The organism is Kribbella sp. VKM Ac-2568 (genome assembly GCF_004345365.1).
GTDB lineage: Bacteria > Actinomycetota > Actinomycetes > Propionibacteriales > Kribbellaceae > Kribbella > Kribbella orskensis.
This window is the reverse complement of the sequence record NZ_SLVF01000012.1, coordinates 170,769-227,467: the sequence shown is the minus strand read 5'-3', so window position 1 is coordinate 227,467 and position 56,699 is coordinate 170,769. Positions and strand designations below refer to the sequence as shown.

The 56,699-nt window shown below is 68.8% G+C and carries 54 protein-coding genes and 1 pseudogene (2 of these 55 cut by a window edge); 21 read left to right on the top strand and 34 right to left on the bottom strand.

Annotation, left to right across the window (positions count from 1 at the left end; all coding sequences use genetic code 11):
- Together EV648_RS31685 and dprA are read left to right on the top strand one after the other, a co-directional pair.
- On the top strand, positions 1 to 1,341 hold the 3' portion of the coding sequence (locus EV648_RS31685) for a YifB family Mg chelatase-like AAA ATPase (protein WP_132298794.1). It extends 237 nt beyond the left edge of the window; 1,341 of the gene's 1,578 nt are visible here — the last part of the coding sequence; its start codon lies off the left edge, out of view; its stop codon occupies positions 1,339 to 1,341.
- A 254-nt stretch (positions 1,342 to 1,595) separates the two neighbouring features.
- Positions 1,596 to 2,705 carry a DNA-processing protein DprA gene (gene dprA, locus EV648_RS31680; protein WP_241995784.1) on the top strand — a complete coding sequence of 370 codons (1,110 nt, stop codon included), beginning with the start codon at positions 1,596 to 1,598 and terminating at the stop codon, positions 2,703 to 2,705.
- A gap of 19 nt (positions 2,706 to 2,724) precedes the next feature.
- Here dprA and EV648_RS31675 read toward each other — a convergent pair whose 3' ends face one another.
- The 11 genes and pseudogenes from EV648_RS31675 to EV648_RS31625 form a co-directional block, all read right to left on the bottom strand.
- Positions 2,725 to 3,048 (bottom strand): DUF2469 domain-containing protein, encoded by a 324-nt coding sequence (locus EV648_RS31675; RefSeq protein ID WP_077012708.1) that lies wholly within the window; start codon positions 3,046 to 3,048, stop codon positions 2,725 to 2,727.
- A gap of 76 nt (positions 3,049 to 3,124) precedes the next feature.
- Positions 3,125 to 3,823, bottom strand: coding sequence for a ribonuclease HII (locus EV648_RS31670; protein ID WP_132298792.1), 699 nt, complete (start codon positions 3,821 to 3,823; stop codon positions 3,125 to 3,127).
- Positions 3,824 to 3,863: 40 nt separating this feature from the next.
- Positions 3,864 to 4,628 carry a signal peptidase I gene (gene lepB / locus EV648_RS31665; RefSeq protein ID WP_132298791.1) on the bottom strand — a complete coding sequence of 255 codons (765 nt, stop codon included), beginning with the start codon at positions 4,626 to 4,628 and terminating at the stop codon, positions 3,864 to 3,866.
- A complete protein-coding gene (gene lepB / locus EV648_RS31660; RefSeq protein ID WP_241995783.1) occupies positions 4,625 to 5,254 on the bottom strand; it encodes a signal peptidase I in 630 nt (209 codons plus the stop codon). Before lepB (EV648_RS31660) ends, lepB (EV648_RS31665) begins: the two co-directional genes overlap by 4 nt.
- Positions 5,255 to 5,391: 137 nt before the next feature.
- Positions 5,392 to 5,751 carry a 50S ribosomal protein L19 gene (rplS, locus tag EV648_RS31655; protein WP_132298789.1) on the bottom strand — a complete coding sequence of 120 codons (360 nt, stop codon included), beginning with the start codon at positions 5,749 to 5,751 and terminating at the stop codon, positions 5,392 to 5,394.
- Between the two features lie 154 nt (positions 5,752 to 5,905).
- Positions 5,906 to 7,126, bottom strand: coding sequence for a tRNA (guanosine(37)-N1)-methyltransferase TrmD (gene trmD, locus EV648_RS31650; RefSeq protein WP_132298788.1), 1,221 nt, complete (start codon positions 7,124 to 7,126; stop codon positions 5,906 to 5,908).
- Positions 7,126 to 7,683, bottom strand: a complete 558-nt coding sequence (rimM, locus tag EV648_RS31645) for a ribosome maturation factor RimM (protein ID WP_132191479.1) — start codon at positions 7,681 to 7,683, stop codon at positions 7,126 to 7,128. The genes trmD and rimM overlap by 1 nt, the downstream gene beginning before the upstream one ends.
- A gap of 146 nt (positions 7,684 to 7,829) precedes the next feature.
- Positions 7,830 to 8,081 carry an RNA-binding protein gene (locus EV648_RS31640; RefSeq protein WP_132191592.1) on the bottom strand — a complete coding sequence of 84 codons (252 nt, stop codon included), beginning with the start codon at positions 8,079 to 8,081 and terminating at the stop codon, positions 7,830 to 7,832.
- A 164-nt stretch (positions 8,082 to 8,245) separates the two neighbouring features.
- Positions 8,246 to 8,683: pseudogene (gene rpsP / locus EV648_RS31635) on the bottom strand (30S ribosomal protein S16); the annotation flags it as partial.
- A 283-nt stretch (positions 8,684 to 8,966) separates the two neighbouring features.
- Entirely contained in the window at positions 8,967 to 10,313 is a 1,347-nt protein-coding gene (locus EV648_RS31630) for a 6-phospho-beta-glucosidase (RefSeq protein ID WP_132298786.1), read from the bottom strand.
- A complete protein-coding gene (locus EV648_RS31625) occupies positions 10,310 to 11,062 on the bottom strand; it encodes a DeoR/GlpR family DNA-binding transcription regulator (RefSeq protein WP_132298785.1) in 753 nt (250 codons plus the stop codon). The genes EV648_RS31630 and EV648_RS31625 overlap by 4 nt, the downstream gene beginning before the upstream one ends.
- A gap of 125 nt (positions 11,063 to 11,187) precedes the next feature.
- Between EV648_RS31625 and EV648_RS31620 the strand changes: the two genes are divergently transcribed.
- The 4 genes from EV648_RS31620 (at position 11,188) to EV648_RS31605 (ending at position 15,287) form a co-directional block, all read left to right on the top strand.
- Positions 11,188 to 12,177: a carbohydrate kinase family protein gene (locus EV648_RS31620; RefSeq protein ID WP_132298784.1), complete on the top strand. Its 990-nt coding sequence runs from the start codon at positions 11,188 to 11,190 to the stop codon at positions 12,175 to 12,177.
- Between the two features lie 4 nt (positions 12,178 to 12,181).
- Positions 12,182 to 13,468, top strand: coding sequence for an ABC transporter substrate-binding protein (locus EV648_RS31615; protein WP_132298783.1), 1,287 nt, complete (start codon positions 12,182 to 12,184; stop codon positions 13,466 to 13,468).
- On the top strand, positions 13,465 to 14,397 hold the full coding sequence (locus tag EV648_RS31610) for a carbohydrate ABC transporter permease (RefSeq protein ID WP_132191473.1): 933 nt from the start codon (positions 13,465 to 13,467) through the stop codon (positions 14,395 to 14,397). Before EV648_RS31615 ends, EV648_RS31610 begins: the two co-directional genes overlap by 4 nt.
- 71 nt (positions 14,398 to 14,468) lie before the next feature.
- Entirely contained in the window at positions 14,469 to 15,287 is an 819-nt protein-coding gene (locus tag EV648_RS31605; RefSeq protein ID WP_132191591.1) for a carbohydrate ABC transporter permease, read from the top strand.
- 4 nt (positions 15,288 to 15,291) lie between these two features.
- Here EV648_RS31605 and EV648_RS31600 read toward each other — a convergent pair whose 3' ends face one another.
- The gene (locus EV648_RS31600; protein WP_132298782.1) at positions 15,292 to 15,942 is read right to left on the bottom strand and encodes a maleylpyruvate isomerase family mycothiol-dependent enzyme; all 651 of its coding nucleotides are present in this window, start codon (positions 15,940 to 15,942) and stop codon (positions 15,292 to 15,294) included.
- 110 nt (positions 15,943 to 16,052) lie between these two features.
- Here EV648_RS31600 and EV648_RS31595 point away from each other — a divergent pair, with 110 nt between their 5' ends.
- From EV648_RS31595 to EV648_RS31585, 3 genes are all read left to right on the top strand, one after another.
- Positions 16,053 to 16,247, top strand: coding sequence for a hypothetical protein (locus tag EV648_RS31595; protein WP_132191471.1), 195 nt, complete (start codon positions 16,053 to 16,055; stop codon positions 16,245 to 16,247).
- 43 nt (positions 16,248 to 16,290) lie between these two features.
- Positions 16,291 to 17,643, top strand: a complete 1,353-nt coding sequence (locus EV648_RS31590) for a flotillin family protein (protein WP_132298781.1) — start codon at positions 16,291 to 16,293, stop codon at positions 17,641 to 17,643.
- 160 nt (positions 17,644 to 17,803) lie between these two features.
- Positions 17,804 to 18,589 (top strand): M23 family metallopeptidase, encoded by a 786-nt coding sequence (locus EV648_RS31585; protein ID WP_241995782.1) that lies wholly within the window; start codon positions 17,804 to 17,806, stop codon positions 18,587 to 18,589.
- On the opposite strand, the gene EV648_RS31580 is transcribed toward EV648_RS31585, so the two are convergent.
- From EV648_RS31580 to ffh, 8 genes are all read right to left on the bottom strand, one after another.
- On the bottom strand, positions 18,531 to 18,707 hold the full coding sequence (locus EV648_RS31580; RefSeq protein ID WP_241995781.1) for a trypsin-like serine protease: 177 nt from the start codon (positions 18,705 to 18,707) through the stop codon (positions 18,531 to 18,533). The genes EV648_RS31585 and EV648_RS31580 overlap by 59 nt on opposite strands.
- Before the next feature lie 130 nt (positions 18,708 to 18,837).
- Positions 18,838 to 19,476, bottom strand: coding sequence for a response regulator transcription factor (locus tag EV648_RS31575; RefSeq protein WP_132298780.1), 639 nt, complete (start codon positions 19,474 to 19,476; stop codon positions 18,838 to 18,840).
- Positions 19,467 to 20,699 carry a sensor histidine kinase gene (locus EV648_RS31570; RefSeq protein ID WP_132298779.1) on the bottom strand — a complete coding sequence of 411 codons (1,233 nt, stop codon included), beginning with the start codon at positions 20,697 to 20,699 and terminating at the stop codon, positions 19,467 to 19,469. The genes EV648_RS31575 and EV648_RS31570 overlap by 10 nt, the downstream gene beginning before the upstream one ends.
- Positions 20,700 to 20,858: 159 nt before the next feature.
- A complete protein-coding gene (locus tag EV648_RS31565) occupies positions 20,859 to 22,223 on the bottom strand; it encodes an N-acetylmuramoyl-L-alanine amidase (protein WP_241995779.1) in 1,365 nt (454 codons plus the stop codon).
- A gap of 227 nt (positions 22,224 to 22,450) precedes the next feature.
- The gene (locus tag EV648_RS31560; RefSeq protein ID WP_132298777.1) at positions 22,451 to 23,542 is read right to left on the bottom strand and encodes an amidohydrolase family protein; all 1,092 of its coding nucleotides are present in this window, start codon (positions 23,540 to 23,542) and stop codon (positions 22,451 to 22,453) included.
- A 25-nt stretch (positions 23,543 to 23,567) separates the two neighbouring features.
- Positions 23,568 to 24,701, bottom strand: a complete 1,134-nt coding sequence (locus EV648_RS31555; RefSeq protein WP_241995778.1) for a lytic transglycosylase domain-containing protein — start codon at positions 24,699 to 24,701, stop codon at positions 23,568 to 23,570.
- A gap of 302 nt (positions 24,702 to 25,003) precedes the next feature.
- On the bottom strand, positions 25,004 to 26,371 hold the full coding sequence (locus tag EV648_RS31550) for a lytic transglycosylase domain-containing protein (RefSeq protein WP_132298775.1): 1,368 nt from the start codon (positions 26,369 to 26,371) through the stop codon (positions 25,004 to 25,006).
- A gap of 130 nt (positions 26,372 to 26,501) precedes the next feature.
- On the bottom strand, positions 26,502 to 28,076 hold the full coding sequence (ffh, locus tag EV648_RS31545) for a signal recognition particle protein (protein ID WP_132298774.1): 1,575 nt from the start codon (positions 28,074 to 28,076) through the stop codon (positions 26,502 to 26,504).
- Positions 28,077 to 28,252: 176 nt separating this feature from the next.
- Between ffh and EV648_RS31540 the strand changes: the two genes are divergently transcribed.
- The 4 genes from EV648_RS31540 (at position 28,253) to EV648_RS31525 (ending at position 31,688) form a co-directional block, all read left to right on the top strand.
- Positions 28,253 to 28,699, top strand: a complete 447-nt coding sequence (locus tag EV648_RS31540) for a hypothetical protein (RefSeq protein ID WP_132298773.1) — start codon at positions 28,253 to 28,255, stop codon at positions 28,697 to 28,699.
- Between the two features lie 115 nt (positions 28,700 to 28,814).
- Positions 28,815 to 29,264, top strand: coding sequence for a hypothetical protein (locus tag EV648_RS31535; RefSeq protein WP_132298772.1), 450 nt, complete (start codon positions 28,815 to 28,817; stop codon positions 29,262 to 29,264).
- A gap of 3 nt (positions 29,265 to 29,267) precedes the next feature.
- The gene (locus tag EV648_RS31530; protein ID WP_132298771.1) at positions 29,268 to 30,671 is read left to right on the top strand and encodes a hypothetical protein; all 1,404 of its coding nucleotides are present in this window, start codon (positions 29,268 to 29,270) and stop codon (positions 30,669 to 30,671) included.
- Between the two features lie 120 nt (positions 30,672 to 30,791).
- Complete coding sequence (locus tag EV648_RS31525) at positions 30,792 to 31,688, top strand: arginase family protein (RefSeq protein WP_132298770.1); 897 nt, start codon at positions 30,792 to 30,794, stop codon at positions 31,686 to 31,688.
- A gap of 21 nt (positions 31,689 to 31,709) precedes the next feature.
- Here EV648_RS31525 and EV648_RS31520 read toward each other — a convergent pair whose 3' ends face one another.
- The 4 genes from EV648_RS31520 to EV648_RS31505 are packed head-to-tail and all read right to left on the bottom strand — an operon-like array spanning position 31,710 to position 36,701.
- Positions 31,710 to 32,753, bottom strand: a complete 1,044-nt coding sequence (locus tag EV648_RS31520) for a DUF2332 domain-containing protein (protein ID WP_132298769.1) — start codon at positions 32,751 to 32,753, stop codon at positions 31,710 to 31,712.
- 10 nt (positions 32,754 to 32,763) lie between these two features.
- Positions 32,764 to 35,028 carry a [protein-PII] uridylyltransferase gene (locus tag EV648_RS31515; RefSeq protein WP_132298768.1) on the bottom strand — a complete coding sequence of 755 codons (2,265 nt, stop codon included), beginning with the start codon at positions 35,026 to 35,028 and terminating at the stop codon, positions 32,764 to 32,766.
- A complete protein-coding gene (locus tag EV648_RS31510; protein ID WP_132298767.1) occupies positions 35,029 to 35,367 on the bottom strand; it encodes a P-II family nitrogen regulator in 339 nt (112 codons plus the stop codon).
- A complete protein-coding gene (locus EV648_RS31505) occupies positions 35,364 to 36,701 on the bottom strand; it encodes an ammonium transporter (RefSeq protein ID WP_132298766.1) in 1,338 nt (445 codons plus the stop codon). Before EV648_RS31505 ends, EV648_RS31510 begins: the two co-directional genes overlap by 4 nt.
- Positions 36,702 to 36,951: 250 nt before the next feature.
- On the opposite strand from EV648_RS31505, the gene EV648_RS31500 reads away from it, so the two are divergent.
- Positions 36,952 to 37,548 carry a TetR/AcrR family transcriptional regulator gene (locus EV648_RS31500; RefSeq protein WP_132298765.1) on the top strand — a complete coding sequence of 199 codons (597 nt, stop codon included), beginning with the start codon at positions 36,952 to 36,954 and terminating at the stop codon, positions 37,546 to 37,548.
- A 3-nt stretch (positions 37,549 to 37,551) separates the two neighbouring features.
- On the opposite strand, the gene EV648_RS31495 is transcribed toward EV648_RS31500, so the two are convergent.
- Genes EV648_RS31495 through EV648_RS31485 form a run of 3 tightly spaced genes read right to left on the bottom strand, consistent with a single transcriptional unit; the run spans position 37,552 to position 40,255 of the window.
- Positions 37,552 to 38,814, bottom strand: a complete 1,263-nt coding sequence (locus tag EV648_RS31495; protein WP_132298764.1) for a hypothetical protein — start codon at positions 38,812 to 38,814, stop codon at positions 37,552 to 37,554.
- Positions 38,811 to 39,269 (bottom strand): sigma factor-like helix-turn-helix DNA-binding protein, encoded by a 459-nt coding sequence (locus EV648_RS31490; protein WP_132298763.1) that lies wholly within the window; start codon positions 39,267 to 39,269, stop codon positions 38,811 to 38,813. The genes EV648_RS31495 and EV648_RS31490 overlap by 4 nt, the downstream gene beginning before the upstream one ends.
- 26 nt (positions 39,270 to 39,295) lie before the next feature.
- Positions 39,296 to 40,255, bottom strand: coding sequence for an NAD(P)/FAD-dependent oxidoreductase (locus EV648_RS31485; RefSeq protein ID WP_132298762.1), 960 nt, complete (start codon positions 40,253 to 40,255; stop codon positions 39,296 to 39,298).
- A gap of 88 nt (positions 40,256 to 40,343) precedes the next feature.
- On the opposite strand from EV648_RS31485, the gene EV648_RS31480 reads away from it, so the two are divergent.
- Together EV648_RS31480 and EV648_RS31475 are read left to right on the top strand one after the other, a co-directional pair.
- Positions 40,344 to 40,919, top strand: coding sequence for a helix-turn-helix domain-containing protein (locus EV648_RS31480; protein WP_241995776.1), 576 nt, complete (start codon positions 40,344 to 40,346; stop codon positions 40,917 to 40,919).
- Positions 40,920 to 40,962: 43 nt separating this feature from the next.
- Positions 40,963 to 41,946: an asparaginase gene (locus EV648_RS31475; protein WP_132298760.1), complete on the top strand. Its 984-nt coding sequence runs from the start codon at positions 40,963 to 40,965 to the stop codon at positions 41,944 to 41,946.
- Here the strand turns inward: EV648_RS31475 and EV648_RS31470 are convergent.
- Positions 41,918 to 43,123 (bottom strand): RNA polymerase sigma factor, encoded by a 1,206-nt coding sequence (locus EV648_RS31470; RefSeq protein ID WP_132298759.1) that lies wholly within the window; start codon positions 43,121 to 43,123, stop codon positions 41,918 to 41,920. The genes EV648_RS31475 and EV648_RS31470 overlap by 29 nt on opposite strands.
- Before the next feature lie 2,139 nt (positions 43,124 to 45,262).
- Between EV648_RS31470 and EV648_RS31465 the strand changes: the two genes are divergently transcribed.
- The 3 genes from EV648_RS31465 to EV648_RS31455 are packed head-to-tail and all read left to right on the top strand — an operon-like array spanning position 45,263 to position 47,481.
- Complete coding sequence (locus EV648_RS31465) at positions 45,263 to 45,652, top strand: group 1 truncated hemoglobin (RefSeq protein ID WP_158294113.1); 390 nt, start codon at positions 45,263 to 45,265, stop codon at positions 45,650 to 45,652.
- Between the two features lie 6 nt (positions 45,653 to 45,658).
- Positions 45,659 to 46,798, top strand: coding sequence for a globin domain-containing protein (locus tag EV648_RS31460; RefSeq protein WP_132298757.1), 1,140 nt, complete (start codon positions 45,659 to 45,661; stop codon positions 46,796 to 46,798).
- On the top strand, positions 46,795 to 47,481 hold the full coding sequence (locus EV648_RS31455) for a DivIVA domain-containing protein (RefSeq protein WP_158294112.1): 687 nt from the start codon (positions 46,795 to 46,797) through the stop codon (positions 47,479 to 47,481). The genes EV648_RS31460 and EV648_RS31455 overlap by 4 nt, the downstream gene beginning before the upstream one ends.
- Here EV648_RS31455 and EV648_RS31450 read toward each other — a convergent pair.
- Positions 47,417 to 48,718 carry an NAD(P)/FAD-dependent oxidoreductase gene (locus EV648_RS31450; protein ID WP_132298755.1) on the bottom strand — a complete coding sequence of 434 codons (1,302 nt, stop codon included), beginning with the start codon at positions 48,716 to 48,718 and terminating at the stop codon, positions 47,417 to 47,419. The genes EV648_RS31455 and EV648_RS31450 overlap by 65 nt on opposite strands.
- Positions 48,719 to 48,770: 52 nt before the next feature.
- On the opposite strand from EV648_RS31450, the gene EV648_RS31445 reads away from it, so the two are divergent.
- Positions 48,771 to 49,562 (top strand): trans-aconitate 2-methyltransferase, encoded by a 792-nt coding sequence (locus EV648_RS31445; RefSeq protein ID WP_158294111.1) that lies wholly within the window; start codon positions 48,771 to 48,773, stop codon positions 49,560 to 49,562.
- Between the two features lie 30 nt (positions 49,563 to 49,592).
- Here the strand turns inward: EV648_RS31445 and ftsY are convergent, their stop codons facing one another.
- The 5 genes from ftsY to EV648_RS31420 are packed head-to-tail and all read right to left on the bottom strand — an operon-like array spanning position 49,593 to position 56,585.
- Positions 49,593 to 50,777 (bottom strand): signal recognition particle-docking protein FtsY, encoded by a 1,185-nt coding sequence (ftsY, locus tag EV648_RS31440; RefSeq protein ID WP_132298753.1) that lies wholly within the window; start codon positions 50,775 to 50,777, stop codon positions 49,593 to 49,595.
- 43 nt (positions 50,778 to 50,820) lie between these two features.
- Positions 50,821 to 52,524, bottom strand: a complete 1,704-nt coding sequence (gene cydC / locus EV648_RS31435) for a thiol reductant ABC exporter subunit CydC (RefSeq protein WP_241995775.1) — start codon at positions 52,522 to 52,524, stop codon at positions 50,821 to 50,823.
- Positions 52,521 to 54,149, bottom strand: a complete 1,629-nt coding sequence (cydD, locus tag EV648_RS31430; protein WP_132298752.1) for a thiol reductant ABC exporter subunit CydD — start codon at positions 54,147 to 54,149, stop codon at positions 52,521 to 52,523. The genes cydC and cydD overlap by 4 nt, the downstream gene beginning before the upstream one ends.
- The gene (gene cydB, locus EV648_RS31425; RefSeq protein ID WP_132298751.1) at positions 54,146 to 55,177 is read right to left on the bottom strand and encodes a cytochrome d ubiquinol oxidase subunit II; all 1,032 of its coding nucleotides are present in this window, start codon (positions 55,175 to 55,177) and stop codon (positions 54,146 to 54,148) included. Before cydB ends, cydD begins: the two co-directional genes overlap by 4 nt.
- Before the next feature lie 10 nt (positions 55,178 to 55,187).
- Positions 55,188 to 56,585: a cytochrome ubiquinol oxidase subunit I gene (locus tag EV648_RS31420; protein ID WP_132298750.1), complete on the bottom strand. Its 1,398-nt coding sequence runs from the start codon at positions 56,583 to 56,585 to the stop codon at positions 55,188 to 55,190.
- Positions 56,586 to 56,664: 79 nt separating this feature from the next.
- Here EV648_RS31420 and EV648_RS31415 point away from each other — a divergent pair, with 79 nt between their 5' ends.
- On the top strand, positions 56,665 to 56,699 hold the 5' end (the start) of the coding sequence (locus EV648_RS31415; protein WP_132298749.1) for a BlaI/MecI/CopY family transcriptional regulator. 352 nt of this gene lie beyond the right edge of the window; the window shows 35 of its 387 coding nt (coding positions 1-35); its start codon is at positions 56,665 to 56,667; the stop codon falls past the right edge of the window.

The following is a 56,699-nucleotide window of genomic DNA, read 5'->3' as shown; positions in this document are numbered from 1 at the left end:
CATTACGACGTTGCCATCGCTTGCTCTCTCCTCGCTGCAGGTGGCGTCGTCGACAGCCACCGATTGCGCAATACAGCGATCATCGGCGAGCTCGGCCTCGATGGCAGGATCAGGGAGGTCCGCGGCGCCCTCGCGATGACGCTGGCCGCCTCACGCTCAGGCTTCGAGCGGATCGTCGTCCCCGAACTGAATGCCGCCGAAGCCAAACTCGTGCCGTCCATCGAGGTGTACGGCGTGCGCTCGCTGCGGCAGGTGCTCGCCTTGCTCCGCGGCGTGGAGATCCCCGACGAAGCGCCGCCCCGGGCCGAGCCGCGTCTTATGTCCGAGTCGCTGACCCGGGTGCCCGAGGTGGATCTCGACGACGTGCTCGGACAGCACGAGGGTCGCCGTGCCATCGAAGCCGCAGCCGCCGGCGCGCACCACATCTTCCTCCACGGCCCGCCGGGCTCGGGCAAGACGATGCTCGCCGAGCGTCTGGCGGGTCTGATGCCGGACCTCAGCACGGACGACTCGTTGGAGGTGTCTGCAGTACACTCGCTCGCCGGCCTGCTCACCAGCGACGCGGAACTCGTCGTTCGCCCACCCTTCATCGCCCCACACCACACGGCCTCCCTGTCGAGCCTGGTCGGTGGTGGGTCGGGTGTGCCGCGCCCGGGCGCGATCAGCTGCGCTCATCGGGGCATCCTCTTCATCGACGAAGCCCCCGAGATGCACCCGCTGACGCTCGACACACTCCGCCAACCACTGGAGTCCGGCTTCATCGAGGTGCACCGCTCGGCGGCTGTGGCGAAGTTCCCGGCCCGATTCCTGCTGGTGCTTGCTGCCAACCCCTGCCCTTGCGGTCAATCGGGCACGCCCAACGGAATCTGCAACTGCACCCCGCAAGTCCTCACCCGCTACCGCCAGCGGATCAGCGGCCCGATCAAGGACCGCATCGACATCCAGCGCCAGATCCTCCCGGCTGCCCGCGGAGTGGCCGATGGCGATCGCCCCGAGTCCACCGCAGAAGTCGCCGCGCGGGTCAAAGCCGCTCGTGAACGGCAAGCCTTCCGATACCGGAACACCGGCTGGATCCTCAACAGCGAGATCCCTGGCCCGATCATGCGCCGCGAGTATCCGCTCGACGTGGCCAGCCAGAAGACCCTCGAATCCCTCTACGCCGACGGCCGCCTGACAGCCCGCGGTTTCGATCGAGTGGTCCGCCTCGCCTGGACCTTGGCCGACCTGGAGGGCCTGGATCGCCCCACACCAGACCTCACGCACCAGGCCTTCCAACTCCGCAGCGGCGCCCCACTGACTCCCCTCACCAACATCCGTCGAATCAGGGAAACCACGCCATGAACACCAACCTGGAACACCTCAACAGCCACCTGAAGCCGTCCAAGCCCCAACTGACCCCCGCCACCATCCCTCGGTTCATAGCTCCCGCTGACTTCCCTCAACCGAGCGGTGCCGAGGTGGGCGACCGTGAGTGCTCGACTACCGATGATGGTGGGCAACGATCGGTTGCTGGCGGGAGTGGGCGTGGAGTTGAGCCGCCGAAACCGCAGACTCGGCGCGCGGAATGGGACGAGGAGAGAATCGCGCGAGCGGGGTTGTCGCGCGTCATCGAGCCCGGTGACCCCGTCGCGCTGGAGACGTTCGCCGAACTGTCCGCGGTGGAGGCCTGGCGACTCCTGAAGACCAGCGCCCCAAGGTTCGAGCGATGGGCCCCTCGGGTCGCGGAAGTCCGGCCTGAGCGGGATCTGGAGCGCGCCGAGGCGGCAGGCGCTCGCTTCGTCATCCCTGGCGACGACGAGTGGCCCGAGCAGGTCGAAGTACTGGCTGATGCCGGCCAGCAGAGCCGGCGTGGCGGCGTCCCCTTCGGCCTCTGGGTCCGCGGCAAACCCGACCTCCGCCATGCCTTGGCGAACTCAGTCGCCATGGTCGGCGCCCGCGCGTGTTCGTCGTACGGCGAGCACGCGGCCTCTGAGCTCGCCACTGGACTCGCCGAGAACGGCGCCACGGTGGTCTCGGGCGGCGCGTACGGGATCGACGCTGCCGCTCACCGAGGAGCACTAGCCGGGTCAGGCATCACCATCGCGATCCTCGCCTGCGGCGTGGACGTCAGCTACCCGAAGAGCAACACGAACCTGTTCGACCGAATCGCCGCAGATGGCTTACTCGTCAGCGAACTACCTCCGGGCTGTTCGCCGACCAAGCTCCGCTTCCTCGCTCGCAACAGGTTGATAGCGGCAACGACCCTGGGCACGGTTGTTGTCGAGGCAGCAGTTCGTAGCGGTGCCCTCAACAGCGCAGGCTGGGCCGAACAATGCGGCCGCCCGGTTCTCGCCGTCCCCGGCCCCATCACTTCCCGCATGTCCGAAGGCGTCCACCTCCTGGTCCGCGAGCGCAACGCCGTACTGGCCACGAGCGTCGCCGACGTATTGGAAGCCATCTCCCCACTGGGCACCCGGCTGACTATCTACCCCCACGCCCCCGCCACTCCCACAGACAACCTCGACCCCGACGTCCAACGCACCCTCGACGCCGTCCCGGTCGTCACCCCAGCCCCACCCACTCGCATAGCCGCCACCGCGGGCCTGGATCTCGACACCGTCCAGGAATGCCTGGAGACGCTCGCCGACCTGGACCTGGTCGAATACCACCCACCCGGCTGGCGCCTCTCCCCCAACCACCGCCACGCCCTAACCACACTCCCCTAACACTGAGGATGTAGGTGGGTTAGCGGCCGAAGTCGGAGTCCTTCGGGACTTCCAGATCGGTCTTGGCCAGTTCTTCGATGTTGACGTCGCGGAAGGTGACGACCTTGGCGTTCTTGACGAAGCGGGCTGAGCGGTAGACGTCCCAGACCCAGGCGTCCGCCATGGTCACCTCGAAGTAGACGTCGCCGCCCTCGGTGCGGACCTTCAGGTCGACCGCGTTGCACAGGTAGAAGCGCCGTTCGGTCTCCACCACGTACTTGAAGATCCCGACGACGTCCTTGTACTCCCGATAGAGCTGTAGCTCCATATCGGTCTCGTACTTCTCGAGGTCGTCAGCGCTCACGCCTCCACCTCGCTAGCGCTCGGCTCCGGCGTGAGCGCTAAGGCGGCCCTGTTGTTTGTTCGCTCGCTGCGCTCGCTCATCGGCTCTCCACTCCGGTGGGACTGGTCACATTCTGTCCCATATCGGTCCGCATACTGCGGCGGACATTCTCGAACCGCCTTCGATGTTGTGGACACGGGCCGTATTCGTCCAGTGCCGCCTGGTGCTCAGGGGTGCAGTATCCCTTGTGAATCGCGAAATCGTACTGCGGGTACACCTCGTGCCAGTGCTGCATGATCCGGTCCCGGGTCACCTTGGCGATCACCGAGGCGGCCGCGATGCAGGCGGCCACCCGGTCACCCTTCCAGATCGCGAGTCCCGGCACGCCGAGCCCGTCGACCCCGAACCCGTCGGTCAGCACGTACTGCGGGCGCAGGTCGAGCCGGAAGAGCGCCCGGCGGAGCGCCTCGACGTTGGCGACGTGCATGCCGAGCCGGTCGCACTCGGCGGCCTCGATGGAGACCACCGACCACGCCACGGCGCGCTCGCGGATCTCGTCGTAGCAGCGATCACGTGCCTTCGCCGTCAGCAACTTCGAATCCGCGAGTTCGGGGATCTGGCCGCGTTTGCCGTCCGGCAGGATCACCGCGGCGGCCACCAGCGGCCCGGCACACGGTCCGCGGCCGGCCTCGTCCACACCGGCGATCGGGTCCAGCCCGACGCGCCGGAGCGCCCGCTCGTAGCCGTACAGACCGGCGTCACGCCGGATGGTGATGCCGCGCGGAAGTGCGCTCATCCGCGACTCCGTAGTGCCTCGTTCCGCACCGGTACCTCGCTCACTTGGGTGGTGGCGTCAGGGAGATCGAGGGTTTGTCCGGGGCAGGTCCTGGCGCCGGAATGGATTTGAAGGTGTCGGGGACACCGAGCTTGGCGAAGTTGCTGGCCGGCCAGACCACCAGTACCGCGCGCCCGGTGACCTTGTCCAGCGGCACGAAGGCGGCGTCGCCCGGGTTGCCGCCATCGGCGTTGGTGTCGCTCAGGTGCACCCGGGAGTCGCCCGACTCGGACCGGTGGTCACCCATCACGAAAACACGGCCCGCTGGGACCGTGACCTGGAACTCCATCGCCGACGGGGCGTCACCCGGATACAGGTAGCTTCCCTCGTCCAGCGGCTGCCCGTTCACCATCAGGCGGCCCTTGGCGTCACAGCAGGCGACCTTGTCACCGGGCATGCCGATCAGGCGCTTGATCAGGTGACCGTGGCTGGAGTCCGGCAGCAGGCCGACGATCTCGAAGAACCGGCCCACCGAACCGCGCTTCTGGCCGCTCTCCTCCTCGCCGAGCCAGCCGCCCGGATCCTCGAAGACGACCACGTCGCCGCGCTCCACGTCGGTCAGCTTCTCGACCACCACCCGGTCGCCGACCAGCAGGGTGTTCTGCATCGACTCGCTCGGGATGATGAACATCTGGCCGACGAAGGCCCGCAGGATCGACGAGACGATGAGAGCACCGACCACGATCAGCACAAACTCGCGAGCGGCGGCCGCGAGCCCCGAGCGGTGGGGTGGATTCTCTTTCGTCGCTGTCGGTGTCTCAGTCACTTCTTCAGCCCCGGCTTCTTGAAGGTTTCCGGAGGACGCAGCATCGTCATCCGGTCAGACGGCCAGATTACGCAACAGGCACGGCCAACCACGTTCTCGACCGGCACGAACCCTCCACCGGGGCCACCCATGTGCGCACGGGAGTCGGCGGATTCGGCCCGGTTGTCGCCCATCACCCACAGGTGACCGGGCGGTACGACCACGCTGAACGTCTGGTTCGAGGGCTTGGCGTCCTTCAGCAGGTACTCCTGCTCGTCCAGCGGGATCTTGTTCACGGTGATCCGCCCGGACCGGTCGCAGCAGACCACCTTGTCGCCGCCGATGCCGATCACCCGCTTGACCAGGTGACCCTCACCGCTGCGCGGCAGGATACCGACGAACTCGCCGACCCGCCGGAAGGGGCCGGGGACCTGCTGTTCCTCGTTCAGCCAGTTGCTGGGGTCCTTGAAGACGATGATGTCGCCACGGTCGACGTCGCGGTGCAGATAGCTGACCTTCTCGGCCAGGATCCGGTCGTTCGTCGTGAGCGTGTCGTACATCGACTCCGACGGCACATAAAAGGCCTCGGCGACGAAGAGCCGCAGGACGACCGTGATGACCAGCGCGAGCACAGTCACGGTGGTCATCTCGGTCAGCAGGCTCAGCAGCGGGTTCCGCTGCTTGAGCCTGCGGTGCCGTCCTTTACTGCGACGTGCCCTCCTGGCGACCGGGCGAGCGCGAGTCGCAGTGCTCGGCGCCATACTTGACCGTCGTAACTAGACGATCAGGAGGCCGGAACGTCCCGCTTCTCCTTGATCTTGGCTGCCTTGCCGCGCAGCTCGCGCAGGTAGTACAGCTTCGCGCGGCGCACATCGCCGCGGGTCACGACCTCGACCTTGTCGACGATCGGGGTGTGCATCGGGAAGGTCCGCTCGACGCCGACGCCGAAGCTGACCTTGCGGACCGTGAAGGTCTCCTGCAGGCCACCACCCTGGCGCCGGATCACGACACCCTGGAACACCTGGACGCGGGACCGGTTGCCTTCGACGACCTTGACGTGCACCTTGACGGTGTCACCGGCCCGGAAGGCGGGGATGTCGTCGCGCTTGCTCGCGTTGTCGAGCTCGTTCAGGACGTTGCTCATCAGGTGTCTCTTCCTCGCGCGTGCCACAGGTCACCCACGAATGCTCGAATGGTGAGGAGTCATAGATGTCGCCGATCGGTGGTCACCCCCTGTGGCAGGAGCACCGAACGGCAACAGCGACCAAGTTTGCCACACCGGCATGGCCGCAACGAAATCAGCGTCGCCGTCGCCGCTTCATCAGGAGCACCAGCTCCACTTTCGCAGTCTGTTGCTCCCTACTTACCTCTCGGTAACCGGTATTCCGGTACAGCTGCAGGTTGCGGTCACTCTCCGCACCCGTGGACAGCTCGTACCGCGTGACCTCGGCGGGCGCGGTCTGCTCCGCGACCCGGAGCAGCTTCTTCCCGATGCCACGGCCCTGCCAATCGGGCGCCACCATCAACCGGCCGATCCGGGCCACCTCGCCTTCTACGACCACCTGGACGGATCCCACGACCCGGGCGCCGACCATCGCCTTCCACACCCCGCCTTGGGCGATCCGCTCGATCGTGCCCGCGAGTTCCTCCTGCAGCGGCGGGATGGTCAGGTCCGCGTATGCCTGGCCCTCGGTCAGGTACGCCGCACGCTGCAGGGTGTTGATCTCCCCGGCGTCGGCCTCGCTCGCGGGCAGCACCTTCGCCAGCAGCGCGGCGTCCTCCTTGCGCTCCACGACGTCGGCCTTGTGACCCACGGTGGCACCCCAGGCCGCCAGGAGATCCGGCCGGCGCTCGGCGGTACGGCGTACGGACTCGTCGTGGCGCCACTTGGCGATCAGCGCGTGGTTGCCCGACAGCAGGACCTCCGGGACCTCGTGGCCGCGCCAGGAGGTGGGCTTCGTGTAGACCGGGTACTCCAGCAGGCCGTCGCCCGAGTGGGACTCCTCGGCCAGGGACTCCGGGTTGCCGATCACACCGGGCAGCAGCCGGGCAATAGCCTCCACCATGACCAGTACTGCGACCTCGCCGCCATTGAGCACGTAGTCCCCGATGGAGACCTCGTCCACCCGCATCCGCTCGGCAGCATGCTCCGCCACCCGCGCGTCGATGCCCTCGTACCGCCCGCAGGCGAAGGTCAGCCAAGGCTCAGCGGCAAGCTCATACGCAAGGGCCTGGGTGAACGGCCTACCAGCAGGCGTCGGCACGATCAGCCGCGGCTGCGAGGGACCATCGGCCGGGGCGACGTCGTCCAGCGCCTCACCCCACGGCTCGGGCTTCATCACCATGCCCGCGCCGCCGCCGTACGGGGTGTCGTCGACGGTCCGGTGGCGGTCATGAGTCCACTCGCGCAGGTCGTGCACCCGAACGTCCAACAGACCGCTCTTGGCCGCCTTGCCGACCAGGCTCACGTCCAGCGCGGCCAGGTACTCCGGGAAGATCGAGACGACGTCCAGCCTCATCAGTCGCCAGCTCCCTGGGCGGGCTCCGTCGCGACCACCTCTGCGCCCTCCGGGTCGAGCAGACCGGGCCGGTCGGCCACTACGACATACTGCGTGGCCAGGTCGATCTCCGGGACCAGTTCCTCAACCAGTGGGACCAGTACTGCGTTGCCGGCCGGGCGGCGGATCTCCAGCAGGTCCTGCGACGGCAGGTGCACCACGTCGATCACCTCGCCCGCTTCCACGCCCTCGGTGGTCCGGACCTTCAGGCCGATCAGCTCGCGGTCGTAGTACTCCTCCGGGTCCTCCGGGCGCTCGTCCTCGTCGATCTCGGCCTGGAGCTCCAGGTTGCGCAAGAGTTCCGCGGCGGTCCGGTCCGGCGCCTCGGCGAACTTCACCAGCAGGCGGCCGCTGTGCCAGCGACTGGCGTCGACCGTGAGGGTGCGCGGGGTCTTCTCGGTCGTGACGAGCTTCGCGCCGTCGGCGAACCGGCGGTCCGGCTCGTCCGTCCGCACATCCAGGCCAACCTCGCCCTTGATCCCGTGGGCCCGGCCGATCCGGCCGACGATCACCAGCACCGCAAGTTCCTACCTTCTGACCGTGAGCCCGCAGCGGGCCCTACTTGAACCGGGCCCGAACGGGGCCCACCTGTTGCACAGTGTCGGTATAGCAGTGAAGGGCCGCACCCAGGGTGTGGGTACGGCCCTTCAGGGACTGTTCGGGCTCAGCGGCGCGGGCGCCGGTTGAACTCGTCGACGAAGTCGATCCGGACCGACGCCTCGGAGCTGAGCGCCCCGACCACGGTACGGATCGCGGTCGCCGTCCGGCCGTTGCGGCCGATCACCTTGCCGATGTCGTCGGGGTGCACGTGCACCTCGAGGGTGCGTCCGCGCCGCAGGTTGCGGGACCGGACGCTGACGTCGTCAGGGTTGTCCACGATGCCTCGGACCAGGTGCTCGAGCGCCTCGGTCTCCATCATGGTCAGGCCTTGGCGTCGTCGGCCGGCGCCTCGGCGGCGGGAGCGTCGGCGGCCGGAGCCTCGTCAGCATTCGCCTCGACCTTGGCGGCCTCGTCCTTGGGAGCCTCGTCCTTGGGAGCCTCGTCCTTGGGAGCCTCGTCCTTGGGAGCCTCGTCCTTGGGGGCGTCGTCCTTGGCGGCGTCGGCCTTCTTCTCGGCCTTCGGCTCAGCCTTCTTGGCGGCGGCCTTCTTGGTCGTGACGGCGTCGGTCTTCACGGTGCCGTGCGCCTCGGCGAGGGCCTCGTTGAAGATCTCCTGCTTGTCACGCTTCGGCTCCTTGACCCGCAGCGGCGCCGGGGCCTCCAGGCCCTTGAACTTCTGCCAGTCACCGCTGGCCTTGAAGATCGCCTCGACGGCCTCGGTCGGCTGCGCGCCGACGCCCAGCCAGTACTGCGCCCGGTCCGACTCGACGTGGATGAACGACGGCTCGGTCTTCGGGTTGTACTTGCCGATCTCCTCGATGGCGCGGCCGTCACGCTTGGTGCGGGCGTCCATCACGACGATGCGGTAGTGCGGCGCACGCTTCTTGCCGATGCGCTTCAAACGGATCTTGACTGCCACGTTTGTGGGGTCTCCCTCGGGATTTCATGTCTGGTTGAGCAGCAACCGGCGTCGTGGGGACAACGAGCAGCCACTCGGATGGGCCGCCATGGGACGTGGAGTTAGAGGGCTGCACGCGATCCAGACGGACTCAGCCCGCCATTCTGCCAGATCCCCCCACCCCGAACCAATTCCACTCCCCCGGGGAGGAGCGAGTGGCGCCCAGTCGTGGATCGAGGGGGCCGGCAAGCGATTACCGGCAACGCGGATCCACGAGTGAGTGACAACTCACCACTTCGCGGCCTCAGGAGCGGAAGGGGGCGAGGTCGGGGAGGTGGTCGACATAGCCGTCGAGGAGCTGGTGGGCGGCCGTGACCGAGTCGATCAGGGGGTGCCAGGCGAAGGCTCGGATGGCGGCGGCTCGGGAGCCGGTCGCGGCGGCTTCGATGGTGGAGCGTTCGACGGCCTTGACAGCGCAGACCAGGCCGGCCTGGTGGTCGGTGAGCTGGGACACGTCCACCGGCCGGGCGCCGTTCGCGTCGACCGTGCACGGGATCTCGACGACGGCGTCGTCATCCAGATGCCGGAGGGTGCCGCGGTTCCGCACGTTGAGGATGAGCGAGGCGCGTTCGTTGTGGGCTATCGCCCGCATCAACGACAGCGCGACCTGCTCATAGCCACCCGCGGACATGTCCCGCTCGTCCCGCTCCCCCGCCTCGGCGACCGCGCGACTCTCGACCATGTACGTCGACTCGCGCTCGGCCCGGGTCTTCTGCCACAGCTCCAGGGCGGCTGACGGGTGCCGGGCGGTCTCCGCGTAGAAGGCGGACTGCTGCTCCAGCAGGAACGTGCCACGCGTCTGCTCGACGGTCTGCACGGCCGCCAAGGTCTCCCGCGCGAAGTAGTAGTAGTGCAGGTACTCGTTCGGGATCGACCCGAGCGAGCGCAGCCACTCCACCCCGAAGAGCCGGCCCTCCTCGAAGTCCGCGAGCGCCGCCGAGTCCGCGAGCAACGCCGGCAGGTGATCGACACCACCCGACTGCAGCCCTCGCAACCAGCCAAGGTGATTCAGCCCCGCGTAGTCGTAGAACACCTGCGACGCGTCCAGCCCGAGGGCCAGCGCGGCCCGTCGCCCGAGCCCGGAGGGAGAGTCGCAGATCCCGATCACCCGGTCGCCCAGGTACGGGATCATCGCCTCGGTCACCATGCCGGCCGGGTTGGTGAAGTTGATGACCCAGGCCTCGGGAGCCACCGCAGCCACCCGCTGGGCGATGGCCGTTGCCACCGGCAACGTGCGCAACCCGTACGCGATGCCGCCCGCGCCGACTGTCTCCTGACCGAGTACGCCGAGGTCGAGCGCGACGCGTTCGTCGATCGTGCGCCCCTCGAGTCCACCCACCCGGATCGCGGAGAAGACGAAGTCCGCACCCCGCAGGGCCTCGTCGAGATCGGTCGTCTCCGTCACCACCGGGGCAGCGCCCGGAGCCAGGTCGGCCTGCTGCCGGAGTACGGAACCGATCGACGCCAGCCGGGAGCGGTCGGTGTCGTAGAGCACGACCGAGGTGATCCGGCCATCGCCGCGATCCCCCAGCAGGGCCTGGTATACGAGCGGCACCCGGAATCCCCCGCCGCCGAGGATGGTCAGTCTCACGTGAGCACCACCTGCACCCCTGCCTCCTCCATCTGCGCCCGGGTCGCCTCGTCGGCGCCGGGCTCGGTCACCACCATTGAAAGCTCGGACGGCTCGCACACCTTGGCGACACCGTGGCCGGGGAACTTGGTCGCGTCGGCCAGCAGCACCACCCGGTCGGCAGCCTTGATCATCGCCCGCTTCACCGGTACCTCGATCATCGTGCTGTCCATCACCCGCCCGTCGGGGCGAATCCCACTGGTCCCGAGGAACAGCCAGTCGACGTGGATCTGCCGCAGGCTCTCCTCGGTCAGGTATCCGACGAGAGACCGGTAGCTGCGCCGGACGAAGCCGCCCAGGATGATCAGTTCGATCTGCTCGTCGTTCTGCAACTCCTCCAGTACGGCGAGGTTGCTCGTCACCACGGTCAACGACCGCCCGTGCAGATGCTGCGCGAGCCGGAGCGCGGTGGTCCCGATGTCGAGCAGCACGGACTGACCGTCGCTGACCAGGGCAGCAGCCCGCCGCGCGATCTTGTCCTTCTCATCGGCCCGTACCGCGCTGACCTCGGCGAAGGGTTCGTCGCCACCATCGACAGCCAGCGCACCGCCGTACACGCGGGTCAGCCGGCCCTGCTCGTGCAACTGCTCGAGGTCGCGCCGGATCGTCGCCTCGCTGACCCCCAGTTGGGCAGCCAGCACCTTCACACCCCCGGCCCCGTCGGCCCGAAGCGCGCGGACGATCTGATCCTGCCGCTGCTTTGGCAACACGGAAAGACCGTATCACGCAAACTACGCCACACTCGATCACAACTCTGCAGGGGTATTGCGTACTTTGCGCATCCGTTCCACACTGTCTGCACGAGTTTGAGCGACCCTGCAGGAGTGTGCTGACCATGAGCGATCGAGACACGCCACTGGACGTGGTCGTGTCCGGCCTGGTGTTCCACGACCTCGTCCTCGGCCTGCCCACCGCACCGCAGCCCGGTACCGAGGTCTGGGCGTCGGACTCGGCCGAGAGCCCGGGCGGGATCGCCAACTTCGCGGTCGCGCTGGCCCGGCTGGGCCTGCGCACCGGACTCGTCGCGGCCTTCGGCGCGGACGACCTCGGCCACCGTCTCTGGGACAAGCTGACCCAGGACGAGGGCATCGATCTGACCCTCTCCCGCAAGCTCGACGGCTGGCAGACCCCCCTCACGGTGGCCCTTGCCTATGACAACGACCGGGCACTGGTCACCCGGGGTACCCCTCCCCCGCTGTCAGCCGACGAGCTTCTCACCACGCCGCCGGCCGCTCGCGCCGTCGCCGCTCACATCGGTCCCTGGCCGAACGAGTGGCTCGCGAAGGCGAAGGCGGCCGGCAGCGTGGTGTTCGCCGACGTCGGCTGGGATCCCTCGGAACAGTGGGACCCGGCTGTGCTCGACCAGCTGGAGCACTGCGACGTGTTCCTGCCGAACGCCGGCGAGGCGATGAGCTACACCCGTACTACGTCCCCGGGCGACGCGCTCGAGCGACTGGCGACCAAGGTCCCGGTAGTCGTCGTGTCAGACGGGGCGAACGGAGCCCTGGCGATGGACGCCCGCACCGGCGAGCGCGTCGCAGTACCGGCTTTCCCAGTCCAGGCGGCGGACACCACCGGGGCGGGTGATGTGTTCGCCGCCGGGTTCATCGCGGCCACGTTGTGGGAGCTGCCACTGGCCGAGCGCGTGCGGTTCGCCGCGCTCACGGCGGCGCTCTCCGTGACCCGGCTCGGTGGCGCCGACGCGGCGCCTCGCTGGGCCGACCTGGCCGCATGGCAGCAGCACCATCCAGAAGATCAATCCCTTGCCGCGCTGATCAGCGCGCACACCGGAAGCGCACCCCAGCGCGACCAGTCAGGAAGGTAGAACCATGGAGCTCTCACGTCGGACGCTGCTCGCCGGGGGCTTCGCAGCCATGCTCGGCAGCACTGTTGTCGGCTGTTCGTCCAGCATGGACACGGGATCGACCAAGAAGAACGCCACCGGCAACATCGCGCTGTGGTGCTGGCCGGGCGGCCTGGGCAAGACGGTCCTGGACGACACCATCGCGCACTTCCCCGACCAGCACATCAAGTACTCCGAGATCGGCGGCGACTTCAAGCAGAAGCTGGTCACCACTCTCAACGGCGGCACCAGCATCCCCGACATCACCGGCGTGAAGGGTGAGGACATCGCCTCGCTGCTGCCGCAGGCCGACCGCTTCGTCGACCTGAAGACGATCGGCGCCGACTCCTTCCTGGGCGACTACCTGGGGTGGAAGGTCAAGCAGGCCACCACGCTGGACGGCAAGGTGATCGGCATCCCGATCGACATCGGCCCGACCGCGCTGTTCTACCGCGAGGACGTCTTCACCGTCGGCGGGCTGCCTGGTGATCCCGCCAAGGTGGCCGAGCAGCTGAAGACCTGGGACGACTTCCTGGCCGCCGGGCTGGAGCTGAAGAAGTCCAACCCGAAGGCGCTGATCGTTGCCGACGCCACCGACATGTACGGCACGATCGTCAACCAGGGCACCGAGCGCTACATCGACAAGGACAACAAGTTCATCGGCGACCAGGACCACATCCGGAAGGCCTGGGACACCGCGGTGAAGGCGATCACCACCGGCGTCGACGGCAAGACGCTCGGCGGTACGCCGGACTGGAACGCCGGCCTCGACCAGGGCACGGTGCCGACCGTGACCGGCGCGGCCTGGGTCGCCCTGGACATCAAGGCCGCCTGCAAGACCAGCGTCGGGAAGTGGCGGGTCGCCCCGACCCCGAGCGGCCCGGCGAACTTCGGCGGCTCGTTCCTGACCATCACCAAGAACGCCGCCGATCCGGCCGCCGCGCTCGAGGTGATCAAGTACATGCTCAGCGCGGACAACCAGGCCAAGGCCTTCGCCGACGCGCAGATCTTCCCGTCCGCCCCGGCGGCCTACGACAAGCCCCAGCTGAAGGCGGCGGACCCGTTCTTCGGCGGCCAAGTGCCGATCGAGGTCTTCGGGCCGGCCGCGAAGGACATCCCGATCGCGTACGAGGCGCCGCTCGACACCGCGGTCGCCGCGCCGTTCACCGACGGCCTGAAGCTGGTCCAGGCGGGCAAGAAGGCGTCGGACGCGGCCTGGGCTGAGGCCGTCTCGAAGGCGAAGCAGATCGGCAAGCGTCAGGGCGTGCAGTGACCCTGACCGCGACCGCGCCACCCAGGACGACCAGTACTGCGAAGCCCGGGCGCAGGCGGAGCATCTGGTCGTACTGGCGGTTCTATCTGGCGCTGTCGCCGTTCTACCTGATCTTCCTGGTGTTCGGGCTGTACCCGGTCGCGTCGACGATCCTGCTCGCTTTCCAGAAGTGGGACGGGCTCGGCGCGCGGCAACTGGTGGGGCTGCAGAACTTCCGGTTCCTGCTGGAGGACAGCACGTTCTGGTTGTCCCTGTGGAACACGGTCGTGCTGTTCGCGATGTCGACCGTGCCGACGCTGGCGATCGCGATGGTGCTGGCCGTGATGCTGCACTCGGCGGTGCGGCTGAAGGGCGTGTACCGGATCGCCTACTTCATCCCGAACATCACCTCGCTGGTGGCGGCGGCGATCTTCTTCGCCGCCGTCTTCAGCACCAACTTCGGGCTGATCAACGCCGGGCTGCGCGCGCTCGGGCTGCCCACCGAGGACTGGCTCGGGCAGCCGTGGGGGATCAAGATCGCGATCTCCACGATGATCGTGTGGCAGTGGACCGGCTACAACACGATCATCTACCTGGCCGGACTGCAGGCGATCCCCACCGAGCAGTACGAGGCGGCCAAGGTCGACGGGGCCGGGCCGTTCCGGACCTTCTTCTCGATCACGCTGCCGCAGTTGCGCCCGGTGGTGCTCTTCACGGTGATCATGTCGACCATCGGCGGCCTGCAGACCTTCACCGAACCGCAGGTGATGGTCGGCAACAGCGGCGGCACCGGCCAGAGCGGGCTCACCGTGGTCATGTACTTCTACAACCAGGCCTTCGGCGCCAACGACTACGGCTACGCCGCGGCCATTGCCCTGAGCATCTTCATGCTGGTGCTGCTGTTCACCGCGATCAACTGGAAACTGCTCGGCGGAAGGGGCAGACAATGACCGCCGTCACTCAGACAGCGCCGGCCGGCAACGAGCAGCCGGTGCAGAGCCGACCTTCGAAGCATCGGCCGGTGAAGTGGCGCGGGCTGCTGCTGCACGCGTTGCTGGCGATCGCCGGGCTGCTCTGCCTGTTCCCGTTCTTCTGGACGCTGGTGATGGCGACCAACACGACGGCCGACATCTACCGGTTCCCGCCGAAGTTCACCTTCGGCTCGCAGTTCGACGACAACGTCCGCGAGGTGCTCGCGAACGTGGCGTTCTTCCAGTCGATGGGCAACACCGCGATCGTGGCCGTCTCGACCACCCTGCTGGTGCTGTTCTTCGACTCGCTGGCCGCCTTCACCTTCGCCAAGTTCCGGTTCCCCGGCCGGAACGCGCTGTTCGTGATCCTGCTCGCGACGATGCTGCTGCCTGCCCAGCTCGGCGCGGTACCGCAGTTCCAGACGATGGCGGCGTTCGGCTGGGTCGGGTCACTGAAGGCGCTGGTGATCCCGGCCGCGGCCAATGCCTTCGGCATCTTCTGGCTGCGGCAGTACTTCCAGAACTCGATCCACGACGAACTGGTCGAGGCCGCCACGCTGGACGGGTGCGGCTTCCTCGGGGTCTACCGGCACGTGGCGCTGCCGTCGGCCCGGCCGGCGCTGGCGTTCCTCGGGATCTTCACCTTCGTCGCCTCGTGGAACGACTACTTCTGGCCGTTGATCGTGCTGACCAACCCCGATCACCTGACCCTGCAGGTGGCGTTGTCGTCGCTGAACCGCAGCCACGGCGTCGACTACAGCATGGTGATGACCGGTGCTCTGATGGCGATGGTGCCGCTGATCGTGGTCTTCATCATCTTCGCGCGTCAGTTCATCAAGGGAGCCACCGAAGGCGCCATCCGCGGCTGATCCGTCAGCGCCGGTTGATACGGGTGTAGAGCTGATCGGCGCCGGGGCCGGTCAGCTCGTCCCGCTCGACCGGCCGCCCGTTCAGCACCCGCAGCACGGCCTCGCCGGAGGCGTGCACGTCCTGGCCGTCGCCCGAGGACCAGTCGTAGCCGTCGGCAACCAGTCGCAGACCGTCGAGTCTCTTCCGAGCGCTGCCGCCGACCGAGATCGTCATCGGCCACTTGGTCGTCATGGAGAAGTCCGCCACGATCCGGAAAGCTTCGGCAGGCACCGGTCGTGGCCGTCCCAGCGGGAGCCGGATGTCGAGGGCATGGACGACGGCGTCGACCAGCACCGCATCCATCGGCACTCCCACCGGCTTCGCCCCGTTCGCGGCGTTCGCGCGCAACTGGTCCAGGATCGCAGCCGGCCCGCGGTGCGCCCAGCGCACCGCCATCTCGGCGCTTGCCTTGTTCAACCGGAACCCCGACCTGGCCAGCGACGCCAACGTCTCGGTCACCGGCATGGCCGGCGCCCAGGCGAGGTGCGCCGCGACGGCCTGCACCGTCCAGGCGCCGCACAGGGATCGGGTCTCCCACTCGGCAGGTTCGAGAGTCTCGAGGAACTCGATCAGCGCCAGCCGCTCCGCACGGATCAGTGACTGCAGTTCAGCCATGGCCGGAGTGTGACACGACTTCCCTCTACCCAGGTAGAGCCCGGAAGCTGGCCGAGCTAGCCGGTAGGGTGCGGAACCGGTAGCGGCAGGGCAACGTCGGAGGGGGCGTCATGGTTGGCAAACGAGGGCGCGTGATCGGCCGGATCGCACCGGGAATCGTCGGCGAGGTGATGCTGCCGGTCCGCGGTGCCACCGAGGCCTTCTACGCTTACCCCGCGGCCGACGAGGTGATCGAGGTGGGCACACCGATCGTGGTGGTCGAGTTCGATCCACCCCGCACGGTCTACGTCGCCCGCGCCATCTGATCTCCGCCCTTCACCCTACTGTTCCACGTTCCCTGGAGGGGAAATGCTCTGGACGTACCTGATCATCGGCGCCGTCGCGCTGGTGGTCCTCCTGATCCTGTTCCGGATGGTCTGGCGGGTGGCGGAGCCGAACGAGGCCCTGATCATCTCCGGGCTCGGCGCGCACTCCAGCCAGGAGCAGATCAACGAGACCCTCGGCTTCAAGATCGTGGTCGGCCGCGGTACCGCGGTACTGCCCGGCTTCCAGACCGTACGGCGCCTGCCGCTCGACATCCGGGCGACTCCGTTGACGGTCACCTGTGTCTCCAGCCAGGGAATTCCCCTGCACATCAAGGGAGTCACGGCGTACAAGGTCGGCGACGACTACGGCTCGATCGCGAACGCGGCCCGGCGGTTCCTGGAGCAGAGCGACGAGCAGGTGATGGGCACCATCCACGAGTTGTTCGCGGGCCACCTGCGCGCGATCGTCGGCTCCACCACGGTCGAGGAGATGCTGCACGACCGGGAGACGCTGACCACGAACATCCGCGGCTCGCTGGCCGGCGACATGGAGAAGCTCGGCCTGGTGGTCGACTCGCTGCAGATCCAGGAGATCGACGACGAGTCCGGCTACATCAAGAACCTCGGCCGTCCGCAGGCCGCCGCCGTCGAGGCGGCCGCCCGGATCGCGCAGGCCGAGCGGGACCGCGAGGCCACCGAGCGCGAGCAGGTCGCCGCCGCGGCCAAGGCCGCCGCAGTAAGGCAGAGCTCGATCGCGCAGGCCGGCTACCAGGCCGAGGTCGACCAGGCGAACTCGAAGGCGTCGCAGTCCGGCCCGCTGGCCGAGGCACTCGCCCGCCAGGAGGTAGTGGTAGCCGAGACCGAGACCGCGAAGCTGAATGCCTCGCTGGCCGAGAAGCAGTTGGAGTCGTCGGTGCTGAAGCCGGCCGACGCCGAGGCGTACAAGCAGCGCACGCTGGCCCAGGCCGCCCGCGACGCGCAGATCGCGGCCGCCGAGGCCCAGGCCCGCGAGGTCACCCTGCGCGGTGAGGCGCAGGCGAAGGCGACCGAGCTGAACGGTAAGGCCGAGGCGCTCGCGGTCCAGGCGAAGGCGATGGCGGAGGCGGCCGGTATCAAGGCGCGCGCCGAGGCGCTGGCCACGAACACCGACGCGGTCGTCGCGCAGCAGCTGGCCGAGGCCTACCCGGAGATCGTCCGCGCGGCCGCGAGCTCGTTCGAGAAGGTCGGCAACATGGTGGTGCTGAACGGTGCCCAGGGCATCGAGGACACCCTGGTCAAGACGATCACGATGGGCGGCTCCGGCTTCGCCCTGGCCAAGCAGCTGATCGACTCGCTCGGCAGCAACGGCAAGACCCCGACCCTCGAGGCCGTACCGAACGAGGACGCGCGGGCCTGACGCCCTGTTCTGGGAAGCCTTTCGACCACAAGTTAATCACTAACGATTCACCCAGATGATCAGTTCCTAAGTCACGGAAGCTGCGCTAGCTTGAGTGCCATCACTCCAAGCGTCACGGGCTTCACCATCCGTGACCGGTCGCCACGAAGGACTGATCATCGTGCCGCTCAGACGATTCATCGCTGTCCTGGCCTCGCTTCTCGTCGGTGCCGCCACTTTGGTGGCGGTACCGACCGAGGCGCAGGCCGCGCCGAACTTCAAGGCCCCGTTCCCCTGTGGCCAACGCTGGACCTACAGCCACCACTCGGCCGAGGTCCGTCGCGCTCTCGACTTCGTCCGCGCCGACGGCGGAACCACCAACGGAACGCCGGTACTCGCGTCCGCCGCGGGTACGGCGTACCGGTTCTCGCAGCCCAGCGGCGCCGGCAACTACATCGCCATCGAGCACGGTGGCGGCTGGAAGACCTACTACTTCCACCTCTCCTCGTACTCCGTTGCCAACGGCGCCCAAGTCGCGCAGGGGCAGCAGATCGGCGTCACCGGCAGCACCGGCAACTCGTCCGGCCCGCACATCCACTACGAGCAACTGCTCAACGGCGTCGGCCAGAACATCGTCATCAACGGCTCCGGCCTGCCCTATCCGGGCTCGTACAACCAGTACTACCTGACCAGCGACAACGGCTGTGGCGGCGGCACCGGTGGCGCCTTCATGACCTGGGGTTCGGGCATCCGGGTCCGGGCCGATGCCCGGCTGAACGCGGCCGTCGTGACCACGCTGGCCGGGCCGACCTCGGTCTGGGTGACCTGCCAGAAGCAGGGCGACACCGTGACGGCCGAGGGCTACACGAACAACTGGTGGTCCAAGCTGCGCGACCAGGGCGGCTTCATCACCAACATCTACATCGACCATCCAGCGGCGCAACTCCCAGGAGTCCCCGTCTGCTGACCTGACCTCCACTGCTGCAGTTGCCCCAGCCACCCGAGGTGACTCCCTGGGCCTGGTCGCCGGTGATGAACGAACCACCCGAGTCGCCGGCCCTTCGAGACCTTGTTGACGAAGGCATCGACCGCTAGGGATCGCTTGCCTGCTTGGATGTTGAACCACGACGCTGTGGCGGCCGCGGACTCGGCTTTGAGCCGAGCTCGCTACAAGCACAGCAGCTAGGTCAGAGCTGCGGCGCTGACCCAGAGCGGTCAGAGTCCGAGGTGGGCCAGGACGGCGAGGACTCGGCGATGACCGGAGTCCGTCGGGGGCAGGTCGAGCTTGAGGAAGACGTTGCCGACGTGTTTGTGCACCGCGCCTTCGCTGATCACCAGCTTCTCGGCGATCGCGGCGTTGCCGAGGCCCTCTGCCATCAGGGCGAGCACCTCGTGCTCGCGGGGCGTCAGCCGTTCCAGCGGGTTGCTCCGCTTCACCATCAACTGGCTGACCACCTCGGGATCCAGCACGGTCCCCCCGGCCGCGACCCGGCGTACGGCCTCCAGGAACTCGTCGACGCGGGACACCCGGTCCTTGAGCAGATAGCCGACGCCTTCGCTCCCCGCGGCCAGGAGTTCCGCGGCGTACACCTCCTCGACGTACTGCGAGAAGACGAGGACGGGGAGTCCCGGGCGGACCCGGCGGGCCTCGATGGCGGCGCGGAGGCCCTCGTCGGTGAAGGTGGGCGGCAGGCGTACGTCGACCACCGTGATGTCGGGGTCGTGCTCCGCGACGGCCTTGGCGAACTCATCCGCGTCGCCGGCGACGGCTACCACCTCGAAGCCGGAGTTGTTCAGCAGCAGGCCGAGGCCCTCGGCGAGGATCGGGTTGTCCTCGAGGATCACTACTCGCACGGCAGGATCACCTCGACTGTCGTAGGTCCACCGATGGGGCTGCGCAGTTCCATGTGCCCATCGATCGCCTCCACGCGGTGCAGCATGCCATACAGGCCGCTCCCCCGGCCCAGCAGGTCCGACTGCTCGCCGACGCGGGCTCCCCCGATGCCGTCATCCGTAACCGCCAGGTAGAGCTCCGAACCCCGCCGCTCCAGCAGTACGTCGACGTGGCCGGCCGCCGAGTGCTTGGTGATGTTGGTGAGGGACTCGGCCACGACGAAGTACGCAGCGGCCTCTACTGCGGCAGGGACAGCGCCCAGGTCGCCGACGCGGAGTTCGACGGGGATTGGGCAGCGGGCGCACAGTGCGGACACCGCGCCGGTCAAACCGCGGTCTGCGAGGATCGGCGGGTACATGGTTCGCAGAACGCCACGTAGCTCGGTCATGGCCTGCTCGGCGCCGTCCCGGGCATCGTCGAGGAGCTTGGCGGCCTTCTCCGGATCCTCGGCCATCGTCTGCTTGGCAATACCGATCCGCATGGCCAGCGAGACCAACTGGGCCTGGGTTCCGTCGTGGAGGTCGCGCTCGATCCGTCTCAGTTCGGCGCCGTGGGAGTCCACCGCGCCGGCCCTGCTACGGGTGAGCTCCTCGACTCGCTGGGAAAGCCTGGCTGTCTCCAGCTCGCCTGCACTGGGTGCCAGCAGGCTACGGAAGCCGCGAGCATGTGCTGAGGCTAAGGCAGGAGCAACCCAGCCCATGACGGCCAGGCCGACAATCACTTGGAGCGGGCCGAGGATGAGGGCGTCGAGCCAGCTGTCGACGTCGAGGCCCATCAGCGAGAACTGCCCCGGCGCCAGCTCCCACAGCACCATCCCGACGAGTGCCGCGGGCACCGCGAAGATGGCGGTGATCGCGATAATGAGCTCCGGGATGGCCACGAGCGCCATCAGCAACAGCCGCAGGCTGCGCCGGAAGGACCGGTCGCGGACCAGCGTCACCACGTCGCCGGGCCTGCGCTTGGCGGCCTTCGGCAGCGGCGGCTCCGCCGGCAGCCCGAGGTACTTCGTGGCCTTGGCCCGCTCGCTGTTCGCCAGCTGCACCAGCCCCGCGGTGATGCCGGGGATCGCCCAGCTCAGCAGCAGGCTGATCGGGATCGCCGCCAACAGGGTGATGCCGATCAGGTACCTGACCAGCAGGTACAGGCAGGCCGGCCATCCCCGGTCGAGGATCTTCGTGAGCATCGCTGGAGCCTCTCCGTCGTCGTCACCATGATCCTCCGACAACGGACCCTCCACCGTCGGTACAGCAGGCTCTACTCTTCACCGGGCGCCTACTGGATCGTACGACTTCAGAGAGCAGGTCCGGGGTCCATGACGGCCCGGACCTGCCTGTCCCTCCTGCTAACAGATAGGCACGCCTGGGAGCTGGGCGGCCGGGTGGTCGATGTAGATGTTGGTCATGTAGCCGCCCTGGTCACGCAGCTTCGACCACCAGTTGCTGGTGGTGCCTTCAGCCGTCACCGGGTCGCCCTGCTTCTGGCAGATGACGAAGACCTGGGTCGGGCCGGGCAGCGTGGTGACGATCGAGGCGGTCAGCTTCGCGTCCGACCGGACCCGTACGCCGCTGCCGTAGGTGGTGAAGTTGTACGTCGGCGGGTTCGGGCTGCCGCCGTTGACCAGCTGCATGTAGTAGGTCCAGTTCCAGTTGGGGCCTGGATCGGTGTGGTCGTTGCCGGGCACCTCGGAGTGACCCTTGATGTGCGCGCGGTCCTTCGGGATGCCGCGGCGCTCGGCGATGTTCCTGGTCAGCGCGGCGGACGCGCGGTACATCGCGTCGGTGAACCACGACGGCTGGTCGACGAAGCCCTCGTGCTCGATCCCGACCGAGTACGGGTTGGCGTCCCGGGCGTGCCAGGCGGTGTCCTTCTCGGCCACCATCTGGGTGATCTGCCCGTCGCTGGACCGGACCACGTAGTGCGCGCTGACCTGCGCGGACGGGTTCTTGAACCAGCTGATGGTGCCGGCGTACGACCCCTGGGTCACGTGGATGACGATCGTGCTGATCGCCGCGGTCCGGCCGACCCGGTAGTTGCAGGTGCAGGCAGCGTTCCAGATCGCGCCCGGGTAGTCGGCCGCCTGGATCGAGGCCGGCGTCCGGGTGCCGAGCGGGGCCACCTTCTCGTACGCGCCCCGCTGCGGCTGCACCGGCTTCGGGTCGGTGGTGACCCCTTCGGCCCCGACTCCGGCGCCGATGATCTTGTAGACCTCGTCTGTGTAGAGCCGGCCGGTCGGAGCGTCGGCGGAGTGCGAGTACTTGGCGATCACGGTGTACCACTTGGCCAGGTCCTGGCGAGCGGATCCCGCCAGTCCGGTCTGGTCGGCGTACGAGTCGAGTACGGCGGCGGCGCCGGTGATGTTCGCCGTGGAGTCCTTGGCGAGTTGCTCGACCGGCAACCCGGTCAGCTTGTTCGCCTCGGACATGGTCGGGTTCTGAGGGTTGCTGGCCAGGTGCATCACGCCATAGCCGTTGGACTGGCTGGGCCGGCCGTCGTGGCCGTCGAGGTGCGACTCGGCGTACCCGATGCCGACCAGCACCTCACGGGGTACGTCGTAGGAGTCGGCGGCAGCCTGGAACGCCTTGGCGAGTTCGCCAGGCACAGCCGAACCGGTCGAGCCGGCCGATTCCGATGGTGGGGCGGCGTTGCTGGGGAGCGCTCCGCTCAACGCGATCGCTCCGGCGGCTGCGGCGGCCAGCACCGCGGTCATTCTGGGCACTCTTCTGGGCACTCGGGCGGTCTTACCCATGAGGGTTCGTTCCTTCCCTTGCGACGTCCGCCGCGCCTCCCGCGGCGTCCGTCCCACCGAGGGGCGTCGGCGGGTGCAGCTCACGCTAGGGCAATATCTTCCGCCCGGACCAGTAGTTACGTGAATATTTCCCGTCACAATCCGGAATTGTTCGCTCACTCTGGAGTGATGATGCCACCCAGCTGGGATCAGGGCGCGAGGACGCGGCCGCGGAGCACGATGTGTGTCGGGTGAGAGAGGACAGCCGGATTCTTGCGGGGGTCTTCGGGGTAGACGACGAGGTCGGCGGAGGTGCCGGGGAGGAGTTCGCCGGGGACGCCGAGCCACTCGCGGGCTGACCAGGAGCCGGCCGCGAGAGCTTGCTCGCCGTTCAGGCCGATGGTGGTGAGGGCCTGGATCTCCTCGGCGATCAGGCCGTGCCCGAGGACGCCCCCCGCGTCCGTGCCCGCGAAGACCGGAACTCCGGCCTCCACCGCCGAGCGCAGGGTGTCCTGGCGGCGGTTGTACAGGTCGCGCATGTGGTCGGCGTACACGGGGAACTTGGCCGCGGCCTGGTCGGCGTACGCCGGGAAGTTCTCGAGCTGGATGATCGTCGGGACCACGGCGACGCCGTTCGCCGCCATCTGGTCGAGCATGTCGGGCAGCAACCCGGTGCCGTGCTCGATGCAGTCGATGCCGGCGGCAAGGAGATCCGGCAGGGCGTGCTCGCCGAAGACGTGCGCGGTGACCCTGGCGCCGAGTTCGTGGGCCCGGGCGATCGCGGCGTTCAACGCGTCGGCCGGCCAGCACGGGGTCAGGTCGCCCGCGTCCCGGTCGATCCAGTCGCCGACCAGCTTGACCCACCCGTCACCCCGGCGAGCCTCCTGCTCGACGTACGCGACCAGTTCCTCCGGCTCGATCTCCCAGCCGTAGTTGCGGATGTACCGCTTCGAGCGGGCGATGTGCCTGCCTGCGCGGATGATCTTCGGGAGGTCCTCGCGGTCGTCGATCCAGCGGGTGTCGGCGGCGGACCCGGCGTCGCGGACCAGCAGCGCGCCGGCGCTCCGGTCTGCAATCGCCTGCTGCTCCTGCACGTCGCGGTCGACGGCGCCGCGCTGGTCGAGGCCGATGTGGCAGTGGGCGTCCACCAGGCCGGGCACGATCCAGCCGCCGGTACTGACGGTGGTGACGTCAGCAGCGGCGGGCCGGTCGATGACCAGCCCGCCGCTGAGGTGGATCTCCTGCTGCTCCCCGGCCGGCAGGACCGTGCCGGCGAGCCGTAGTACACCGGTTTCGGTCATACCGCCGACCGTAACCGTAGAGGCCTTAGCCGTGCGAGCCGCTGCCCTGGCTGCAGGGAGTGGGGTTCGTCTCGGCCGCGCACGGCGAGCCGAACGGGGTGTCCGACGGCGTCGGGGTCGCCGTGGGAGTCGGGGTCGGGGTGGGCGGGGGTGTCGGCGTCGGGGTGTCCGACGGCGTCGGAGTCGGCGTCGGCTTGTCCGTCGGTGGACGCGTCGGCCGGGTCGTCGGGCGCGTCGGTGTGTCGATCGGGTCCGGCAGGGTCGGCTTCGTCGCGGACACGCTCGGCTTCGCCGTCGGCGACGCCTTGTCGTCCGATACCTCCGGCACCGCCCGCGGGTCGGTCTTGCGGTCGGCGTTCCCGATCATCTTCGGCGCGGCCAGGTTGCCCTTCGCGTTCGGCACCAGGACGGCGCTCTTGCTGTAGACGCGCATCCAGCGCAGCACGGTGGCGACGAAGTCCTTGGAGTGCTGGTAGCGCAGCAAGGAGGCGACCAGGTCGCGCGGGCGCTTCAGGTCGTCGCCCTCGGAGCACAGGTAGACCGCGACGGTGGTGACGGCGTCGTACACGTTGTTCGGGTTGCGGAAGCCGTCGCCGTTGCCGTCGGCCCCGAACTCCTCCCAGACGCCCGGGATGATCTGCATCGGGCCGACCGCACGGTCCCAGGTCAGCTCGCCGTCGTAGCGGCCCTTGTCGGTGTCCTTGACCCGGCCGGTCTCGCCGCGGCCGTTGAGCACCGGGCCGAGGATCCTCCCGCGGGTGGTGCCTGCCACGTCGACCTTGCCGCCGCTGGCGTGCGCGGATTCGACCTTGCCGATCCCGGCCAGCAGCGGCCAGGTGAGCCCGCAGTTGGGGCGGACCACAGCGAGATTCGCGGTGGCACGGCGGTAGGCGGGGAAGACCCCGCGGGGGATGCCGTTGACGGCACCGGGCCGGGCCGGCCGGACGACGGACCTGCCGTCGGTCGCTCCCTGGACGGGCACGTCCGCTCGGGCAGGCTTGTCAGATCCGATCCGGCCGTCCACTCCGGGACGCTGCGGGACGATCATGGTCAGTTCGTCGAATTCACCGCTGTTCAGACCGGCTCCAGGCGATGGGGCGACCGGGCTGTCCGCCGCGAGCTGGCCGGAGGCACCGGCTCCGCCCGAGGCGACTGTCACGATGGCCCCCACCAGGAGGGGGGCCGTGCACAGTGAAGCGATGATGATTTTGACCCGACGGTTTCCACTACGGGTTAGGCGCATAGTTCCCCCAACGACCCATGCGCCGGAAAGTTACCGAAGGGCGACGGAAAGTTACCTGAGCTGATAGCCCACGGTGTGGCAAACCGTCACAAATCCGCTGGTACGACGCTCAGCCGCCGGCCACGGGCGACTCGTCCAGCATCCGGACAAGCGGATTTCTTAACACTCCAGGGGCTCTTCCGGTCCCGTTTCCCGCTTCTGGGAGCCAGTCGCCGCCGTCAGGAGCCAGGTGCAGCCGTCGTCTCCGGGGCAGCCGTCGGCGCCGGGGTGCACGTCGGGTTCGGCGCCGGGGGCTCCGTCGGCGCGGGAGTCGCCGTCGGCTCGCACTCCGGCGTGTTCGTGGGCGGAGTGGTCGGAGGCGTCGTCGGGGGCGTGGTGGGCGGGGTGGTCGGCGGCGTCGTGGGAGGCGTCGTCGGAGGTGTCGTGGGCGGAGTGGTCGGCGGCGTCGTGGGAGGCGTCGTCGGAGGCGTGGTGGGCGGGGTCGTCGGCGGCGACGTCGGAGGCGTGGTCGGCGGGCTCGTTGGAGGCGTCGTCGGCGTGTTCTGCGTCGGCGTCGGAGTCGTCGGCCTGGGCGTCGTCGGGCGCGGAGTCGTCGGCCTCGGGGTGGTCGGCCGCGGCGACGTCGGGGTCGTCGCGGTCGGCTGGACCGAGGGCCTCGGGGTGGTGGTGTTCGGAATCTGCGTCGGGTCGTCGTCGTGCTGGACGTTGCCCTGGTTGTCCGACGGCGGGGCGATCGGGGTGGTGTCGTCCGGCACGGTCACCGTGGACTTGCTGTACGACTGCATCCAGCGCAGCACCGTGGACACGTAGTCCATCGAGTGGTTGTACCTGAGCACCGCCTGCACCAGGCCCTGCGGATCGCGGAGGTTCGCGCCATTGGAGCAGAGGTAGTCCCCCGCCGCCCGCGCCGCGTCGAAGACGTTGTGCGGGTCCTTGACCCCGTCGCCGTTCCCGTCAGCCCCGAACGTGTTCCAGGTCCCCGGGATGAACTGCATCGGGCCGACCGCCCGGTCCCAGCGGCTGTCCCCGTCGTACTGGCCCTGGTCCGTGTCGCTGATCGCGGCCATTCCCGGGCCGCCGTCGAGCACCGGGCCGAGGATCTTGCCGCGGGTCAGGCCGGCGGCGTCCACCCGGCCGCCGCTGGCGTGGGCGGACTCGACCTTGCCGATACCGGCGAGCAGCGGCCAGGTGATGCCGCAGCCGGGCTTGGCGACGGCCAGATCATTGGCAGCCTTCTGGTACGCCGCGAGCACGGTGCCCGGGATCCCGGAGGCATCCCCGACGACTCCGACGACCGGCGGCACCTTGCTTTCGGTCGCGCCGGTGACCGGGACCTCGATCTGGGACTTCTTCTCAGTGGCGACGCTGCCGTCGACACCGGGCTGGTTCGGCACGTCGTCGGCCAGGTCGTCGAAGACCGCGTCCTGCCGCGGCTGGCTCAGGGCGTGCGCGTCCACGATGAACGTGCTCGACGTGACCCCGCCGGTGACGAACACGGCGATCAGCGCGGCCGGGGGCGCAAGACAGACACCAGCGGCGGTGAGCTTCCCCCGCCAGGTGTCCAGGTTGCTGAACTGCTGCCTCATCGAACCGTCCCTCGACGTATTCCGCAGTATTTCAAACTTCGGGCGTAGGCACGATCTTAGTCGTCACGGGGCTACGGACAACCGGTGACGGTGAGTCAGCTACCGCTGAGCGGCAGATTCGGTCACTCGGTCACTTACCGTCCTTGCCGTCGAGCAGGTTCTTGAGCGCGTCGGGCAGTTCGAAGTCGCCGCCGGCGGCACCGCCGCCGAACGCGGCCGGGAGCTGCCCCGGCTGCGGCTGCGCGGGCTGACCGCCGCCACCGGCCCGCTTGGCCGGGTTGCCGGAGCCACGCTTGGCCTTGCCCTTCTTGGCCTGCTGCTTGGCCTTCTTGCCGCCACCCATACCCGGCATACCAGGCATCCCCGGCATTCCGGGCATTCCGGGCATGCCCTTGCCGGACGCCATCGCGGACATCATCTTGCGGGCCTCGAAGAACCGCTCGACCAGGCCGCTCACGGTGGCCACCTCGGTACCCGAGCCGCTCGCGATCCGGAGCCGGCGGGAGCCGTTGATGATGTTCGGATCGGCCCGCTCGGCCGGCGTCATCGAGTGGATGACCGCCTCGATCCGGTCGATCTCGCGCTCGTCGAAGTTCTCCAGCTGGTCCTTGAACTGGGCCGCGCCGGGCAGCATGCCGAAGATCTTGGTCAGCGGGCCCATCTTGCGGACCGACTGCATCTGGGCGAGGAAGTCGTCCAGGGTGAAGTCCTTGCCGCCCTTCTTCTGCAGCTTGGCGGCGGTCTTGGCCGCCTCCTCCGCGTCGAAAGACTGCTCGGCCTTCTCGATCAGGCTCATCACGTCGCCCATACCGAGGATGCGCGACGCCATCCGGTCGGGGTGGAAGACGTCGAAGTCCTCGAGCTTCTCGCCGTTCGAGGCGAACATCACCTGGCGGCCGGTGACCTGCGCGATCGACAGCGCGGCCCCACCGCGGGCGTCACCGTCGAGCTTGGACAGCACCACGCCGTCGAAGCCGACGCCGTCGAGGAATGCCTGCGCGGTGTTCACCGCGTCCTGGCCGATCATCGCGTCGACGACGAACAGGATCTCGTCCGGGGTGACCGCGTCCCGGATGTCCGCGGCCTGCTTCATCAGCACCTCGTCGACACCCAGCCGGCCGGCCGTGTCGACGATCACCACGCTGTGCTGCTTGGTCCGCGCCTCGTCCATCGCCTGCCGCGCGACCTCGACCGGGTCGCCGACACCGTTGCCCGGCTCGGGCGCGAACACCGGTACGCCGGCTCGCTCGCCCACCACCTGCAGCTGGGTGACCGCGTTCGGCCGCTGCAGGTCGGCGGCGACCAGCATCGGCGTCTGGTGCCTCGTCTCCTTGAGCCACTTGGCCAGCTTCCCGGCCAGGGTGGTCTTACCAGCACCCTGCAGACCGGCCAGCATGATCACCGTCGGCGGCCGCTTGGCCATCCGCAGCTCGCGGGTCTCGCCACCGAGGATCTTGACCAGTTCCTCGTTGACGATCTTGATCACCTGCTGCGCCGGGTTCAGCCCGCCGCGCACCTCGGCCCCGCTGGCCCGCTCCTTGACCGCGGCGATGAACTCCCTCACCACCGGCAGCGCGACATCGGCCTCCAGCAGCGCGATCCGGATCTCCCGGGCGGTCGCGTCGATGTCGGCATCGGTCAGCTTGCCCTTGCCGCGCAGATTCTTGAACGTGGCGGCAAGGCGATCGGAAAGGGTGTCGAACACGAAACAGTCCGTTTCATTCGGTGGAGCAGGCCGGTACGCACCCACAGGCACGCAACTCAGCGAGTCTACCGGCCGCAGTACCACCCCACCCGCCCCGGCGTCCCGCAGACAACCCCCACCCTCCCCACTACCCTCTGCCCCAGCAGAAGATCCACTCTCACCGGGGGCGACGGCCAATGGACAGCGCAGAGTTCAACCGACGCTACTTCGACGCGTTCAACACACTCGGAACCCGCCTGATGACAGATCTCCTGCAGACCCAGCGCGACCTACAGGCCCTGGCGAAGACCCTCCCAGACGAGGCAGCCCGCCTGGACGCTGAGGAGAAGGTGCACGAACTGCCGACCTACCTGCAACCAATGTTCGATCCAATGACCCTGGATCGCCGCGAGGCCGAACTAGTCCTAGACGCCGCGGACCACACCACCGGAACCAAAGAGGAGCGACTTGCGGCGATCGACGCCACCCGGAAGAAGATCTGGGCGATCGCCGACCGCGCCGGCGAAGACGCCCACCAGATCCGCTACATGACCCGCCGCCTCGACACCGCCGAAACAGACATCCTCGACAGCAACTACCTCCCCTGGAATGACGACTACGACCAGGGCGACCCGCATCCGTAAGCCGCCGAGCGGCTCTGCCCGTTCGTGACAGTGACCTGTGGATACTCGCGAACGGAGGAGCCTGCGGGCGGATATCGTTGCGGGTGTCTGTACGGACGGTGACCAAGGAGGTGTGATGGACGACGGCAAGGTCGACCTCGCTGTGTTCAACCGTGCCTTCGCGCGCGCCCGGGATCGGGTGCAAAGTGGAGAGGGCGCCGATATCGAGGCCGAGCAGGCGGCGCTTCAGGCGCTTGTTCCGGCGAACGCCTCGGAGCACGATCGCGGATGGACCGGCCGGTTGATCGCGTCACTCGCCGAGCCACCTGCACCGCCCCGTGAGTGGAGCGAGTTCTACCACCAGGCAGGTGCGGTTCACGCCGCGGCATACCGGGCCGAGGGAACCGTCGAGGAGAAGATCGCCGCCCTCGAAGAAGCCCGACGCAAGATCTGGGAGATCTCCGAACAAGCCCCCGCCGACGAGGAGATCCACATCAAGGCGATGACCAGAGTGCTGGAACACCTCGAGAGAGAACTACGAGATCCCACCTTCCCGATGGAGGAATCGCCCGGACAAGGCGGCTGAGCGGTGGCAGACGGCGACAGGCTGGTGCCGCGCGACTCCGCCGTCTACCAGGAGTTCGCCCGCCTGCACCAGATCGCGCACGACGGGAGTTCCACCGGCATCAACCGGTGGAACGGCGATCTCTATGCGACCGACGACGCTCTCTGGGGAGGCTTCAGCCCCAAGACCGGCAGCGTCCGGCTCTCCGACCAACTCGTACTGCGGCACCTCACCGGCGCAGTCTCCGAGACGGAGCCCGACAAACAGGCGGAGGCACTCGCCACCGTTCTGCATGAGTCGACCCACACGGCCATGGAGACCGACGCGCCGACCGAGGCGAACGCGGTCCGCTCCCAACACTCGCTGGGCTTGATGGAAGGCGTCGCCGAACTGCGAGCGACCACCGACTTCCAGGCCTTCACCGAGGCCGCCGGCTACCCCGGGCTCACCCTGACCACGCCGCAGTACCCGGGCGCGCACGCCGCGGTCGACAGTTTGGTCACTCAGGCATCCGGTCCAGTAGTCGGCCGCCAGGACCTGATCGAAGGACTGACGCAGGGTCCGGGCGTCATGCATTTCGATCAGTTGGCCGAGGGCGTTGTGCAGAACCGACTGCGCGACGTCGTCCCGGAACGAGCCGATGACCGGACGGCGACGAGGGCCGCCCTCATCGAGACTATGAAGCACGACCAGTGGCCCGACCTACATCACAGCAACTCCGCGGAGGTCGGCCTAGCTGTCGCCGAGGAAATCCGAGGCAAGTTGGATGCGAAGGTCCAGGAGATTCGCGAGCACTACTCCGCGAACCCGGGTCAGCCGTTCCCGGCCGGCTCTCCCAACGCCGCAGCCGCCCGGGCAGCCGCCCCCGATCCACAGCGAGCGGCCACGCAGACAGACCACGGTCGGAACACCGACCTGACGAAGCTGCCACCGCCAGACGCGAGCACCCGCGTCATGCGAGGCCCTCAATCGCCCGGGCAGCGCGAGCCGGACGCCCAGCAGCCGTCCCCGACAGATCATGCCGACGGCACGCAACCCGCCACCCCAGCTTTAGACGCGACCTCACCTGCCACAGCAGAACAGAGCGCCAAGCAGCCCGGCCAAGCAGCCGCACCTAACGCGCCCCAGGAGCTCTCACACGCGGCCGCAGCTGGCACGCCGCAGCGGGCGGTACAAGGCGCCGAGCCCAACGCAGCTCAGCAGACCTCGCAGGGGGCCGATGCTCATGCGGCTCAGGAAGCCTCAGAGCCCGGTGGGCGACAGGCGGGTGGGGAGATGCGGTTTCTGAGCGGGCAGGCTCCTGCGGCTGGGGCGACGCGGCAGGCGCCGTCGCTGGGGCAGGGTGCTCGCGGTGCCGGGGCTCCTCAGGGGGCTGGGGTTAGTCGGGAGGCTGGACGGACGGAGTCCGGCGAACGCGGCCGCGAGTAGGTGTCGACAGTTAGGGCGAATGGCGGTTTTGCTGTTGACACGCGGCGGTGGCCCCACAAACATCTAACCACTTGGGTTTTGGTTAGTGGTTAGTTCATTGGAGGCGGGATCTTGGCCAGCATGCCCGGTCGGCAGGTTGTCGTTTTGGATGGGCCTTCGAATCTTGGGCTCAGGCCGCCGGTGGTGGGGGCGGTGCCTGGGTGTTACAAGTTGGCGGGGGCGTTGCGGGATGAGGGGATCGTCGGGCGTATCGGGGCCGGGGACGCTGGGTGTGTGACGCCGCCTCGGTATGACCGGGGGGATTGGAAGCCTGGGGATGGGGTGTTCAACGCCGGGGCCATGGCGGAGTACACCGTCAAGCTGGCGGATCGGTTGGGGAAGCTCTTTGACGACGACAAGTTCGTGGTGTTGCTGGGCGGTGAGTGCAGCAACCTGCTCGGACCGGCGTTGGCGTTGAAGCGCAGGGGCCGGTACGGCGTGGCGTATCTCGACGGGCACTCCGACTTCCGCACTGTCGAGAACGACGCGTACGTCGGGGCTGCCGGGGGCGAGGCGCTCGCACTTGTGACAGGGCGCGGCCAGGAGGATCTGACCGACCTCGAGTCGTTGCGGCCGTACGTTCGCGACCAGGACGCGGTGATGCTCGGCTACCGCGAGGACGAGGCGTACCTCGACAGCCTGCGCGAGGCAGGTATCCCGGACTGGTCGGCGCTGGCCGTCATCGACGATCCGGCAGCGGCGGCGAGCGGAGTACTGGCTCACCTGGAGCGGGACGACCTCGACGGGTTCTGGGTGCACCTGGACGTGGACATCCTCGATGCGGAGGTGATGCCGGCTGTCGACAGCCCGGATCCCGGTGGACTCGAGCACGAGCACCTCCGCGACCTGTTGAAGCCACTGCTCGCCTCACCGAAGTGCGTCGGCTTCGACATCGGCATCTTCGACCCCGACCTGGACCCCGACGGCCGCTACGCCGCCGAGCTCACGGACACCCTGGTCGCCGCGCTGACCAACTAGCCCACGCCCACCCGCGCTAGCTCACTCCCACCGAGCCGGAAGCCCGTGCGGCTCGGCCGTACCGAGCACACGCGGTACTCCGGTCGGCCAGACCTGCAACACCACCAGGAACTCCGGCTCCGCGTCCGGGGTACGGCGCATCGGCTCCAGGCTGAGGTGAGCCAGCGGCGCCGAGGGAGTCGCCTTGGCTCCGAGCGCGGCGATCAACCCATCCGCAGCAGCCTTGTCCTCAGGCGTGAGGTACTGCCACATCACCGAATGCCAGACGACGGTGACGTGGCCCTCGGAGAGTTCGAGGTTGCGCAGGAACGACACGGCGTCCTCACGCCGTATGTCGGCCGGCACCTTCCGCGCGACCTCCAACGCGCCGCGCAGGCGCTCCAGCCGGTCGGGCATGTCGGGCCACACGTACGACGTCAGCGTGAGCGCGCCGTCGTCGGTGAACGGGTTCACCGGCGCGATGTCGCTCCCCACCCGCTCCACGATCCGCAACTCCACAGCAGGATCGAGCGGCCGTCCGGACCAGGCATCGTCGAACACCACCGGGCTGTCCGAAGGCCCGAAGCTCGATCCGTCGGCCAGGTTGTAGCGGAACTGGTCGGCGCGCAGATTGAGCCCGCCACTTGCCCCGATCTCGAACAGCCGCACGGGCAACGGGACAGCCTCGACCAACCTGGACAGGCCACCGTAGAGAGCGATAGACCTGCCCACCTCGTTCGTCTGGGGCGGCTGGGTCAGCAGTTCACGCAGCTCCGGGCCACGCGCCTGCAGCACCTGGTCAAACGCCTCCCAGCCCAGCCGGGGATCCCACTCGCCACCGACGCTCGGGTAGAACGCCGCCAGCTCCGGAGCCTCCCCCGCCAGCACTAGCCGGTGCACGGACCCCAGCAACCGCAACGCGATCGCTGCACCGGCCAGCTGATCCTCATAGCCGGCAAGCACCGCTATCGGCGAACCACCGATCTCATAGTCGTCCACCACAAGCCGCAGCAGGTCGGCGTACATAGGTGAGCCGAGGTCCTCGCATGCCACGGCCTGGAGCTGGAACGCCTGTACTAGATCCACACGCCCGACCCTAGAAGGTCAGGCGATCCAGAATCGACTTTGCCGTCGTGCGCGCGTCCTCGTCCTCCAGGGGCGAGCCGTCGCTGTCGGTCAGGTAGAAGACGTCGACGCACTCCGCACCGAGAGTGCTCACGTGCGCAGACCTGACGTCGGCTCCTGTCGACGCGATCGCCGCAGTGACGTCATAGAGCAGGCCGGGCCGGTCGTGAGCCCGCACCTGCAACACCGTGGCCGTCTCGGACGCGTTAGGCAGCAGGTCGACCCGACTGGCGGCCGCCTTGCCCCGAGCGGACGAGTCGCGTGCGGCCAACCGGCGTACGAGGTCGGTGTCGTCGCGAAGAGCCACGGCCAGCCGGTCCCGCAGCCGCACAGGATCGGGCGCCGACCCCGCGACGGACCACTGCGAGATCCCCAGCCCGTCGACCGACGTGATGACCGCAGACCGTACTGCGAGCCGCTCCACCGCCAGTACTCCAGCCACGGTGGACAGCGTGCCCACCTGATCCGGTACGGCGACGTTGACCCGCAGCTCGCCGCGGTGATCCGACACGGTCACCCCGAGCCGTCCCACCCCGACCACCTGGTGCAACACCGGCAGCGGGATGGGCGGAGCGTCGGTCCAGAGCCCGGCGCCTCCCCCGGACAGGTCTCCCCGCACACGGCGAGCGAGTTCGCCGACCAGGCGGAGCCGCCACGGCGATGCAGCAGCAGGCCCGGCAGCACGAGCATCGGCATAGGTGAGAGCTTCCAGCAGGTCAAGTGTGTCCGTGTTGCCGACGATGCCCGCGACCAGGTCCACCGTCATCGGATCGTCCAAGTCCCGCCTGGTGGCGACCTGTGCCAGCATCAGGTGCTGCCGGACGAGCAGGGCGATCGTGTCGGCGTCCGCCTCGGCGAAACCCAGCCGGCGGGCGACGGTGGTCGCGATGACGGCACCGGTGATGCTGTGGTCGCCGTCGACCGCCTTGCCAAGGTCATGGAGCAGCGCGGCGACCAGCAGCAGGTCCGGTCGGCGTACGTCCCGGACTAGTTTCGAGGCCTCAACACAGGTCTCCAGCAGGTGCCGGTCGACGGTGTAGCGGTGGATCGCCGACTGCGGTGGCCGGAAGCGCACGGTGTCCCACTCCGGCATGATCCGGGAGATGTAGCCGGCCTGGTCCAGGGCCTCCCAGACCTCCAGCAACCCCTCCCCCGCACCCAGCAGTGCACAAAGGAGGCGCCGGGCCTCCGCACCCCAGGGCTCTGGGGGCATGGCGGCCGTCCTGGCCAGTCGATCGCACACAGCAGGCGACAACACCAGATCCCGATCGGCAGCGACAGCCGCGGCCCGCAGGCCAAGCGCAGAGTCCCGCTCAGGGCGGGCTTGCGGCATCAGGACAACCTCGCCCTCGTGCTGGCCGACGCCCTCGTCCAGCGCGAGCAGCAGCGGGCCACCGCCGCGGTGACGACGTCGGGAGCGAGGCGGCCGGGCCATCAGGCTCTCAATCCGTCGCCACGACACGTCGCACACGTGAGCCAACGTCCGGCCGGTGGCGTAGATGTGCCGCAGCAAGGCATCGCGATCCGCCAGGCCGAGCCCGGCCGCGACCTCGCCGGCCACGTCAGCGACCAGCCGGTCGGTCGCACGCCCGGCGACCTCGTGCAGTTCGTCCCGCACGTTCAGCAGGTCCAGCCGCGCCCGCTCGACCACCGGATGCGGCACGTCGATCAACCACGACGCCACCAGGGCTCGCAGTACGACGGCGTCTCGCAGACCGCCGTACGCCTCCTTGAGGTCCGGTTCGGCCAGGTGCGCGAGCTCGCCGACCGTGTTGGCCCGTTCCCGGCACGCCTCCGCGAGTGCCGGCAGCCGCGTCTTCGCAGTACGGCGCCAGTCGGCCATCAGGACCGACCGCAACTGCAGGGTGAGGTGAGAATCCCCTGCCACGTGCCGGGCGTCCAGCAGCCCGAGTGCGACCCGTACGTCGTCGGCCGCCGCCTGCTGGGCCTGCGCGACGGTCCGGACACTGTGGTCCAGGCGGGTCCGCGAGTCCCACAACGGGTACCAGATCTGGGCGGCCAGCTCGTCGACCTGGGGATACCCCTCGGCATGCAGGAGCATCACGTCGAGATCGCTGTAGGGCGACAACTCCTCCCGGCCGTAGCCGCCGACGGCGACCAGGGCGACGCCCTCGGTGGGAACACCGAGGGCGTCGCAGGCCTTGGAGAGGAGCAGGAACAGCAGCGCGTCGGCCTCCTCGGCACGAGCGCGCCGCTGTGCTGCTCGGTGCGCCATCTAGAGGGCGTCTCCGTCGGTCTCGCCGGTACGGACCCGGACGATCGACTCGACCGGTACCACCCAGACCTTGCCGTCACCGATCTTGCCGGTCTGCGCGGCCTTCACGATCACGTCGGTCACGTCGGCGGCGTCACCGTCCTCGACGACCACCTCGAGCCGGACCTTCGGGACCAGGTCCACCTCGTACTCCGCACCGCGGTACACCTCGGTGTGGCCCTTCTGCCGGCCGTAGCCGCTCGCCTCGGTGACCGTCATGCCGGTCACCCCGAACGTCTCCAGCGCGGCCCGGACATCCTCCAGCTTGTGCGGCTTGACCACCGCGGTGATCAGCTTCATGCGTGCGCACCTTCCTTCTCATCGGTCTCGACCTCGGCGGCCGGGGTGCGGACGACGCTGCTGTGACCCCGCATCCCCGAACCCGCGGCCAGGAAGTCGTACGCCGTCTCCGCGTGCTCGACCTGGTCGACACCGGTGACCTCGTCGTCCTCGCTGACGCGGAAGCCGATCGTCTTGTCGATCACCTTGCCGAGGATGAAGGCCACCGTGAACGAGTAGACAGCAACCACCACGTTCGCCAGCGCCTGCCGACCGAGCTGGCTGGCACCGCCACCGTAGAACAGGCCGTTCACCGCGGACGGGGCGGCCGCGGTGCCCAGGAAGCCGATCGCCAGCGAGCCGAACAGACCGCCGACCAGGTGCACGCCGACCACGTCGAGGGAGTCGTCGAAGCCGAACTTGTACTTCAGCGAGACCGCGAAGCAGCAGATGGCACCGGCGAGAACGCCGAGGATGATCGCGCCCACCGGGGTGACCGCGCCACAGGAAGGCGTGATCGCGACCAGACCGGCGACCGCACCGGAGGCCATTCCCAGCGTGGTGGCTTTGCCGTGCCGGATCCGCTCCACGATCAGCCAGCCGATCACGGCAGCGGCCGTGGCGACCTGGGTGTTCACGAAGGTGACCGCGGCGGTGGTGCCGGCACTCAGCGCGGAGCCCGCGTTGAAGCCGAACCAGCCGAACCACAGCAGACCGGCGCCGAGGATGACCAGCGGCAGGCTGTGCGGCCGCATCGGGTCCTTGCGCCAGCCGACCCGGCGGCCGAGCACCAGAGCCAGCGCTAGCGCGGCGGCACCGGCGTTCACGTGCACGGCGGTACCACCGGCGAAGTCGACCGCCTTCAGCTTGTCGCCGATCCAGCCGCCGGCGCCGTCGTCCAGGAACCACACCGAGTGCGCGACCGGGAAGTACACCAGGCACGTCCAGCCCACGACGAACGCGATCCAGCCGCGGAAGGTGGCCCGGTCGGCGATGGCACCCGAGATCAGCGCCGGGGTGATGATCGCGAACATCAGCTGGAAGGCGACGAAGGCGAGCGTCGGGATGGTGCCACTGACCGCATCGGGTGAGATCAGGCCCTTCAGGCCGACCTCCGAGAAGTTACCGATCACGTGCCCGGTGTCACCGGCGAAGGTCAGCGAGTAGCCGACCAGCACCCAAATTATGGTGACGACCGCGATGGTGATCGCACTCATCATCATCATGTTCAGCACGCTCTTGACGCGCACCATGCCGCCGTAGAAGAAAGCCAGGCCTGGTGTCATCAAGAACACCAGGGCGGCACTGACCAAGACCCAGGCGGTATCGCCGGCGTTGATCTCCATCAACGTCATCCCTTCCATCGATCTGGGGGTGGCCCGCGTCCTCAGTCGGGGAGCTCCACAACGCCGGGAAGCCCGCGCACGGCCACACCGCAAACGGTGTCGGCGCGCCGTTTCAGCCGATCGGTCCTGATGTTTCAGGCATGTGACAAAGCGCTCCGTCAGGTGACATCGACGTGACATCGGCCCGGTTGTGGCACTCTGGCCTGACCACACGGCCCGCAGCCGCGCCACTGCGACCGTCCGAGCTGGGGAAAGCGAAATGGAGACCAACAGCGGGGAGAGGCCGCGCAGAGGCAGGCCGAGGGACCCGGAGGCAGAGCCACGGATCCGCCGGTACGCCGTCCAGCTGCTGCTGGAGCGCGGGTTCGACGGAATGACGGTCGACGACGTCGCGGAGGCGGCTGGCGTCGGGAAGGCCACGATCTACCGGCGGTGGGCGAGCAAGGAGCTCCTCGCCAACGACGCGATGGCCCAGATGTTCGACATCGAGATCCCGGATGCCGACACCGGGTCCATCGCCGGTGACCTGCGCCAGGTCTACCGGGACGCCCTGATCTTCGTGAACAGCAAGGAAGGCATCTCGCTGATCCGCCTGGCGGTCAGCGAGATGAACCGCGACGAGCAGTTCACGGTCTTCTACCGGTCCTTCCTGCAGCGCCGGATCGCCCTGACGGCGGCCGCGCTGGAGCGAGCCCGGCGGCGGGGTGAACCGATCCGCGCGTCGGCGGACCCGGTGCTGATGGTGCAGTGGCTGGCCGGAGTACTGATCGTCCGCGCGCTGACGGGAGAGAAGATGCCGTCGGTGGACGATGCCGACCACCTGGTCGCGATGACGATGAGGTGCATCGCCGAGTAGGGATCAGCCGCGTACGCCGGGGCCGAGTGCCACGCCGGTCACGTCGAGTTCGGTGACCCGGCGTACTCGGCCTGTCTGCAGGTCCCAGGCGATCACCCAGCCTGCCACCTGCAGCAGCGCCGTCTGCTCGTCGTACCAGCCGAGCATGAAACAGCAGCCCGGCTCGCGGATCCGGTCGGGAGTGTCCCGGCCGGGAGTCGGCGTGGCCGCCGGGGTCTCGCCGAGGACCAGCAGGCGGCTGGGGAGAGTCAGTTGCCGGGAGATCGCGGCGACTACCTGTGGCTTCGACACGACGGTCGGCACCTGCGGCAGCTGGTCCGCGATGAACATCCTGGCCGCGATGGCACCCTGCGTGAACGTCAGCCCGGCCCAGGTGCCCACCGGCAGCCGCGGATTGCTGTCGACGGTCCAAGTGCGGTTCGCCTCGTATCGCATCAGCGCCACCTGGTTGCCCGTGCCATCCAGCCGGTACGGCGCCGCCACGTCGAACGGGTCATTGCTGGCAGCCACAGGGGCGACTTGCTCCGCGCCGACGGTGAAGGCGCCGATCAGGACGCGATAGGCGACGCCCGGACCGCTGACGAGCAGGCCGTCGCTGTTCTCCAGCCAAGCCACGCTGCGGATGTCCTCGGCCGGGAGCGCGACGCGACGCGTTGACGCGTCGGTGGTGTCGGTGGCGTCGATGATCGCGACACCGCCGGGCTGCGGGAACGCGACCAGCCTCCCGTCCGGCGAGATCGCCCCGGGGCCGAGCGGTTCACCGGACCTGATGGCGCTCAACTGGAGGTCTACCCGGGCCCAGCGGGAGGTCGGGTCCAGCAGCAGAGGTGTGAAGCTCCCGTTCCGATGCGAGAGCACTACCGCGGCCACCCGGTCGAACGGATCCTCCCTGAGGTCGCCTGCGCTGACGGGCAGCTGCAGCGCGTCCCCCAGCGGGGTCTCGAGGCGATCCAGGAACCGCTCGCTGCCGGCCGGCGGCGCCATCCAGTAGTCGACACCGAAGATCTGTCCGGCCGGCGGGATGAAGCCGGGCGGAGTGCTGGGTGGAGTGGTCGGCGGGACGATGCCGGTGTTGTTGCCGCCGAGTCCGGCGACCACGGCAGCGATCAGCGCGACCAGCAGCACCACGGCGAGCCCGACGATCGTGCTGCGACGGCGTCTGCGCCGGATGGCGAGACCACCGGCCCAGGCGGTGTCGGTGAGGTCCGGCTCCGGCAGCAGGTCGGAAGCCCGGTCCAGCAGCGGCCGGACCTCCTCGCGCCTCACTGCTGGTCCCTGCGGTATGCGTCGCGCCAGTCCCCCGAGCCCAGCGCCGCACCCAACCGGCCGACGGCGGTCTGGACGTGCCCGTGCACGGACGGCTGCGACATGCTCAGCACGTCGGACACCTCGTACTCGGTGAGCTCCTCGAAGTACAGCAGGACCAGTACTGTGCGCTGGGCCGGGGTGAGACTCGCCAGGGCGAGCTTGACCGGCTCGTCCTCACCCTCGAACGGCCGCACCCTCGCCCAGCGCGACAAGGCCGGCTGGTAGAGCAGGCGTTGCACGAACACATCCGGGTCGTCCACCTTGCCCCAGCGCAGCGACAACCTGGTGAAGGCGTGCAGGAGTTGCTCCTCAGCCCGCTCGAGCTCGCCGTACACGAGGTACGCCGTCCGGAGCCACCTGCCCTGCCGCGCATCGACGTACGAGGCGAATTCTGGGTCGACCGTGTCGCGCATCCACCCTCCCGCCTCTATTCAACTCCTCAACTACTCCGTGCGGCCACCGCCAAGCCGGTCTCTTCGGCGATCAGGTCGGCGTTGATCGTGGCGCCCGCGGTCAGGCCGGCCGCGGCCGACGTGATCACCTGGCTGCGCAGGTCGGCCACGTTGCCCGCAACCCAGACGCCCGGTACCTCAGTCGCACCGCTCGGACCCGCCTGAACCGCAGTGCCGAGGTACACGTCGCCGAACTCCTGGTCGACCGCTTTGAGCCCGAGTTCGGCCAGGAAGTCGACCCGTGCCCGCACCACCGACTGCACCGCCAGGGCCTGGCGCGGGATGACCTTCCCGCCTTCCAGCCGTACGCCGGTGAGCTTGTCGTCCGTCACTTCCACGGCCTCGACCCGTCCTTCGACTACCGAGATCCCGCGGGCTGCGAGCTCCTCCCACTGCTCGTCGGACGGCGTCGGCCCGGTGTGCAGGAACAGCGTCACGTCGTCGCTCAACTGCCGGAACAGCATCGCCTGGTGGATCGCCATCCCACCGGTGGCCAGTACGCCGATCGCCTGGTCGCGCACCTCCCATCCGTGGCAATACGGACAGTGCAATACGTCGCGCCCGAACCGCTCGGCCAGCCCCGGTACGTCGGGCAGCACGTCCGTGCCGCCGGTGGCCACCAACAGCCTGCGTGCTCCGAACGACCGCCCGTCGTCCAACTCCACCACGAACCCGTCCTCGGGGGTCGACGTGGGCCGGGTGACCGTGGTGACGGTGCCGGAGGTCACCTCACCGCCGTACCCGGTGACCTCGGCGCGGCCGATCGCGTACAGCTCACTCGGCGGAACCCCGTCACGGCTCAGGTAGTTGTGCACGTGCTCGGCCGGCGCGTTGCGCGGCGTGCCGTTGTCGATCACCAGCACGGACCGGCGCGACCGGACCAGCGCCAGCGCCCCGTTCAGCCCGGCGGCCGCCCCACCCACCACGATCACGTCGTACTTCTCCATCCCTTGCTCCTTCGTCGATCCGCAGTCTCTGGCCCCAGAGTTCGCCGGATTCTCGAAAACGACAAGAAAGTTTGCCAAGATGGCAACCGTGGATCCCTTTGACGACGTCCTGGAAGCGGTCGGCCCGAGGTTGCGGTCACTGCGGCTGGAGCGCGGTACGACGCTCGCCCAGCTGTCCGCGTCCACCGGGATCTCGGTGAGCACGCTGTCCCGGCTGGAGGCGGGGCAGCGCCGCCCGACGCTGGAACTGCTGCTGCCGCTGGCCCGGGCGCACCAAGTCCAGCTGGACGAACTGGTGGACGCGCCCCCGACCGGTGATCCCCGCATCCACGCGAAGCCGATCCGGCACCACGGCGCGACGATGATCCCGCTGAGCCGACGGCCTGGCGGGCTCCAGGCGTACAAGCAGATCGTGCCGGAGGGCTGGCCGGGCGGCGAGCCGGACCAGCGGACCCACGAGGGCTACGACTGGATCTACGTGCTGTCCGGCCGGATCCGGCTGGTGCTGGGCGACCGCGACATCGTCCTGCTCGAGGGCGAGGTGGCGGAGTTCGACACGAGGGTCCCGCACTGGTTCGGCAACCCCGGGCCTGGAGCGGCCGAGATGCTCTGCCTGTTCGGCCCGCAGGGCGAGCGGCTGCACGTCCGTGCTCGCTCCAAGTAGTGATAGCTTTCCGGGCGGTCGACCATTAGAGAGGACCCTGCACGTGAGCGTCGCGTTGTTCACCCTCGGCGGCACCATCGCGATGGCCGGCCACACGGTCGATGGCGTCCGGCGGCTGACCGGCGCCGACCTGACCGCGGCTGTGCCCGGGCTGGCGGATCTCGGCCGGCCGATCGACGTACAGGACGTGGAGGCGGTGGCGAGCGCCAACCTGACGCTCGCCAAGATGCTCGACGTCGTCGATGCCGCGTCGAAGGCGATCAGCAACGGCGCCACCGGCATCGTCGTCACCCAGGGCACGGACACCCTGGAGGAGACGGCGTTCGTGGTCGACCAGGTCTGGCCGCACTCCCACCCGTTCGTCCTCACCGGCGCGATGCGCAACCCGACGCTGGCCGGCCACGACGGCCCGGCGAACCTGCTAGCCGCCGCCCGGGTCGCCTGCTCTCCCGCCGCCCGCGACCTCGGTGCTCTGGTCGTCCTCAACGACGAGATCCACGCGGCCCGCTGGGTCCGGAAGACCCACAGCACGAGTACTGCGACGTTCGCCTCACCCAACGCCGGATCGATCGGCCAGGTGGTCGAGGGCCAGGTCCGCATCCTCACCCGCCCCGCCCGGCAGGACGGCGTACCGGGCCGGGCCGAGCCCGCGGACCTCGACGCGACGCGAGTGGCGCTCTACACGGTCACCCTCGACGACGACGGCCTGCTGCTCGACGGTCTGGCTGACACGCACCAAGGCCTGGTGGTCGCCGCGTATGGCGTCGGGCACGTGCCGTCCGCGCTGGCGCCGGTCCTCGGCGCACTTGCCGAACGCATCCCGGTCGTGCTCACCTCGCGGACGGGCGGCGGTTCGGTACTGCGCCACACCTACAAGTCGGTCGGGTCGGAGTCGGACCTGCTCGGCCGCGGGCTGATCGACGGCGGCTTCCTCGACCCCTACAAGGCGCGCGTGCTCCTAAGGTTGCTCTTGGCAACAGGTGAGGGTCACGACGAGATCATCGCGGCCTTCGCGCAGCACCACTGACCTCGGCCGCCTTGGTGATCAGATAGTCCCGCTCCGGCAGGCTCGTCGTACGCCGGGCCGCCGCGCGAAAGTGGTTCGCGGCGGCCTCGTCGTCACCGAGCATCTCCCAGAAATGCCCCCGTACCGCGTCCAGCCGGTAGTGCCCCGGGAGCTTCTCGTCCAAGGGTTCGAGGAGCTTCAGCCCGGCCTCGGGTCCTTCCACCATGGCCAGGGCGATAGCACGGTTCACCGTCACCATGGGGTTGCCGGACAGCTCCTCCAGCAGGCCGTACAGCGCGAGGATCTGCGGCCAGTCGGTGTCCTCCGGCTTGTCCACCTCGTCATGCAGCGCCGCGATCGCGGCCTGCAACTGATACTCCCCCAGCGGTTGCCGTCCGAACGCGTCGACGGCCAGCGCGAGTCCTTCGGTGATCAGCTCCCGGTCCCACAGGCTACGGTCCTGGTCCTCCAGCGGGATCAGCTCACCCGCGGGGCCGGTCCGAGCGCGCCTGCGTGCGTCGTTGAGCAGCATCAACGCCAGCAGTCCCATTACCTGGCCGTTCTCCGGCAGTGACCGGTGCACCATCCGGGTCAGCCGGATCGCCTCTCCGGAGAGGTCGCTGCGCTGGAGCTCGGCGCCGCTGCTGCTCGCGTATCCCTCGTTGAAGACCAAGTAGAGGACGTGCAGCACCTGGCGCAACCGCTCGTCGCTCTCCTGCAGCTCGAACTCCTGCCCCTTGAGCCGTGCCTTGGCCCGGGTGATCCGCTGCGCCATGGTCGCCTCGGGTACCAGGTACGCCTTCGCGATCTCGGCCGTAGTCAGGCCGCCGACCGCGCGGAGCGTCAACGCGATCGCGGACGCGGGCGACAAGGCGGGGTGGCAACACAGGAACAACAACCGCAGCGTGTCGTCCTGCTCCTCGACCTCCTCGGCCGGCACCTCACGCCGCGCCGCCAACTCCTCCCGGCGCCGTCGCGCCTGGTCCTGCCGGATCTCGTCGATCAACCGCCGCGAAGCCGCCTGGATCAACCACCCGCGCGGATTGTCAGGCACCCCATCCCGCGGCCAAGTCCGCGCCGCTGCGATCAACGCCTCCTGCACAGCATCCTCAGCCGCCGCAAAGTCCCCGAACCGCCGCACCACCACCCCAACCACCTGCGGCGTCAACTCCCGCAACAACCCATCAATCCCCTCCACACCCCCATCATCACCCACCCCCACCCCACCCCGCCGGGCCCACCCGCTCACCCACTCGCCGCCCCACCCAATCACCGACGCCTGGGCGCCGGCCCGCCCGCTCGCCGACGCCCGGTCACCGCCTGGTTGCCGGCCCGCCCGCTCGCCGACGCCAGGTTGCCCGACGCCTGGGCGCGGCCCGCCCGCTCGCCGACGCCAGGTTGCCGACCCGCAGGCCCGCTCGGTCGGCGGCCCGCCTGGCCGCCGCCTCCCCGCGTCCACGTCTCCCCGCCTCCCCCGCGTCCCCGCGTTGGCCAGTACGCGGTCCATCGATACGGCGTCGACCAGTACGCCGGTGCGCCGATGCGCCGATGCGCCGAGCCGGTGGTTCCCCGGCATGCGTGTGGGTGATTCCGCCGGGCATAGGCCGAGGTGGTTCGCGGTCTCCGCTGCGTGAGTGTTCTAGTCGGGATGGCGTGCATCAAGAGCGCCTTCGGCGTCCCTTCGGGATCGAAACAAGTTTCGACTCTTGACCCACCCCATCCCGACCAGGGAAGGAACGCAGCTACGCGGATCCCGCGGAGAGGTCTGAGCCGGGTAGAGGTGATATCCCCAGGATGGCGCTCGGCACCCCGCCAACTCCCGATTCTCCCGCCTTCCGCAGGGCTCCCGGTTCTCCACTCCACCCCGCCGGGTCCCGTCTCCCTCTCCATGCCGCCGGGGTCTCAGTTCTCCCTCTCCATGCCGCCGGGGTCCCAGTTCTCCCTTCCACCGCCGGGCTCCCCAGTCCCTCTCCCCCGCCGGGGTCCCAGTTCCCTCTCCCCCGCCAGGGTCCCAGTCCCCCTTCCACCCGGGTCCCCAGCCCTCCGGCTCGCGGTTGGCGGCGATGTCGGCGTGCCCTCTGAGGGGTTGACCCCTGAGGGTGTGGGTTGCCCCCTCGGATTCTGGGCGGCCACCTGGCGTACCGGCGCGCGTTGTGGGGGTTGACCCCTCAGGGTGTGGGTTGCCCCCTCGGATTCTGGGTGGGCATCCCTGCGTCTGAGGGGTTGCCCCCTCAAACGCCGGCGATCTGCTGCGGCCGGGGCTCACCGCGGGGGTTACCTGCTCGTGTTGAGGGTTGTGCCCCCCCGGGCGTTCGAGGGGTAACCCACAACACGAGTGGGTAACCCCTCGCGATTGCGCGCGGGATGTGCGGCTGGGCGGATGGCGGGTTGTTCGCTGGCTGGCGGTTTGGAGGGCGCCAGTGGCCGAACAACCCGCTATCGGGCGCCCGCTGGGCGCCGTGAGCCGGTGGCAGTGTGGTTTGTAGGGACTTGGGACACCAAGTGGGGGCCTGGGACAGGTCATTTCATGTTCGAGGTCCCCACCGGATGTCCGAGATCGCACCTTGTGCGCCGGCTGAGTGTCAGAGTCGCCGGGATCTGCTCAAGCCCGAGCGGAGCACAAAGTACCGGTTGGGAGCGTCTTGATGCGCCAGGCGGGGCAACTCCCCGAGCGTCTGAGCCAGGAGCTCCCTGGCATCGTCGCCACACCTCTCAGCGGCTCCGGGATAGCTGCGTCTTTCCCTGGTCGGGGTGGTGTGGGTCAAGAGTCGGAACTTGTTCCGATCCCGAAGGGACGCGACGCGCTCTTGACGCACGCCGGCCCGACTAGCACTATCACGCAGCCCGGGGACGCAACCACCTCCGCCTATGCGGGTGGAACCACCCGAGCCTGTGCCGGTGGAACCAGACCAGCGCATCGTTCGCGACTACCCAGCCACGGGAACGCAACGGCTCAGATTGGGGAGGCAACTGCCTCCGTCGGCCATCTCCGGCACTGGATTTGCCGAGGGCGTAGGATTCCCGGGTCGAGGTGGTGGTAAACATCGATCCGGGCGTGGCGTCAGACACATTTCCGCTAAGTTGCCTAAGGCAATTACGTGTTCTGAGCGTGCTGGTCGAAAAGTCAATCGTTTCTGATGGATTCTTGCTATAGGCAACCTCCGGCAAATGGGCGACAAACAAGCCTTCCCAGTTTCAGTAACGTTGTCAACGTCAGAACGAAGTACGGTCGGATCTTGCCGAAAACCGCCCTTCGACTTGACCATCACCTGCTTCAAGTGTTCGGATCGGGCCTGCTCGGGGATAATTACGAGACTCTTTGGGAGATGGTTGCTCCGTGGTTGAGCACTCGCAGACCAGCAACGGGACCACTAGCGACTACGCCGCCGTCGGCGGGGGCGCCGCGATCTCGTCGGTGGTGGATTTGTTCTACCAGAGCGTTCTGGCGGACCCACAGCTCGTCGGGTACTTCGAGGGCACGGACCTGGCCCGGCTCAAGCGGCATCAGGTGCAGCTCGTCTCCCAGGTGATGGGCGGCCCGGTCTCGTACGAGGGTGCCGACCTGGCCGAGGCGCACCGCGGCCGCGGCATCACCGACGCCGACTTCGGCCGGGTGGTCGAGCACCTGATCGCCGCGCTCGCGGCGCACAGCGTGCCGGAGGACATCGTCGGGCGGGTCGTCCAGGCGCTCGGTGCCACCCAGGGCGACATCGTCACCGCGCGCTGACCCCGGATGGATCCGGCCGCGCTGAAGAACAGCTGGGCCCTGGTCGCCAAGTCCGGTGACGAGGTCCCGCTGTTCTTCTACTCACACTTGTTCCTGTCCCACCCAGAGGTCCGGGAGATGTTCCCGGTATCGATGGCAGCCCAGCGGGACAAACTCGTCGGAGCACTCGGCGCCGTGGTGAGCAACGCCGCGCAGCTCGACGAAGTGGTGCCGTTCCTGCAGCAGCTCGGCCGGGACCACCGCCGGTTCTCGGTCATCGCCGAGCACTACTCCGCCGTCGGGGCCTCGCTGCTCGCGACGCTGCAGCACTTCCTCGGCGCCGCGTGGACCTCTGAGCTGGCGGCCGACTGGGCGGAGGCTTACGGCCTAGTCGCGACTGTGATGGTCCAGGCGGCCGAGGAGTCGGCGGAGGAGACACCGGCCTGGTGGCCGGGCGAGGTGCTGGGCGTGGACCGCCGTACCATGGACGTCACGATCGTGCAGATCCGCCCACACGAGCCGCTGGCGTACCAGCCGGGCCAGTCGGTCGCCCTCGAGATCCCGTACCGGCCGCGGCGCTGGCGCTACTTCAGCCCGGCGAACGCGCCGCGCGACGACGGGTCGATCGAGCTGCACATCGGCCTGGTCCCGGGCGGGCAGGTCAGCGGTCCCGCGGTCAGGTCGCTCAAGCCGGGCGACCCGGTCCGGCTCGGCGCCGCGGTCGGCGACACGCTCAAGCTCCCGGACCACGGCCGCAAGGACATCCTGATGGTGGCCGGCGGGACCGGACTGGCTCCGCTGCGGGCGATGCTCGAGCAGCTCGACCGCCGCACCCAGCCGGCCGACATCCCCCGGGTGCACCTGTTCCACGGCGCCCGGATGCCCTGGAACCTCTACGAGCACAAGCAGCTCACCAGACTCACCCAGAGGCCCTGGTTCAGCTATACGCCAGTCGTGTCCGACGACAGGTCGTACCCGGGCCAGCGGGGTCTGGTCGGCTCGGTGGCCGCGGAGCACGGGCCGTGGACGGGCCACACCGCGCTGGTGTGCGGTTCGCCGTCCATGGTCGCGCACACCGTCGACGAACTCACCGGAGCCGGCACCCCGGCGGCCGACATCCGCTTCGAGTCCTTCGGGACCACTACTTCGGCAGGGGGCCAGCAGTGACGCCCGAAGACCCGTTCGCCCGGAGACCCGCCCAGTCGCCGCACGCGATCCGGCACCAGACGTTCAGCACCCGCCGCAGAGGCCTGGACCCGGACGAGGTGGCGCAGTACCTGGCGGCGCTGGCGGAGCAGATCGAGTACGCCGACGCCGACCGGGCCGAGTTCCGGGCCGAGCTGGAGCGGGTCCGCAACACCACCCCGGACTCGGAGCAGCGCGCGCACATCACGGCCCACGCGGTCGGCTTGCTGAGCCAGGCGCAGCAGATCGCGGACAACCTGGTCGCCGAGGCCGAGCAGTACGCCAAGGACCTGGTGGAGTCGGCCCGGCACCAGCAGCGCGACGTACTGCAGCAGGCGCACGACTCGGTGGAGACAGCGGTCAAGCGGTTGCCGGCCACCGAAGTACAGGCGGCTGAGCTCGAGTACGTGCGGACCTTCACCCAGGTCGCGCACGTACAGCTCCGCTCGGTACTGGATGCCCTGGCGGAGCAGGTGGAGCGGCTCGGCCACCTCCCGCAGACTCCAGAGTCACAGACACAAGCCCAGGCGTCCGCACAGGGCGAGGTGGAGTGGTGGACGGACCTGTCGTCCAGTGGCGGTGCCTCGAACGCTCTGGGCTCTAGTGGCGGTGGCCAGGACGCTCTGGGCTTGCCGTCTCCAGCGGGACATCGGCGGCCGGAATGACGCCCAGGTGAGTCGTCTGCCGGGTCAGCGTCGCGTCCAAGAGCCATTCGGTCGCGGTGCGGATCCGGTTCCCCGGCATGGACAGCAGGTGGTAGCCGCGCGTCACCACCTTGGCCGGGAGACCTGACAGCGGGATCTGCAGCGGGTCGGCCGCAGCCTGGGTTCCGCCGAGGTCCACGACGAAACCCAGGTCCTTGTGCGAGTACGCCTTGCGCTCGCCCGTCCCGAAACTCGCCGCGACGTTGCGGGCCGCCCGCCTGCCCTGCCGTTCGGCGTGCTGCGCCGTCATCGGCGTCACCTCACCCGGCCTGGTCAGATCCGGTACCGCGGCCGCGTCGCCGCACGCGAACACGTCCGGGTGCCCCGGCACGCTCAGGAACTCGTCGACGGACAGACGGCCCCGCTCCGTCTTCAGCCCGAGTGCCTCGACCACCGGGTCCGGGCGGACGCCCACACACCAGATCAGCGACTGGGTGGGCACGAACTCCTTGTCCGTGAGCCGCACACCTTCCCGGGTGGCCTCCTCGACCGACATCTTCATCCGTACGTCGACACCGCGATCGCGGAGCACCTTGTCGGCTGTGCGGGACAACCGGATGTCCAGCTCGGGCATGACCCGCTCGGCGATGTCCAGCAGCATCCACTGGATCCGCTGGTTCCGCAGGCGAGGTCGCCGCTTCTTGAGGAGGTCGGTGTAGAGCACGCCGTGCGCGGCCACCTCCGTCCCGGTGTAGCCGGCTCCGACCACCACGAACGTGCAGAACGAGTCCCGCTCGGCCTGGTCGTCCGTGGCGTCGGCCCGTTCGATCTGCTGGGTCAGGTGGTCCCGCAGGAAGACGGCCTCGGGAATCCCCCGGAACCCATGCGCATGCTCGGCGACTCCCGGGATCGGCAGCAGCTTGTTCACACTGCCGGCCGCGATGATCAGCCGGTCGTACCCGATCTCGCCGGGCTGGTCGTCCGGATCGGCGTACCGGACTATGCGCTTGGCGAGATCGAGCCCGTCGACCTCGCCAAGTACGAGCCGGACCTCAGGGAGGGTGTCCGCGAGCGACACCGTCACCCGGCGCGGTTCGAGGATGCCTGTCGCCACCTCGGGCAGAAGCGGGAGGTAGAGAAAGTAGTCGGTCGGATTGACGACCACGATCTCGGCTCGGCCCTTGGCCAGCTTGCAGAGCGTCTTGGCGGCGTGATACCCGGCGAAGCCCGCCCCAATGATCACAATCCTCGGCGTCATACCCCTTCGTTACCAGATCGGCTCCCCGCAAGCCACGGCTAAGCTCCTCGGCATGACTGGGGAGAGCGACGAAGACATCGCCACGGACCGGGTGCAGGCACTGGTGTTCGGCGAGGTGGCGACGGAGTACGAGCGGGTCCGCCCCGGCTACCCGGAAGCGCTGGTCGACGAGGTGCTGGCTTACGCACCGCCCCAGCCGACGGCTCTCGACATCGGTGCCGGCACCGGCAAGGCCACGGTCGCCTTCGAGGGCCGTGGCCTCCGCATCACCGCGCTCGAGCCCGACCCGGCCATGGCGGTCGTACTCCGCCAGCGCGTGGCCGGCCTCGCCGTGAACATCGCGATGGCGTCACTGGAGACCTACCAGCCGGAGGAGTCCTACGACCTGGTCTACAGCGCGCAGGCGTTCCACTGGACCGCCCCGGACACCCGCTGGGCCCGTACAGCGGCTGCCCTGCGTCCCGGTGGCGCCTTGGCCCTGTTCTGGAACTACGACCGAGTGGCGGACCCCGAAGTACGGGCCAAGGTGTTCGGCGTGCTCCGCGAGCAGGTGCCGATGCTCGCTCCGGCGGGTGAGCCGCCCGAACCGGACAGCCTGCTGAAGCTCTGGCCGAACGACGAGCTGTCGGTGCGGCCCGAGTTCGGAGAGCTCAGGCAGAAGGTCTACCGCTGGAAGCGCGAGCTGTCCGCCGAGGACTACCTGGCCTACCTGACCACCCAATCGTCGTACCGGATGCTCGAGGCGGACGAGCGCCAGGACCTGGTCGACGCGCTGGTGGCCGTGCTGCCGAGCCAGGTGGTGCTGGACGTCGCGACCCTCCTCCACCTGGCCAAGCGGCGCTAAGACCGGGCCACAGCCGCCGGGCCGGCCTGCTCAGTCGAGCAGGGCGTCGACGAACTGCTCGGCGTCGAAGGGGGCCATGTCGTCCGCGCCCTCACCGAGGCCGACGAGCTTGACCGGGACGCCCAGCTCGCGCTGCACGGCGATCACGATGCCGCCCTTGGCGGTGCCGTCCAGCTTGGTCAGCACCAGGCCGGTCACGTTGATCACCTCGGCGAAGACCCGGGCCTGGGTGAGGCCGTTCTGGCCGGTGGTGGCGTCGATGACGAGCAGCACCTCGTCCACCTCGGCGGTCTTCTCGATCACCCGCTTGACCTTGCCGAGCTCGTCCATCAGGCCGGTCTTGGTGTGCAGCCGGCCGGCCGTGTCGACCAGCACCACGTCGGCCTGCTCCTCGATGCCCTGCTTGACCGCGTCGAACGCGATACTGGCCGGGTCGCCGCCCTCGGGGCCGCGGACGGTCCGGACCCCGACCCGCTCGCCCCAGGTCTGCAGTTGGTCGGCCGCCGCCGCGCGGAAGGTGTCGGCCGCGCCGAGCACCACATGCTTGTCCTCGGCAACCAGCACGCGGGCCAGCTTGCCGACCGTGGTGGTCTTGCCGGTGCCGTTCACACCGACGACCAGCACGACCGCCGGCTGGTTCTCCTTGCGCTCCACCTTCAGCGACCGGTCCAGCGACGGGTCGACCAGCGCGATCAGCTCCTCGCGCAGGATGGTGCGGGCCTGCTCGGCGGTGACGCCCTCGACCCGGACCCGGGTGCGCAGGCGCTCGACCAGTTCCTGGGTCGGCGCGACGCCGACGTCGGCCGTGATCAGCGTGGTCTCGATGTCCTCCCACGCCTCGTCGTCGAGCTTGTCCCGCGACAGCAGCGCGAGCAGCCCCTTGCCGAGCGAACCCTGCGAGCGGGCCAGCCGCGCCCGCAGCCGGACCAGCCGGCCCTGGGCTGACTCGGGCTTCTCGATCGTGGTGGTCGCGCCGGCCTCGGGCAGCTCGGTGTCCTCGAGCGTCCGGGTCGGCGTGTCCCGGGGTTCCTCGGCGTCGTCACCGACCTGGGGCTCGGCGATCTCCGGGGTCGGCTGAGGAGCCGGCAGTTCGGCCTTGCGGCGCCGAGAGATGACCAGTCCGGTGGTACCGCCGACCAGCAGGACGGCGATCACCGCGATGATGGCGATCAGGGCCTGGTCGGTGAGCAGGGTGACAAGCTGAGAGATCAACACGATTCCCCATCTTGGCAGACACCCGGACCGTGGCCCGCATCGCTCACCGGAGGTCCACGACCGGTTGCGTTAGGTGAGGAGCGAGGTCGGGCCGGTGAGTGAGCAGTACTACGGTCCGCCGGCCCGCCGCCGCGAACAGATCCGCGAGCAGCGCCCGGGCGGTCTCCTCGTCCAGATGCTCGGTGGGCTCGTCCAGCACCAGCACATCGTGGTCCGCCAGCAACAGCCGGGCGAAGGCGAGCCGCTGCCGTTCTCCGCCGGACAACCGGGCTCCGTGCTCGCCCACCATGGTGTCGAGTCCCTGCGGCAAGCCGTCGACGAACTGTCCGAGCCTGGCCCGGTAGAGCGCCTTCCAGAGCTTCAGGTCGCTCGCGCCGGGCTTGGCGAGCAGCAGGTTCTCCCGGATGCTCGTGTCGAACACGTGGCTCTCCTGGGTCAGCAACCCGACGACCGACCTCACCTGGTCGCCATGCAACTTGGTCAGGTCGACACCGCCCATGGTGAGCTGCCCGGACCGTGGCTCGAGGAACCTCAGCAGCACCGCGGCCAAGGTGCTCTTGCCGGAACCGCTGGGCCCAGTCACGACTACCCGGCTCCCGGCCGGCACGACCAGGTCCACTCCTCGCAGTACGTCCGCGTCGTCGTATCCGGCGTACAGGTTCTTGATCGCGAGCTCCCGGCCGGTCGGGAGCGGTAGTGCCGCCGTGGGCTCGGTGACTGGGGTCGGCGTGCTCAGGAGGTCCTGTACGCGGGCCAGTGACGCCCGCACGCGTGTCGCCAACTGGGCGGCGGCAGGGATGCCGCCGAGCACGTCAGCGAGGGCCAGCGGGGTCAGCACGAGTACTGCGAAGACGGGGCCGGTGATGGCCGCTTGGTGGCCGAGCACTAGGCCTGCGAGGCTCGCTCCGCCGACACAGAGGACGAGCAGTGCATTGCCCAGCCCTGCACTCCAGGCCGAGCGACGCTCTGCGGCAGCCAGTCGAGCATCTGCCGCGCTGAAGGATGCCAGTACGTCGTCGACCGCGTTGAAGGCGACGACGTCGGCGGCAGTCAGCAGAGTCTCCGTCGCAGCGGCCGCGACGTCGCCCCTGGCTCCTGCGATCGACCGCTCGGCTCTCCGGGCACTACTCGCCGTCAGCCACGGCACCACCGTGCAAGCGAGCGCCACAGCGATAGCCACCGCGACACCCGCCGAGGGCAGCAGCACCACGAGCAGCGCAACCGTCGCTGTAGCGGTCACGGCGGCAACGAGCACGGGCAGGACCACCCGTAGCCAGAGGTCCAGTACCGCGTCGACATCCAGGAGCAGGCGAGCCAGCAGGTCCCCGCTCCGGAGCGAGGACAGCCCAGCCGGTGCCAGTTCCTCCATCCGCCCGGTGATCCGCGAACGGGTCTCGCCCAGCACCCGGTACGCCGCGTCGTGGGCCGCGAGCCGTTCGACGTACCGGAAGAAGCCCCGACCGATTCCGAACGCCCGTACGGCAACGATCGCCACCATCAGGATCAGCACGGGCGGCTGGGCGGCCGCAGTCGTGATCAGCCAGGCAGACGTGGCAAGCAGCGCCACAGCGGACCCCGACGCCAGCACCCCGGCCAACACCGCCAGAGCCAGCCGCGGCCGCGCCCGCCGATCCGGCTTCACCAACGCCCACCAGCCGACCGTCACCCGCTCTGCAGCCCTCGGACCGCCGCCAGCCTCTGCCACAGCCCGAGTCCCAGCCACACCGGCTCTGGTCGCGATGCTCATGCGGTCACCAGGCTTTCCACTCGGCCCACCTCAACCACTCGGTCCGCAGCAGCGAGCAGTGCCGGCCGGTGTGCGACCAGCAGCACGGTCCGTCCCGTGGCTCGCAGGTTGGCGACCACCGCAGCCTCGGAGGATGCGTCCAACCCGGCAGTCGGCTCGTCCAGCAGCAGGACAGGCGCCTCGGTGATCAACGCCCGCGCCAGTGCCACCCTGCGCCGTTGACCACCCGACAGCAGTTGACCGCCCTCCCCCACCGCCTTGGCCGGGTCGAGCTCAGGAGCACCCGCAGCAGCCAGGGCCCGCAGTACGTCGTAGTCGCTGGCGTCGGGCCGTCCGAGCCGCACGTTGTCCGCAATGCTCCCCAGCCGCAGTCCCGGCCGCTGCGGCACCCAGGCGAACTGCTCACGCCACCGCTCCGGCGCGAACTCGTCCGCCGCACTTCCCCCGGCCACGACCACGCCGCCCTCGGGCACAACGAAGCCGAGGATCGTCGCGATCACCGTGGACTTCCCAGCACCACTGGGCCCGGCCAACGCGACCACCTCACCCGGCCAGAGATCCAGGTCGAAGTCGCGCAGTACTGGCTCGTCCCGATCCGGGTAGCGCACTGTCACGTCGTGCAGGTGCAGCGAGGTCACCCGCAGATCCGGTACGTCGCTCCGCTCGCCGCGCTCGGGCAGTGGCGTCTCCAGCACGCGGAACACTTCCTCGCTGGCCGCGACCCCATCCGCGCTCGCATGGAAGTTCGCACCGACTTGCCGCAAGGGCAGGTAAGCCTCGGGCGCGAGGATCAACACCAGCAGCGCCGTCTCCAGCCCGAGCTTCCCCTCCACCAGCCGCAGTCCGACGCCGACCGCGACCAGCGCCACCGAGATGCTCGCCAGGAGTTCCAGGACGAACGACGACAGGAACGCCAGCCGCAGGCTCGCCATCGACGCCACCCGGTGCTGGTCGGTCACCCGGCGTACGGCGGCCGCCTGGGCCTTCGCCCGGCCGAACAGCTTCAGCGTGGGCAGCCCGGCCACCACATCAGCGAAGTGATGAGCCAGTACTGCGAGGGCGTGCTGCCGGCGCCGGCTGTGGGCCTGCGTCGCCCACCCCACCAACGCCATGAAGACCGGGATGAGCGGCAGCGTCACCAGCACGGTCGTCGCAGCGATCAGGTCTCCCGTGGCCATCCAGGCAACCACCCCCGCCGGCACTGTCGCCGCAAGGACCAACTGCGGCAGGTAGCGGGCGAAGTACGGGTCCAGATCGTCCAGGCCCTTGGTCAGCAGGGTGGTGAGCGCACTGCTCCGCTCACCACTGAGCCAGGCAGGCCCGAGCTTCAGCGAGTGCTCCAGCACCTGCCGCCGCAGCGTCGACTTCACTGCGGCTGCCGCCCGCTGTGCGACGACCTCCTGCAACCACTGCAGCGCGGCCCGTGCCACCAGGACCGCAGCCAACTGCCAGGCCACGCGGGTGATGTCGGCACCGTGCAGCACGACCCCGGCGATCCCCTTCGCCAGCAGGACCGCCTGGAGGATGATCAGCAGCCCGGTGGCGATCCCGATCAGCACTGAGCCGACCATGAACACCCGAGCCGCCCGCGCCCTCCGCAGCAACCTCGGATCCACCGGTTTCATGACACGGGACCGGGTTGGGGTGGGGACAGCGGTGTCACCGTGACCGGCTCGACGGTGATCCGCTTGCGGAACACCCAGTACGTCCAGCCCTGGTACAGCAGCACCAGCGGCGTGAAGATGCCCGCGATGATCGTCAGCATCTTCAAGGTGTACGGCGTCGACGCGGCGTTGGTGGTGGTCAGGCTCCACGCCGGATCGAGACTCGACGGCATCACGTCCGGGAACATCGCCGCGAACAGCGAGACCACCGCCAGCGCGACCGCGACCGCCGTACCCAAGAAGGCCCAGCCCTCGCGGCCGAACCTGTTGGCTACCAGCCCGGCCAGCAACGCCGCGGCGGCAACCCCTGCGACCACTGCGGAGGCGAGGTCGCCACGTATCCCATGAGCCCAGGCGAGGAAGCCAACGGCCAGTACGGCGGCTGCGAGACCGCTCAGCGACGCGAATCGGTTCGCCCGCTGCCGCAACTCCCCCGTCGTCTTCAGTGCCAGGAAGATCGCGCCGTGCGCCACGAAGACCGCAGTGAAGGCGACCCCGCCCAGTAGCGCGAACGGGCTGAGCAGGGATCCCAGACTCCCGACGAACTCGTGCGACGAGTCGATCGGCACCCCGCGGACCAGGTTGGCGAAGGTGATCCCCCACAGCAGCGCGGGCAGCACCGACCCGATGGTGATCATCGTGTCCATCCGCGAGCGCCACACCAGGTCGTCCCGCTTGCCGCGGTACTCCAGCGCCACCCCGCGCAGGATCAGCGCGACCAGGATCGCGAACAGCGGCAGGTAGAACCCGCTGAACAGCGTCGCGTACCACTCGGGGAAGGCCGCGAAGGTGGCGCCGCCGGCCACGATCAGCCAGACCTCGTTGCCGTCCCAGACCGGGCCGATGGTGGTGATCACCGCGCGCCGCTCGGGCTCGTGGCGGCCGAGCACCCGCAGCAGGATGCCGACGCCGAAGTCGAACCCCTCGAGCACGAAGTACCCTACCCACAGGCCCGCGATGACGATGAACCAGATCGTCGTGAGTTCCATGGTCAGCACCTCAGTACGCGAAGGAGAGTGGTTTGTCGGGCTGGTCCGGCGCATCGTCGGGCTCGACCGGATCCAGGCCCGCACGGATCGCCCGGAACATCAGCTTCACCTCGACCACGGCCAGTGCGCCGTACAGCAGGGTGAAGCCGATCAGCGAGGTCAGAACCTCGGACGTCGTGGTACCGGGTGAGATCCCGGAGGCGGTCGGCAGCAGGCCGAACACCAGCCAGGGTTGCCGTCCGGTCTCGGTGAAGATCCAGCCGAAGGAGTTCGCGGCCAGCGGCAGCAGCGGCAACGGCAGCGCCACCCAGGCCAGCCAGCCGGCCGGCGCCCGGCCCCGGCGAGTCGTCCAGAGCAACCAGACGGCGATCGCCGCCGACGCCATCCCGACCCCGATCATCAACCGGAAGGTCCAGTAGGTGAGCGGGATGTTCGGGTTGTACGAGCCTGGTCCGTAGAGCTGCTCGTAGGCCTCCTGCAGCGAGTTGATGCCCTTCACCTCGTCCTCGAAGTGCCCGGTGGCCAGGAAGGACAGCAGGTACGGCACCTTCAGCGAGTAGATCTCCCGGGAGCCGTCCAGCGTGCCGATGGTGAAGATCGAGAACGAGGCCGGCTTCTCCGTCTGGTAGAGCGCCTCGGCCGCGGCCATCTTCATCGGCTGCACCTCGGTCATCACCTTGCCCTGCTGGTCGCCGCTCAACGCGACCCCGGCGCCCGCGACGATGACGACGACGGCGCCCAGCCGCATCGCGGTCCGGAACGCGTCGGTGTCGACGCCCTTGCGCCGGACCAGGTGCCAGATCGCCACCCCGGCGACGAACGCGCCGCCGACCATGAACGCGGCGAAGATCGTGTGCGGGTAGGTGACCAGGACGACCTTGTTGGTCAGCACCGCGCCGATGTCGGTCAGTTCGGCGCGGCCGCGCTGGGCGTTGTAGCGAAAGCCGACCGGGTTCTGCATCCAGGAGTTCGCCGCCAGGATGAAGTACGCCGACAACTGGCTGCCGAGCACCACCATCCAGATGCAGGCCAGGTGGATCTTCTTCGGCAACCTGTCCCAGCCGAAGATCCACAGCCCGATGAAGGTGGACTCGAGGAAGAACGCGAGCAGCCCCTCCAGCGCCAGCGGGGCGCCGAACACGTCGCCGACGAAGCGCGAGTAGTCGCTCCAGTTCATCCCGAACTGGAATTCCTGCACCAACCCGGTGACCACACCCATCGCGATGTTGATCAGGAACAGCTTCCCGTAGAACTTGGTCAGCCGCAGGTACTTGTCCTTGCCGGTCCGCACCCACGCGGTCTGCAGACCGGCGGTGATCGCGACCAGGGAGATCGTCACCGGGACGAAGAAGAAGTGGTACACCGTGGTGATCGCGAACTGCCACCTGGCCAGATCCAGGGTGTCCATGCCGGCCTCCAAGCCGTCTACGACGTTACGTAGTAGATGCTAGCGGCGATCTACTACATTGCGTAGTTATACTGATCACGTGGCCACCGATGCGAGAACACCACGCCCCCTCGG

Coding starts and splice junctions, on each gene's coding strand:
- EV648_RS31670 (WP_132298792.1), bottom strand. CDS start 3,823: ATGAGCGCACTTCCGCGCGGCATCACCATCCGGCGTGACGCCGGTCTG.
- lepB (WP_241995783.1), bottom strand. CDS start 5,254: ATGACCACCGTGACTGTGCTCGCGCTGGTCATCACGGTCGTCCTGCGG.
- rplS (WP_132298789.1), bottom strand. CDS start 5,751: ATGAGCAACGTCCTGAACGAGCTCGACAACGCGAGCAAGCGCGACGAC.
- trmD (WP_132298788.1), bottom strand. CDS start 7,126: ATGAGGCTGGACGTCGTCTCGATCTTCCCGGAGTACCTGGCCGCGCTG.
- EV648_RS31640 (WP_132191592.1), bottom strand. CDS start 8,081: ATGGAGACCGAGGCGCTCGAGCACCTGGTCCGAGGCATCGTGGACAAC.
- EV648_RS31620 (WP_132298784.1), top strand. CDS start 11,188: ATGAGCGATCGAGACACGCCACTGGACGTGGTCGTGTCCGGCCTGGTG.
- EV648_RS31615 (WP_132298783.1), top strand. CDS start 12,182: ATGGAGCTCTCACGTCGGACGCTGCTCGCCGGGGGCTTCGCAGCCATG.
- EV648_RS31600 (WP_132298782.1), bottom strand. CDS start 15,942: ATGGCTGAACTGCAGTCACTGATCCGTGCGGAGCGGCTGGCGCTGATC.
- EV648_RS31595 (WP_132191471.1), top strand. CDS start 16,053: ATGGTTGGCAAACGAGGGCGCGTGATCGGCCGGATCGCACCGGGAATC.
- EV648_RS31590 (WP_132298781.1), top strand. CDS start 16,291: ATGCTCTGGACGTACCTGATCATCGGCGCCGTCGCGCTGGTGGTCCTC.
- EV648_RS31580 (WP_241995781.1), bottom strand. CDS start 18,707: ATGCCTTCGTCAACAAGGTCTCGAAGGGCCGGCGACTCGGGTGGTTCG.
- EV648_RS31570 (WP_132298779.1), bottom strand. CDS start 20,699: ATGCTCACGAAGATCCTCGACCGGGGATGGCCGGCCTGCCTGTACCTG.
- EV648_RS31565 (WP_241995779.1), bottom strand. CDS start 22,223: ATGACCGCGGTGCTGGCCGCCGCAGCCGCCGGAGCGATCGCGTTGAGC.
- EV648_RS31560 (WP_132298777.1), bottom strand. CDS start 23,542: ATGACCGAAACCGGTGTACTACGGCTCGCCGGCACGGTCCTGCCGGCC.
- EV648_RS31550 (WP_132298775.1), bottom strand. CDS start 26,371: ATGAGGCAGCAGTTCAGCAACCTGGACACCTGGCGGGGGAAGCTCACC.
- EV648_RS31540 (WP_132298773.1), top strand. CDS start 28,253: ATGGACAGCGCAGAGTTCAACCGACGCTACTTCGACGCGTTCAACACA.
- EV648_RS31535 (WP_132298772.1), top strand. CDS start 28,815: ATGGACGACGGCAAGGTCGACCTCGCTGTGTTCAACCGTGCCTTCGCG.
- EV648_RS31525 (WP_132298770.1), top strand. CDS start 30,792: ATGCCCGGTCGGCAGGTTGTCGTTTTGGATGGGCCTTCGAATCTTGGG.
- EV648_RS31515 (WP_132298768.1), bottom strand. CDS start 35,028: ATGGCGCACCGAGCAGCACAGCGGCGCGCTCGTGCCGAGGAGGCCGAC.
- EV648_RS31510 (WP_132298767.1), bottom strand. CDS start 35,367: ATGAAGCTGATCACCGCGGTGGTCAAGCCGCACAAGCTGGAGGATGTC.
- EV648_RS31505 (WP_132298766.1), bottom strand. CDS start 36,701: ATGACGTTGATGGAGATCAACGCCGGCGATACCGCCTGGGTCTTGGTC.
- EV648_RS31500 (WP_132298765.1), top strand. CDS start 36,952: ATGGAGACCAACAGCGGGGAGAGGCCGCGCAGAGGCAGGCCGAGGGAC.
- EV648_RS31490 (WP_132298763.1), bottom strand. CDS start 39,269: ATGCGCGACACGGTCGACCCAGAATTCGCCTCGTACGTCGATGCGCGG.
- EV648_RS31485 (WP_132298762.1), bottom strand. CDS start 40,255: ATGGAGAAGTACGACGTGATCGTGGTGGGTGGGGCGGCCGCCGGGCTG.
- EV648_RS31460 (WP_132298757.1), top strand. CDS start 45,659: ATGGATCCGGCCGCGCTGAAGAACAGCTGGGCCCTGGTCGCCAAGTCC.
- EV648_RS31450 (WP_132298755.1), bottom strand. CDS start 48,718: ATGACGCCGAGGATTGTGATCATTGGGGCGGGCTTCGCCGGGTATCAC.
- EV648_RS31445 (WP_158294111.1), top strand. CDS start 48,771: ATGACTGGGGAGAGCGACGAAGACATCGCCACGGACCGGGTGCAGGCA.
- cydC (WP_241995775.1), bottom strand. CDS start 52,524: ATGAGCATCGCGACCAGAGCCGGTGTGGCTGGGACTCGGGCTGTGGCA.
- cydD (WP_132298752.1), bottom strand. CDS start 54,149: ATGAAACCGGTGGATCCGAGGTTGCTGCGGAGGGCGCGGGCGGCTCGG.
- cydB (WP_132298751.1), bottom strand. CDS start 55,177: ATGGAACTCACGACGATCTGGTTCATCGTCATCGCGGGCCTGTGGGTA.
- EV648_RS31420 (WP_132298750.1), bottom strand. CDS start 56,585: ATGGACACCCTGGATCTGGCCAGGTGGCAGTTCGCGATCACCACGGTG.